Raw genomic sequence first — 55,710 nt, forward strand, 5'->3', positions numbered from 1 at the left:
CGATTTCATCGTCAACCTCCCGCAGCCGAGCGGGTACCACGGCACCGAGGTCCTGTTCGGCCGTGAGCTCCTGCCCGGTGAGGACGCGTCCACGCTGGACGGCGGCTACGACATGATCCGCACCGTCCCCGACGCCGAGATCGACGAATTGAAGCCGCGGAACAAGAAGGAGGCGACCGACTTCCACCCGGGCACCGCCCATTCGCTGCGCAGGGCCGTCGAGTGGTTCTGGCTGGCGACGGCGGCGCGTCGGGTACGCGGCGGCGGCAATCCGCACTCGACGATGCTCATCCACACCACCACCGACACCGTCGTCCACGACCGGTTCAAGGACCCGCTGCTCGACCTCCGGATGCGGATGCTCCGCGACCTCGACGGCGGTGACGCCACCCTCCTCGGCCGACTCCGGACGACCTGGGAGGAGGAGACCCGGCGGGTCCCCGCCGAGGACTTCGACGAGACGCCGGTGGCGTTCGACGCCCTGCTCCTGCACCTGCAGGACGTGGTCCGCGAGACGCGTGTGATCATCGACAACTACCGGAGCACGGACCGTCTCGACTACGAGTCCGGTCCGGTGACCGCCATCGCCGTCGGCGGGAACACACTGTCCCGTGGCCTCACCCTCGAAGGTCTGATCTCCAGTCTGTTCGTGCGGGCCGTCTCCGCCTACGACACGTTGCTGCAGATGGGCCGTTGGTTCGGCTACCGCAATCACTACGGCGACCTTCCCCGGATCTGGATGACCGACGAGTTGCGGGAATGGTTCGCCCACCTGGCGACCGTCGAGGCCGAGATGCGTCAGGACATCAACCGGTACATGAACCCCGGCGTCACCCCGTTGAACTTCGCCGTGCGGCTCCGGACGCATCCGAAGATGAGCATCACGACGAAGGCGAAGATGACCAGCGCGGTGAAGGCGGCGGCCGCCTACGGCGGGCTCCTCGTCGAGTCCCGCTTCTACGACGTCTCCCCGACCGGCGGGGAATGGTTGGCCCGCAACGCCCGAGCAGGCCGGGACCTGGTGGCCGCCGCGGTGCGGAGCGGAGTGGGGACGCCCTCGACCGGCGAGTCGGCCCTGTTCACCGGGGTCCCGCACGACGACGTGCTCGACTTCCTCGCCGCGTACTCCTTCCACGAGCGCTCGTCCGACGGCGACAGCCGCCGGATCGCGGAGTACATCCGTCGTCGCGTGCGTCAGGGCTCGCTCGGCCGGTGGAGCGTCGGGGTCGTCGGCAATTCGATGGAGGGTGCCGACACCAAGCGGTGCGACTTCGGCAGCGGTGTCGACGTCCGCATGGTCCGACGGGCGCGGCTCCACTACGACGCGGACACCACGTTCGACGGGGTCGCCGACATCAAGACCCTCAGCAGCCGTCGTGACGAGGCGCTCGACCTGGCCACCGACCACGCGAGCTCGCTCACCAGGAAGGATCTCCTCGCCCTGCGCGGCGCTCAGCGTCCGGCCGAGGGCCTCGTCCTGCTGTACCCGATCGAGCCCCGCTCGGAGCCGGCACGGTTGAAGAACCGTGTCGCGCTCGCAGCCCCCACCGACGACGTCGTCATGGGTGTCGCCCTGGTGTTCCCCGAGGTGCGCGGCCGCGACTCCGAGGTCGAGTACATGAGCGCGGACCTGTCGCAGGTCGACGTCGAAGTGGAGGACGGCTCCGTCCTCGAGCAACAGGACGACGAGTGAGTCCGGACGGCCCCCGACTCGCAGCGCTCTGGACAGCCGCCGCGGCCGAGCCCCCCACATCGGCGTACCGGACGGCGGCCTCCGGAGTCGGGACACGACACGGATCCGTGCTCGTGGCACTCCGCGACGACGGTTCCCGGCACCTGCTGATCCCGATCGACGCACGGCACAGCCTGAAGGAGGAGACCGACGGACAGGCCGTCACGCTCCGACGCCGTGTACTGGAGGACGCGACTACCCGACGCACCTATGCCGCGCTCGGTCTGGTGGACGATCGGCTCACGGATCTCTTCCAGGCGCTCTGTGTGGAGGTGCTCGCGCGCGTCGAGGCGGCACCCGAGCAGGCGGTCCAGGCGTTGCGACGCACGTTGGGCGACTGGCGGTCCCTGCTGTCCGGCGCCCGACGGGTGCTCGGTCCGTCGGAGCTGGCAGGCCTGTTCGGGGAGCTCCTGGTACTGCGCGACCTCGTCGCGTCGGATCCGGGTGCGGTGACGTTCTGGACCGGCCCCTCCGGTTCCGCCCAGGACTTCCACCGCGGCACCTGCGCCCTGGAGGTGAAGACGACGACGTCGCCGGAGGGTCGTACCGTGCGCATCCACGGCACCGGCCAGCTCGACGGCGGTGTCGGCAGGCTCCTCCTGACCTGGTTCCGCCTGCGCACGGACCGGGGGCGCTCGGTCCCCGACCTGGTCGAGGACGTCCTCGTGCGGTGCGACGACGGCGACGCGTTCGTCCGGGCGCTCGCCGACCTGGGCTACCGGAGCTCGGACGCCGAGATCTACCGGGCCCGTGTCTTCGAGCCGGTGGAGCAGCTGACGTACGAGGTGGGGCCCGGATTCCCGCGCATCACCCCGCCCGGGCTGGTCGACGACGCGGCGCTCGCCGGCATCGGAACCGTCCACTACGACCTCGACCTGGACTCGGATCCCGCATCCTCGGCGCGGATCGACGTGGATCCCGTCCGAGCGTTCCTGGAGCACTCGTGACGACACCGCAGTGGTGGTCCCAGCCCTTCCCCCCGACCGGTGCCATCGCGTCGGAAGGCATCCGCAACCAGTTGGGGCGGCCTCCCGTCGATCCGTTGACCGTTTTCGTCCGCGAGACGGCACAGAATTCCTGGGATGCCCGCCTGCGCGACGCACCCGTCCCGACCACGTACCGCCTGCACCTGACCACCGTCGCGCCGACGCACCGCCCGAACTGGCAACGGCTGCTCAGCCCGCCCGTCGAGACGGAGGCGCATCTCGGGGTGGGACGTGTCGTGCGGACGCCGAACCTCCGCCTGCTGTCGGTCGTGGACCGAGGGACCAAGGGGCTGGGCGGCCCCACCCGCGCCGACGAGCTGGCCACCGATCGGAAGGACTGGGTGTCCTTCGTCCTCAACGTCGGGGAGAAGCGCGACACCGACCAGGGCGGCGGAACCTACGGCTACGGCAAGGCCGTGCTGTACCGGATGTCGAAGGTCGGCACGATCCTCGTCTACTCCCGGACGGAGGAACCCGACGGTTCGATCGCCTCCCGCCTGATCGGCATCGCACTCGGCGAGTCGTTCGACAGTCGGGCCCGAGCCGACAGCGACTCGCGACCGTTCACCGGGCGCCACTGGTGGGGGGACGTCCAGGGAGACCACGTCGAGCCCCTGCGGGGCTCCGAGGCCGACACCGTCGCCCGTGGCCTCGGTCTCCAGCCGTTCGACGACGACGAGACCGGCACCACGTTGGTCGTCCTCGACCCGGATCTGGACGACTTCGACGAACCCGCGGACGCGGCCCGCCATCTGGCGGAGACCATCGCCTGGCAGCTGTGGCCGATCATGCTGTCCGAGCGCGGCGACGACCGGCTGGTCCCCGACGTCGTGGCGGGAGGGACGTCGTTCGTCGTTCCGGACCCGGCGGAGACCTACCCCCTCGAACTCTTCGTCCAGGCCTATCGCCGCCAACGCGACGGCGACGGCACCGTCCTCGAGTGCGGCAACCCTCGACGGAAGCTCGGCCGGTTCGCCGTCGAGCAGGACTTCGTCGTCCCCATGGCACCCGGGTCGGGGTCCCTCGCCGCAGAGTGCGCCGGGGTGCCCGAGGACCCCCACCACATCTGCCTCATGCGGTCGCCCGAGCTGGTCGTGAAGTACTTCAAGGGGCCCGAGACCGGCTCGATCAACAAGGCCTACGCCGGAGTGTTCCGCGCGTTGGACGAGCTCGACGACGTCTACGCCGCGGCCGAGCCCCCGACCCACGACAACTGGGTCGACGAGCAGCTCACCGGGCACGACCGCACGTTCATCAGGACGACGTTCCGCCGGATCAGGGATCAGCTCGACGGGTTCCGTGCCTCCGCAGGTGTGACGACCTCCCGCGCGGGGAGCGACATGGCGCTGGGAGCCGCCAGTTCCTTCCTCGGCGGGATCGTCGCCGCGGCTTTCGCCCGGCCGGACGACCCGGCCACGACCGGGTCGTCGACGGGAACGGCAGGCGGCCGGGGCGCCGCTCCGGGGGCCGGGCGGCGGCCGACCCCGGCGCCGCGGGATCGGATACGCGTCGTCGCCACCGGCGACGCGGCCGTCGACGCGGCCGTCGACGAGCTCGACGGTCGCGTGGTGCTGGTCCAGGACTTCACCGTCTCCGGCCCCGGCCCGGCGAGTCTGCGGGCCGAGGTCTCCGTCGGGCTCGGTGAACGATCGCGGGAGGACGAGGCGCCCGCAGGCGCCTCACGCCCCGAGGTGCTGCACTGGACCACCGCCGACGGGACGTGCCGTGGCGACACCTGCGTCGTCGGCAGTCCGGCTGAGGTCCGGCTGGTAGTACTGCCCGTCCCCGACACGCTGACCGACATCTCGGTCGTCGGCGAGCGCGCGGAGGCCTCCACGTGAGCCGTGTCTTCCCCTACCGTCGGCCGCCGGCCGACGTCCTCTCGACGGGGCCGTGGCTCCTGGTCGGCGAGGACTCGCTCCACGAGCTCGGCCACGAGATCTCCGACTGGGACTACGGCACCACCCTGCGGTTGCGCAGGCCCCTCCGCGTCGACGGTCTACGGGCACGGCGGTCCTGCGGGCTGGGCCCGGACGCCGAGCTCGACCTCTCGGTGGTCTGGTCGTCCAGCAGTTCCGGGCTTCGGGGTCTGGCCCGACGCCAGGGCCTGCCGGCCGCGGACGACGTCCCGGTGGAGATCGAGTTCGAGCTCCCGGGCGACGAGCTCGGCGGCCGGCTCGACCTCCGGACCGTGGTGACACTGAGATCCGCCGGTCAGGACACACCCTCTCCGATCTCCCCGCGACGCCCCGGCAGCACGCTCTGGAGCGACGAGCAGTCGGTCCTGTTGCAGGGCGACGCCGTCCTGTTCCCACTGTCGGTCGTCGACTTCTCGACGCTCCCCTACCCGGACGGCGCCACCTGGCACCTGGAGCTGGGTCACGACCTCGAGGCCCAGGCGCTCGGGTCCATCCTGCTGCTGGCGAACGAACGGCGTGGGCTCGTGACCCGGGCGCTCGCGGCCGCGGCCGACCCGACCGACGCCGACCGACGGGTCCTCTCGACGATCCGGACCGACGTCATCCGGTCGCTGGTGGAACAAGCCCTCGTCGACGACCACTTCGACCCGGACGAGGCACACCCGGCCGGGTCCGTCGGTGCCCTGCTCGCGGCTGTCCTGCGCACCGCCTTCCCGGACCGCACCGTCGAGGCGCTCCGTACCGAACGGCGGCACGACCCGATCCTGTTCACCTCGCGTGTCCAACACGCGACGCAACTGCTGGCCGGCCCATGAGCATCCTGTACCCGCGTCTGCTCGACCAGGCGGCGCGCGACCTCCACTACCGCTACACGACGCTGTCCGTCGAGGACCTGCGGGAGCACCACGCGTTCCGCCACCCCTCCGCGGTGTTCGCCGCGACCGGTGGTCACCGAGTACCGATCGACGTGTTGGACGACCTGCGACGCCGCGTGGTCAAGATCGCCGAGGAGCACGGCTACCCCAGCGGGGGCCGCCGACGTGACCACTCGGAGTTCGACCGGGAGATCGCAGCCCTGCTGCACGAGCGCTGCGGACTCGTCGCCGCCGAGGCCGCCGTCCGCCCGATCTGGGCCTTCATGGCCCTGGTCGTCCTTCCCGACGTCTCCTACTGGCGATACCCGGAACCACCCGCTGACCGCGTGCTCGCCACCGACATCACCCGTCACGTGTGGGGGCGGCTCTGGTGGCGCGCACACCTGCTCGTCCTGCCCGAGGAGTTCGGCGACCGCTACCGTCTCCTCGACACGTTCGGCGAGGCGGACTTCGACCAGATTTACGCCCGGCGCACTCTGCTCGGCGGCAGTCGGAAGCTCGTACGGGCCGTCGCGGAGACGTGGCCGACCGTCGACCGTGGCGGGTTCCAGAGCCGTGTCGTGCTGCGCGACCTGCTGCAGCGACTGCTCCGACTGGGAGCAGTGGTCGAGTTCGACGTACTCGACGACCTGGAGCTCCGCGACCAGATCCGGGCCGAGGCCCGGATGTCCGTGCTCGAGCTGCGACGCCGGGACGACGAGGGGGCAGCCACCTGACGACAGGTCAGAAGGCCGGCTCCGCCTGCAGACGGCCGAGGTCGGACGACCGACGGCCGAGGAGTGGGAGCGCCGCGTCCGTCCAGGAGCTTCGGACACACGCGTCGAGGACGGCAGGGTCCAGATCCAGACCGAGGGCGGCGGCCAGGACGTGCGCCCCCAGACGGGGCGGGATCGCGTTTCCGATCTGCTGGCCGACGTCGTTGCCCGACCACGGATAGTCGCGCGGGAACGTCTGCAGCATGCCGGCCTCGGAGGGGGTGAACCGGTCGCCGTCGACGGCGCCCCGTCCGGTCACCCGGTTGCGCCGGATCTTGCCGGTCACGGTGGCCGACGGCTCGTCCGACGAGCGTCGACCACGGGCCCTCGGGTCGCCCCCCGTCCCGTAGTTCGAGATCACGGAGAACGGCAGGGGCCTGTCCAACGTGCGGCCCATCGTCTCCCACGGCAGGAGACCGGGATCCCCCACCTCGCGTGGGACGCCGCTCCGGTACGGCCGGTGGGTCGGCTCGGGCAGGTGTGGCTGTCCTCCCAACCGGGCGATGAGGACGGCCCGGCGCCGTGTCTGGGGGACGCCGAACTGCTCGGTGCGCAGGATGCCGGTATCGGTCCGGTACCCGACGTCCTCCAGAGCTGCGGCCATGGCCTCCCAGACCGGGAGTACCGCGGGCACCTGTTCGAGGACGACGATCTCGAAGGGGTGTTCCCGTTCCATCGCGGCGAGGGCCCACCGGAGGGGTTCCAGGACCAGACCGGTGCGGACGTCGTCCATCGAGTCGAGAAGTCGCGCGACGTCCTCGCCCTTCGCCATCAGCGCGACGAGCTCGAGGACACGGTCCAGGGCGCGGCGCCCCACTCCCGTCCCCGCGACCGTGAACGTCTGACACGGCGGGCCCCCGGCCAGCACCGTGGCCTGCGGGAAATCCGCCGGACCGTACTCACGCACGTCGCCCCGGACGGTCCGCAGACCGGCCTCCGCACGGGTCGAACAGGCGTTGGGGTCCCACTCCACCCCTGTCGCGGGCAACCCCAGCCACTCGGCGGCGACATCGAGGCCGCCGGGACCCGCGAACAGGTCCACGATCGGAACGGCCGCCGGGGTGTGGACGAACGGTTGATCGAGGACCACGGGTCGATGCTATCGCCCCTCCCCCCGGAGACCGTCCGCCGGCGGCCGTGTCGGCACCACGCGCCGCGCGTCACCCGGCACCGTGTCCAGGCAGGTTTCCACCCGGTCCGCGGCAGCGACCGGATCCTCGTGCTCCCACACCCGGACAACCGTCCACCCGGCTCCCCTCAGACGGGTATCGGTATCGGCGTCACGGGCGACGTTCGTCGCCAGTTTGGCCGCCCACCAGCTGCCGTTCGACTTCGGCGAGGTCGCGTGGCGAGGGCAACGGTGCCAGAAGCAGCCGTCGACGAAGACCGCGACCCGTCGCCGGGTGAAGACCAGGTCCGCGCGCCGCCGTCGGAGACCGTCGATGTCGAACCGGAACTCCACCCGGAAACGTCGCCCACGTCGATGCAGCTCCCGACGGAGGGCCATCTCCGGCGACGTCCCCGTACGGGCCTGAGCCGACATCCGACGGCTCACGTCGGGACTGCTCGGTGGCGCTCCGGTCATGGGTCCACTGTGCGGCATCGGGTATCCCCCGTCGCAACGGACTCCGGCGGACACCGCGACCGGTGAGCTGATCATTGCCCGCCACTTAGCGTCACCTTAGGCCGAACGGCCGAATGCTGCCGCCGTGCTCACCACAGATCATGACAAGCGGACGACCCGGATCTTCGCGGCGGTACCGCTGCTGCTGGCCGCGGCGGCGGGCGCCCTGGACGGGGCCTCGTTCACGGCGTTCCACGACATGGTCGTCAGCGCCATGACCGGCAGCTTCGTCGCGCTCGGCCGGGGGCTGGGGTCGGTGTCGGTGCTCGCCCCCGCGGCCTGGGCGCTGGGCGGCTACGTGCTGGGCCTGGTCGCCGGCACCGTGACGGCCGGTCTGGCCGAGCGGAGGCTGCCGGCCCGGGGCGCCGTCGGTGTCACGCTCGGCCTGGAGCTCGCGGTCCTGTCCGCGTTCGGTCTCGCATGGCTGCTCGGCGGGCCGGGACACACCTTCCCCGTGGAGCCGATGATCGGGACGGCGACGCTGGCGATGGGGCTGCAGGGGGCGGCGCTGCGCCGGATCGGTCCGGCCGGCACCCCCACCAACTACTTCACCGGGGTCGTCACGAACTGGGTGTCGGGCATGGTCGACCCGGCCGGGCGCAGCTGGAACCCCGGCGCCGGTGCCCGCATCGCGGTCTTCGTGCTCGCCGTCGCCGCGACGGGCTCGCTGCACCGGGTCCTCCCGGTCGGAGTGGTCGCGGTGCCGGTGACCCTCGTCGCGGCCGCGACGGCGCTCGCCGCGGCCGCGGCGCGCTCCCGGCGACCCGTCGGGCTGCGCCCGCACGACCACCCCGCGGACCGGACCCGGTCGATGGTGGCCCCGAGCAGGGCGTGAGCCGTGGACGGTGACGGATTCGTCCCCGTCGGGCAGTCTGACCGGCGTGGCCGCAACGGCGCGGCCACGCCGAGGACCGGGGGGTCACATGACGACCGAACGGGAACGTTTCCTGCCCACCGAGCAGGGCGAACAGGCCCCCAACGCCGGCCGGGTGCTGGCGCTGCTGTTCGCCGCCAACACGTTCAACTTCTACGACCGGGCCGTCCCGGCGATCGTCGCCGAGCCCGTCAAGCTCGAGTTCGGGCTCTCCGACCTGCAGATCGGCGTCCTGGCCGCGGCGTTCACCGTCGTCTACGCCCTGTGCGGGCTCCCCCTCGGGCGCCTCGCCGACCACCGCTCGCGGGCCCGGATCATGGGGTGGGGCATCGTCGCGTGGAGCCTGCTGACGGCCGCGAGCGGCGCGGCCTGGAACTACGTCTCGCTGCTGCTGATGCGGGTCGGCGTCGGTATCGGCGAGGCCAGCTACGCGCCCGCCGCGAACTCCACGATCGCCGACCTCTACCCGGCGGGGAAGCGGGCGCGGGCGTTCGGGCTGTTCCAGCTCGGGCTGCCGGTCGGGCTCGTGCTCGCCTACTTCTCGGTCGGTGCGATCGCCGAGGCGTTCGGGACGTGGCGGGCCCCGTTCGTGCTGGCCGCGATCCCCGGGCTGCTCATCGCGGCCGGGTTCTTCCTGGTGCGCGAGCCCCGCCGCGGGGCGTCCGAATCGGCGTCGACGACCACGGTCGAGGCGACCCCGGAACCGGTCGACCGGCCGTTCCGGCGGATCCTGGCCGTCCCGACGATGTGGTTCCTGATCGTCGCCGGGATCGGCGCGAACCTCGCCGCCTACTCGGTCAACACGTTCACCGTGCCGCTGTTCCAGCGCTACTTCGGCGCGTCCCTGACCGGGGCGGCGGTGCTGACCGGCGTCGTCGTGGGTGTGACGGGGCTGATCGGGCTGCTCGTCGGCGGCTGGGTCTCGGACCGGGCGGCCCGCCGCGGGGCGGGTGCGCGGGTGCTGGTCGGTGCGGTCGCGACGCTGGTGTCGGTCCCGCTGACCTGGTTCGCGCTGTCCGTGGGACCGGAGGCGACGGGCACGTTCGTCGTGCTGTTCGGCGCCGGCTGGCTGCTGCAGTACCTCTACTACACCTCGGCCTACCCGGCCGTCGCCGACGTCGTCGGGCCGCGGCTGCGGTCGACGGCGACGGCGGTCTTCTTCGCCGCGTTCTACCTGCTGGGCGGCGCGGTCGGGCCGGTGATCGCCGGGGCCCTGTCGGACGCGTTCGCCGCGGACGCCCTCGCCGCGGGCGCGAGCACGGCCGACGCCGCGGCGAACGGGCTGCGGCAGGCCCTCGCCGTGATTGTGCCGCTGTCGATGGCGATCGCGTCGGCAGGGCTGTTCCTCGCCGCCCGCACGGTGCGCCGGGACAACGAGCGGATGACCGCGGCCGCCGGCTGACCCGGGCCCTCAGCCGGGCAGCCGGGTCCAGTCGCGGTCGTCGACGTCGGTGCCGAACGCGTCGAGCGTCACCGTCGTCGAGTCCTGGCGCTGCTCCGGCAGCCGGATCCGGCGCACGTGGGCGCCGTCGAGCCACACCTCGCCCGGCTCGCCGTCGCCGGTGGTGACGGTCAGCCGTCGCCACCGCTCGCCGCGGTCGGCGACGACGCCGTGGTCGTGGGCCTCGGTGACGTCGGCGAGCCGGTCGAACGCCGCCAGCGGGGTGACGATCCGGCCGGGATCGGTGAGGCCCAGCCGGTCGAGCCTGCGGCCCGGCCGGCCACTCCAGACCCGGTCCTCGATCTGCACGAACGCGATGTGGTCGTGGCCCACCATGGCGCGGCGCCGGGTCAGGTCGAGGACTCCGCTGGTCACGACCTGCCGCGGCACCCGGCGCAGGATGGCCCGCGCCAGGGCCGGGAGCGGGCGCCGTCGCCGCGGGAGCGCCTCGCCCACGGCGCGGGTCCCGGACATGTCCATCAGCAGGGTGGCACGGGCGGTGCCGGCCGCGACGGTGCGGCCGACGGCGTCGCGCAGCCGGACCATGGCCGGGCTCTCGGTCGTCATCGTGGGGCCTTTCGCAGGTGGCTCGGGGACGAGACCGAGCCTGCCCGTCGTCGCGGTCCGGCGAATCGGTCCGGAGGACGATTCACGTCTCCACCGCAGGGAGGAGGCGGAGCGCAGGAACTAGCCTCGCCCGCGTGGACTTCGACGACGCCGAGACCGCCTACCGCGCCCTCGTCGACGACCACGTCACCGGCCGGGTCCCCCTCGCCGACGGCGTCGCCCGGTTCGCCGCGCCGCTGCGGGCGGCGTGGGTCGAGGACCGGGCCGACGACCGCGTCGAGGGCCTGGCCTGGGCCGCCGGGGGCGCGGTGGCCGCCGCCGCGACCGACCCGGAGCACCACGCGCGTCTCGCCGACCTGCTCGCCGGGGTGCGGGCGCTCGGGCCGCTCACCCGACGGTGAGGTCTGCACGGTGTGGGGGCTGACGATGTTCACCGACCTGCCGTGCGTCGGCGCGCAGCTGCGCGAGGCGCTCGACGTGCACCCGTCCGCGACGCCCGCGCTGTTCGCGTTCGCCGACCGGCTCACCGGTGCCGGGATCCTGGACTTCTCCGGCTGGGCCGGGTGGTCCGACCGGGTCAGTGACCGTCCAGGGCCCTGAGCGCTCCCGGGTCGAGCCGCAGGGACCCGACGGCGACGTTCGCCTCGAGATGGGCGAGGGACGCCGTGCCCGGGATGAGCAGCACCGCCGGGCTGCGGTGGAGCAGCCAGGCCAACCCGACCTGCGACGCCGTCACCCCCGCCGCCGCGGCGACCTCGCGCACCGCGGGCTCGTCGGCGACCCTGCGCGCGCCCGCCAGCACCCCGCCCAGCGGGTGGAACGGCACCCACGCGACGCCCTCCGCCGCGCACAAGTCGAGCAGCCCGTCGTCGTCGCGCTCGACGAGGCTGTACTCGTTCTGCACGCAGGCGATCCCCGCCGGGAGCGCGCGGCGCACGGTGTCGGGTTCGACGCTGCTCAGCCCGATCGCGCCGATCGTGCCCGCGTCGCGCAGAGCGGTCAGGACGGCGAGCTGGTCGTCCAGGTCGACGAGCTGGTCGCCCTCGGCACGGATCCGCGAGGTCCCCTCCAGCCGTCGCAGGTTGACCAGCGGGACGTGGTCCGTGCCCAGACTGCGCAGGTTGTCCTCGACGCTCGCCCGCAGCTGCTCGGGCCGCTGTGCGAGCCGCATCGGGAACGGACCGCCCGGGTCGGGGTCGGCTCCGACCTTGGTCGCGACGACGACGCCGTCCCCGGGCTGCAGCGCCTCCCGCAGCAGGTCGTTGACCAGGCCGTCGCCGTAGAACTGGGCGGTGTCGACGTGGTCGACCCCCAGCTCGACGGCCCGGCGCAGGAGCGCGACCGCGGCCGGGCGGTCGTCGCGCAGGCGGGCCAGCGCGCTCGCGCCGTAGCCGACGCGGGCGACCGGGCGTCCGGCGAGCGCGTAGGTGCCGCCGGGGCGGTCCGGGTTGCTCATCACGGGTCTCCTCGTCCCCGGTCGTCGCCGACCGGATCCCTTCCGATACTGCCCGCCCGACCGGGTCCCCGTTCCTCCGCAGGGGTGCGCCCCGCCGGGCGAGCGTGTATCTCCTTCACCTGACGCCCAACGCATCGGAGGAGCCCGTGGAGTTCGACATGCTGGTCGAGGTGCCGAAGGGCAGCCGCAACAAGTACGAGGTGGACCACGAGACCGGGCGCATCCGGCTCGACCGGACGCTGTTCACCGCCACCCAGTACCCGGGCGACTACGGCTTCGTCGAGGACACCCTCGGGGAGGACGGCGACCCGCTCGACGCCCTGCTCGTCACCACCGGGGAGCCGCTGTTCCCCGGCGTCCTCGTGCTCGTGCGCACCATCGGCATGTTCCGGATGACCGACGAGGCGGGCGGCGACGACAAGCTGCTCTGCGTCCCGGCCCACGACCCCCGCCTGGAGAACCTGCGCGACATCCACCACCTGCCCGAGTTCCACCGCCGGGAGATCCAGCACTTCTTCGAGATCTACAAGGACCTGGAGCCGGGCAAGAGCGTCGAGGGCGCCGACTGGGCGAACCGGGCGGCGGCCGAGGCGGAGCTGGAGGCGTCGCGGAAGCGGTTCCGGGAGACGCCGCACTGAGCACCTCCCGAACCCCCTGGGACGCGGCCCTGCGGGAGCTGGGCCCCGGTCGGTGGCCCGCGTATCTCACCGCGCACTCCGGCCTGCCCGGCCCGCGGGCGAACCTCACCCTGGTCGCGGCGGCCGCCGGCCGGGCGGACGCGGCGACGATCGGGGAGCTGCTGGCCGACGGCGGCGAGTACCCGGCGACCTGCGCGGCCGCGGCGCTCGGGCGGCGGGCGGCCGACCCCGGGTGCGAGGCCGACGCCCGCGCACTGGCCGCCGACGACCGCTGGCGGGTACGGGAGGGCGTCGCGCTCGGCCTGCAGTTGCTGGGCGACACCGATCCCGGGGCCCTCCTGGCCGTCGTGTCGCGGTGGTCGGCGGACGCGGACCCGCTGGTGCGCCGCGCCGCGGTGGCCGCGATCTGCGAGCCACGGCTGCTGCGGAGCCCGGACGCCGCGGCGGCCGCGGTCGCGGTGTGCCGCCGGGCCACGCAGTGGCTGGCCGCGCTGCCGGACGAGCACCGGAGGCGCCCCGGGGTGCGGACGCTGCGGCAGGCGCTGGGCTACTGCTGGAGCGTCGCCGTCGCCGCGGATCCCGGCCCCGGGCTCGCGGTGTTCCGGGATCTCGACACGTCCGACCCCGACGTCGCATGGATCGTGCAGCGGAACAGGACGAAGAAGCGGCTGTCGTCCCTGCTCCGGGACGAGCGGCCCCGGTGACCGGCCGCCGTCAGCGGCGTCCGTTGCAGGACACCGCGGAGTAGTCGCCGTCGGCCGACTCCTCGGAGATCACGGCGCCGTCGACGAGGATCCGGCAGGAGAGCTCACCGGACCCGCCCGCGGCGGTGACCGAGTAGTCGGTGGGCTCACCGGCGGCCGGGGCCGTGCGCTCCCACGGCAGGTCCGCGCCGGAGACCTGGGCGACCGAGGTGCCCCGGCCGAACGTGATCGTGACCCCCGAGCCGGACCCGGTGACCTCGTAGGTGATCTGGGCCGCCGCGGACGTCGTGGGTGCAGCGGCGACCTCGGTGGCCGGGACGACGCCGGGCTGGCCGCCGCCCGTCGACGCGCCGAACGCGACCTGACCCTCGCGCCACGCGGCCGGGGTCTCGTCCTCGGTGCCACCGAACACGGCGAGCCCGATCGGCACGGCCGCGGCAGCCGCCGCGACGACGCCGACGACCCACGGCCATCGGCGTCGACGGGCGTCCTCCTGCACGGCGCGGCGGCGTCCACGACGCGGCGGGTCCTCGACGACGTCGTCGGGACCGGGGGCCGGGTCGGGCTCCGCTCCGTCCTCGTCGGGATCGAGGTCGAGGTCACGCGGGTCGTACCCGAGGTCGTGCGGGTCCACCGGCCGGGCCCGGCCGTCGCGGAGGTCGGGGCCCGGCCCGGGCTCCGGGCCGTCCCACGGGGCGGGGGTGTCGCCGGGACCGGCGACCGCGAACCCGTCCACGCCGTACGGCCCGGCGTCGCGGTCCTCGGCCCGGCGCCGTCCGCCGGGCCGGGGACGCCCACCGAGGTCGTGCCCGGGCGGCGACACGAGCGTCGGCGGCCGGCGCACCGGGTTCGGCCGGGGCGGAGTCGTCGCGCTCGGGCGCAGCTCCCCGGCAAACGGTCCCTCGGGGTACGGATCGGCCGAGGGCTCGTCCGGTCCGGGAGTCTCCGGAGCGCGGCGACGCCCGCGCCGGGAGCCGTGGTCGATCCGGCCCGCTCCTGGCCCGGCCAGATCGTCACGCTCCGTGATCGACCGGGGACGGCCACGGGGCGCGGAGGGCCGGGGCTCGGGCTCCCGGGCGGACGGGAAGACGATCCCGGCGACGAGGTCCTCGGGCGAGAGATCCCGGGCCGGCGCCTCGACGATGTCGGCCGACCGGTCCATCACCTCGACCGATCGGCGAGGTCCACGTCGGGTCACCGGGGACGACTCGTCCCCGAGCACCCAGCGACCCGAGTCCGGGTCCCATCTCGGTCCTGACACGACGCCCCCCTTTGGTAGCCGTGCCGATTCAACGATTCGGACGCGCGCCAGTTACGGAGCGCGGTCACGGTCACAGAGCGGGGATCCCGTTCGGCCCTGCCGTCGCCCCGTTCGGACGCGCCGGAACCCGCCCGCTGACACCGGGCCCGGTCCGGACGAGAGTGGGCACCATGTCGATCGACCCGCAGTTCCTCCTGGGCCGCCGTACCACCGACGACCTCGCCGACGACCTCGGCGACACCGTCCGATCCTGCGACGTCCAGTTCCGCTCCTTCGGCGCACACTCCCGCTTCGCCGGCCCCGTGCGGACCGTGCGGTGCGAGAACGACAACGCCCTGCTCCGCGCCACGCTCGACGGCCCCGGTGACGGCGCCGTCCTGGTCGTCGACGGCGGCGGCTCGACCCACTGCGCGCTCATCGGCGACGTCATCGCGGGCCTGGCCGTGGCGAACGGCTGGGCCGGGATCGTCGTGAACGGGGTCGTCCGCGACAGCGTGGCACTCGCCGCGCTCCCCCTCGGCCTCAAGGCGCTGGGCACGAACCCCCGTAAGAGCAGTAAGACCGGGGCCGGGGAGGTCGACGGCACCGTGACGTTCGGCGGGGTCGACTTCGCCCCGGGTGAGACCCTCTACTCCGACGAGGACGGGATCGTCGTCGTCGCGCGGTGAGGTGCCGGCGGCTACCGTCGGCCCATGAGCGCCAAGTCCGACTCCCGGCTCGCCGAGTTCCTGCGCCGGGTGGAGGCGAGCGGCGACGACGCCGCTCCGGCCGCCGTCGTCTTCGGGACGGGTGAGGTCTCCGAGGTGCAGGAGTCGATCGCGCTGCAGTTCGCCGCGACCGTCCGGGAGCTCGGCCACGTCGAGCCCGCCGGCGGGCCGGACGGCGACCTGCGACGGGTGCGGCTCACCCCGGCGGGCCGGGAGTGGCTCGCGGAGTACGACCGGACGGCGCCGACGCTGCACCCCCGCTTCTCGTCGTAACCAGGGGCGCGAGAGCGCGGCACGCGCGCCGGACGACGGCGTCGGCGTAGGCGTGGTCGAGCGCCCCGGTCCGCAGCTGCCACCGGTGGAAGACCGGCGCGACGAACAGCTCGAACGCCTCGACGTCGCCCACGGAACCGTCGATGTGGCCGGTGGCCCTCGCCGTCGCGAACCGCCGGGCGAACAGGGCGATCTGCGGGGCGAAGACCTCCTCCAGCACCTGCGCACCGACCGCGGTGTCGACGAGCGCCTCGACGCACAGCGCCCGCAGCAGCGCGTCCCATGCGGGCACCGCGAGCTCGTCGACGACCGAGCGCAGCACCGCGGTGAGGTCGGCCTGCAGGTCACCGGTGTCCGGGATCCCCCCGTCACCGACGGCCGCGCGCGCGTTCCGGTGGGCCACGGCGTCGACCAGCAGGGGCCCCCGGTGGGGCCACCGCCGGTAGAGCGTGGCCTTGCCGACGCCGGCACGTGCCGCGATCGCCTCCATCGTCACCTGCGGGTACGGCAGCTCCGCCGCCAGTGCCAGGGCCGCCTCGAGCGCGGCCGTGCGCGCCCGTTCGGAGCGGCTGGTCGGCACCCGCGGGCGGTCACGGCTGTCGTCGTCCACGCGATCAGGATAGCGATCGAAACGGAACGTTCCGTATCGTAGGTATCATGAGTGTGCGTCGCGACGAGGAGAGCCCCGTGACCGGACGACCCGTCTGGTTCGTGACGGGCGCCGGCCGCGGGCTGGGCCGGGCCCTGACGCAGGCCGCGCTCGCCGCCGGCGAGCGGGTGGTGGCGACCGTCCGGCGGGCCGATGCGCTCGCCGACCTGCGTGCGGAGTTCCCGTCGGCGTTGCACGTGGCGACGGCGGACGTCCGCGACCGGGACGCGGTCCGGGCGGCGGTCTCGGCCGGTGTCGCGCGGTTCGGACATCTCGACGTCGTCGTCAACAACGCCGGCTACGGCCTCGTCGGAGCAGTCGAGGAGGTCGGCGAGGCCGAGGCGCGCGACATCGTGGACACGAACCTGCTGGGACCGCTGTGGGTCGCCCAGGCGGTGCTGCCCCATCTCCGCGCCCGCGGAGCGGGACACATCGTCCAGATCTCGACGACCGGCGCGGTCGGTGCCATGCCGACCCTGGGTCTCTACAACGCGGGCAAGTGGGGGCTGGAGGGCTTCTCGCAGGCGCTCGCCGGCGAGGTGTCACGCTTCGGCATCCGCGTCACCGTGGCCCAGCTCGGCGGGTTCGACACGGGCTGGGCGGGCCCGGGGATGCACTTCGCGACCCCCTCCGCCGTCTACGACGACCTGCGTCGCGAACTGTTCGGGACGGCCGAGGTCCCGTGGCACACGGAGGGGCCGCTCGGAGCGCCTGTTGACGTCGCGGTCGAGGCGCTCCGCCGGCACGTCGCCGCACCCGACGGACCGTTCCGGCTGCTCGTCGGCGACGATGCGCCCGGCCAGGTCACGACCGCGCTCCGGGCCCGGTGCGAGGACTACGCTGGCGACAGCCGCTTCACCTGGCCCGCTCCCGACAGCACCGGTGCTCACCCGTCGTCCCAGCTCCGCGGGGCGACGTAGCCGGTCTGCCCCCTCTCCGGCCCGAGCGCGAGGATCGGGCCGTCGAGCTCCTCCTGCCGCCGTCGCGGCGCTCCGCGACCGGGCGGTCGCGGGGGCTCAGGCGTCTCCCCTGCACGCGCCAGGGTCGGGCGGACGTGAGTTCTGTGGTCGATGTGACTCCGCCTTACAGGTGTCCGGTGGGTGCGCGCGGCAGAGCTCACCTGCAACGATCCTTCGAATCCACCTCCACCCACCCCCGTCGACACCGGCGGTGGCGGCGTTCTGTGTCACGAGTCGCGTCACGCGGGGCGAGACGATCACCCGAGAATCGCGGCGATCCCCGGTAGCGCGGAAGCAGTTCGGACGCCTCCTCGACCGACCGGTCGACCAGACCCCCGGTCCTGAACACGAGCCCAGGGACCGTCGAGTGCCTGATGCGGTGGCCGACGACGTCGGAGGCGACGCCGCTCAGCTGCTCATGGGTGAGGCGGTCAGGGTCTGTCGGCAGATGCCAGGTCCACCCGAAGGCGTCGGGCGTGTTGCCGATCAGACCCATCGCCCGGCCGACGTCAGGAGTCCGGATCAGCGACCGCTCGCGATCATCCGCAGCCGCGACGGTCCGATGCGCTGCTGCAACCAGGCGCAGCCAGGCAGCGCCGCCGCCGACGCCAGGACATACCCGCTCGTCACCCACTGAGCGCCCGCGAGTGACCCGCCGAGGCCGTCCGCGATCGTGAAGAATCCGACGTCGACCAGCGAGGAATCCAGCCGGCTGGGAAACCGCCGGTGACGATCAGCGCGATCAGAGGGCCGAGCCGAGCGCGCCGCGCGTTCGGGGTCGAGTTCATCGCCTCTCGCATCCGACTGGGATGTACCGCCGGCCCAGTTCAGAGTTCCCGGCCCGCCACCGGGCTCGGCGGCAGTCGCCAGTCCCCGCCACGGTCCTCACTCGAGAAGCGGGCGACAAGCTCGGGGATGCGCAGCGTGGTCGCCACGGCGGTCGCCGCCTGGAAGGCGGTGATCGCTGCACGGCTCTTCGGCATGCCGAGCTTGAGCAGGGCAGGCTTGACGCTCGCCTGGACCTCGTCGATGAACGGGCGCAGGGTGGCGTCGTAGTTCGCGAACGCCGTGGTCAGATCGTCCGGGTGTCGGTTGAGTTCCCCGGCGAGCACGTAGGCGCCGACGAGACCGGCCGACACTCCCATGCCGCTGTAGGGCGACGCGCAGTGCGCGGCGTCCCCGGCGAGGACGACGCGGCCGTTCGACCAGGTGTCGGTACGCACCTGGACAACTTCCTGGGAGTAGAAGAACGGTGCGTCTCGCATGCCGTCGATGAAGCGGTCGACCTGCCAGCCGGCATCGCGGAACCGGTTGGCCCAGAACCGCTTCTGGTCCTCGATCGGGCTGCGATGTATCGCCGATGCCTCCGCAGACTTCTCACGGAGCACGAAGTAGACCTGGGTCTGTTCGGGATTGTGGCTTCGCCGCATGATCTGGCGACCACCCGGAACCATGTAGGTGTCGCGGATGTTGCTGTCCGACCCCGTACGCGGGATGAACCAGTACGCCATGTGGATCCCGACCTGCCAGTACGGCTCGGCCGCGCCGGCGGGAAGGGCCGCCCGACGGACGCGGGAACCCTGACCGTCCGCACCGATGAGGACGTCGTACTCGCCGGTCGTACCATCCGAGAAGTGGGCGGTGACCTTCTCGTCGTCCTGCTCGACCCGGTCCAGGCCGGTCCCGAACACATACTCCGCGTCGTCCTTCGCCAGGTCGTGGAGAATCCGGACCAGGTCGCCACGCATGATCTCGTACTCCGAGGTCAGCGTCTGCCGACCCCGCCCCGAGGTGTTCGCCATGATCGTCGCCCGCGGCTCGCCGCGGGAGTTCACGAACGCGACCCCCGGCTCGTCGACGAGCTCCTCGCGGACCACGTCGAGCACCCCCATACTCCTGATCGCGTCGATCCCCTGCCCACGCAGATCGACCTGGGCCCCGGTGGCGCGGAGCGCGGGGAAACGTTCCACGACCGTCACCCGGTGTCTGCCCTGCCCCAGCCAGTACGCCAGCGCCTGCCCCGCGATTCCGCCACCGCAGATCAGGACCCGCAGCGGCGGTGTCTCACAGCTCGTACTCATGGCGATCCCATCACCCGGCATCTATCGCTGATAGATTCCGTTCCAGTCTCCGACTATCGCCGATAGACTGTCAAGGGTGGCGAAGCTGAACCGGGATTCCGTGATCCGCGAGGCACTCGACCTGCTCGACGAGGTGGGGCTGGACAAGATCAGTACCCGCGGCCTCGCACGACGGCTCGGGGTGGAGCAGCCCTCGCTCTACTACCACTTCCGCAAGAAGGAGGATCTCCTCAGCGCGATGGCCGAGGTTGCGATGGCGCCCCACGCGGCCGCGCCTCTGCCAGCGCCCACCGACGACTGGTACGTCTGGTTCCTCGACAACAACCGCAGCTTCCGTCGCACACTCCTGATGCGGCGCGATGGTGCACGTCTGCACGCGGGTGTTCGGCCGGGGCCCTCCGATCGGGAACGCGTCCGCCACAAGATGGCGTTCCTCATCGGCGCCGGCTTCGGAGAGCGGCACGCGCAACTGGCGATGCTCGCCGCGAGCCGGTTCACGGTCGGCTCCGTGCTGGAGGAGCAGGCCGAGACCACCTCTCCCGGGCAGGCCGCGGGCTCCGAGATCCCCCGGATCGACCACGAGCTCGCCTTCGAAGCGGGTCTCGCGCTCCTCACCGACGGGTTCGCACCGCACCGCACCGCACCGACCCGGCGCGACAGCGGTGTCGGTGTCGGTGTCGGGGACGCCTCGCAGTGAGGTGTCCGGCGGACCGGCCACCGGGGTCGGACATGTCACCACGCCGTGACCTCTGTGCGGGCCGACGCGGAGTGGCCCTTCAGCAGCCTCGAACCCACGCGGGTGTGGACGTCCTCGAAGTCGGCCGACGTCGCGTCGAGCGTGTGCCCTCCGACGATCTCCGGACTCCGCCGACCGGCGCGGCCCATCTCGTCCGAGCAGGCCGGCAGGCGGCCCAGATGCCCGGCCAGCACATCGGGAGCGCCGGGCGGGTAGCGGTAGCCGTTGCGGCCGTGGTGGACAGACACCGGGTGTAGGCGCGGAGGGTGGTCGCGTCGACGTCGAGGGTCTCCAGGTAGCGGTCGAGCAGCTGGTCCAGCGTCGCGCTCGTGCGGGGGCTGCGCTGCTCGTCGACAGCATCGAGGAGCCGCGTCCACGCGGCCTCGGCGCGGGCCTCCTGGCGCAGGCCGGGCTCGATCACCTCGACGAGGGTGTTCCGCTTCCCCGAAACCGGGTCCTGGCCGCCGTACACGCGGACGCGCAGGGCGCCGCTCGGCAGCTTGTCGATCGTCCCGCGCTGCCTCCGGCGACCGGCCTTCGCCCGTGTCATGACGCGAGGATACGAGCCCTTCGTGTCACGAAACGTGTCACGCGGGCTGGTGAGTGATCTTGCTGGGGATGGAACCCCTGGTCAGATGCGTGGGCGCGGCAGGGTTCGAACCTGCGACCGCTCGGGTGTAAACCGAGTGCTCTCCCGCTGAGCTACGCGCCCGGGACGGACATCTTCACACGGCCCCGAGGGCCCGACGCCACCCGTCCTGGTCCCGCGGCTCCCCCGGCCCGTTCACCTCCGCGAACGAGACGGTGCCGTCCGGGCGGACCAGGAACGTCCCCCGCAACGCCATGCCCTTCGGGGCGTGGAACACCCCGTAGGACGACGCCACGGCCCCGTGCGGCCAGAAGTCCGACAGCAGCGGGAACCCGAACCCCGCGGACGAGGCCCACGCTCCCAGCGCGAACGTGGGATCGCACGAGATCGACAGCACCTGCACTGAGGAATTCTGGAAGTCCCCGAGCGCGGACTGCACAGCAGCCAGCTCCCCGCCACAGATCCCGGAGAACGCGAACGGGTAGAAGACCAACAGCGCCGAGCGCCCCGACCCGAGTACCGACGCCAGCGAGACCGGCTGTCGGTTCTGGTCGGGGAGCTCGAAGTCCGGGGCGGTCGCGCCCTCGACGACTGGGCTCAGCGCTTGCCCTTCCCCTGCTTCGGCGGCACGAGCTTCGACCCCACCCAGTCGTCCCCGAGCGTCGCGTTGGACGTCTGCGACAGCCCGGCGGTCGGGGCCGCCTCGGCGATCTCGGAGGGCTGGATGTGGCCGTCACGGCCGGTCTTGGGTGTCAGGACCCACACGAAGCCCTCGTCCGAGAGGGGCGTTCGGGCGTCGACCAGGGTGTCGATCAGGTCGCCGTCCCCGTCGCGGAACCACAGGAGGACGACGTCGATGACCTCCTGGGCGTCCTCGTCGAGGAGCTCCTCACCGGTCGTGTCCTCGACGGCCTCTCTGACCTGGTCGTCGATGTCGGTGTCGTACCCGAGTTCCTGGACGATCATGCCCGGCTCGATGCCGAGCTTTGCCGCGATGTCGGACGCACCGGCATCTGCCGCGGTCACCACTCGTTCCCCTTTCACGCTGCTCACGCAGTCCATCGTCTTCGGTTCCGCGTGCGGGCGCCACCCTTCGCGCGAAATCGGATGGGGCATCCGATCACGGGGGCCCGACCGGATGCAACCGGCTCGCGGTTCGCGGCCCGGTGACGCGCAGGTCACCCCGCCCTCCGTTCAGTTACGTACGAGTAGTACCTATCCTCGCGGCCAGAGCCCGACTTCGTGAACGACGAGTTTCGGGACCGCGCCGGAACAGGCACGATGGACCGAGCCACGGCCACGACCGTCGAGTCCGGCCGGCGACGTCGCCCCACAGCCGGCGGCGGAAAGACAGGGCCGGGCGATCCCGGCCACCGACGGAATCAGGCAGGGAGAACCCTTGACCGCGCAGAGCAGCACGCCCGGCGACGACAAGCGCCGCGTCAACGTCATCCGGGACGGGCTGGCCGCCCACCTGCCGGACATCGACCCCGAGGAGACGGCCGAGTGGCTGGACTCCCTGGACGCGGTCCTGGACAACGCCGGGCAGCAGCGCGCCCGCTACCTCATGCTGACGATGCTGCAGCGCGCCCGTGAGAAGCACGTGGGCGTCCCGTCGCTGACCGCGACGGACTACGTGAACACCATCCCGACCGACCGTGAGCCGTGGTTCCCCGGCGACGAGGACGTCGAGCGCACCTACCGGCGCTGGGTGCGCTGGAACGCCGCGATGACCGTGCACCGCGCGCAGCGGCCGGGCATCGGCGTCGGCGGGCACATCTCGTCCTACGCCTCGTCGGCGACCCTGTACGAGGTCGGCTTCAACCACTTCTTCCGTGGCAAGGAGCACCCCGGCGGCGGCGACCAGATCTACATCCAGGGCCACGCCTCCCCCGGCATCTACGCCCGCGCCTTCCTTGAGGGCCGCCTGTCCGAGGACCGCCTCGACGGCTTCCGCCAGGAGCTCAGCCACGCCGGCCCGGGCGGCGGCCTGCCGTCGTACCCGCACCCGCGCCTGATGCCGGACTTCTGGGAGTTCCCCACGGTCTCGATGGGCATCGGCCCGATGAACGCGATCATGCAGGCGCGGTTCAACCGCTACCTGGGCGACCGCGGCTTCAAGGACACCTCCCAGCAGCAGGTGTGGGCCTTCCTCGGCGACGGTGAGATGGACGAGCCCGAGTCGCGTGGCCTGATCCACGTCGCGGCCAACGAGGGCCTGGACAACTTGAACTTCGTCGTCAACTGCAACCTGCAGCGCCTCGACGGCCCGGTCCGCGGCAACGGCAAGATCATCCAGGAGCTGGAGGCGTTCTTCCGGGGCGCCGGCTGGAACGTCATCAAGGTCATCTGGGGCCGCGAGTGGGACTCGCTGCTGCACGGCGACCGCGACGGCGCGCTGATCAACCTGATGAACACCACGCCGGACGGCGACTTCCAGACCTACAAGGCCAACGACGGCGCCTACGTCCGCGACCACTTCTTCGGCCGGGACCCGCGGACCAAGGCGCTCGTCGACCCGATGAGCGACGCCGAGATCTGGAAGCTCAAGCGCGGTGGGCACGACTACCGCAAGGTGCACGCGGCCTACGCCGCGGCGACCGCGCACCACGGCCAGCCGACCGTCATCCTGGCCAAGACCATCAAGGGCTACGGCCTGGGCACGCACTTCGCGGGCCGCAACGCCACCCACCAGATGAAGAAGCTCACGCTCGACGACCTCAAGCAGTTCCGCGACGAGCAGCGCATCCCGATCTCGGACAAGCAGCTCGAGGCCGACCCGTACCTGCCGCCGTACTACCACCCCGGCGAGAAGGACGAGGCGATCCAGTACCTGCGGGAGCGCCGTCGCCAGCTGGGCGGGCCGCTGCCGTCGCGCCGGACCGTCAGCAAGCCGCTGGTGCTCCCCGGCGACAAGGTCTACGACTTCGTCAAGAAGGGCTCCGGCAAGCAGGAGGTCGCCACGACGATGGCGTTCGTCCGGCTGCTGCGCGAGCTCATCAAGGACAAGGAGATCGGCGCGCGCTTCGTGCCGATCATCCCGGACGAGGCCCGTACCTTCGGTATGGACTCGATGTTCCCGAGCCAGAAGATCTACAACCCGAACGGCCAGAACTACACCTCGGTCGACGCCGACCTGATGCTCGCCTACAAGGAGTCCGAGCAGGGCCAGATCCTGCACGAGGGCATCAACGAGGCCGGATCGGTCGGGTCGTTCACCGCGGCGGGCACCTCCTACGCCACGCACGACGAGCCGATGATCCCGATCTACATCTTCTACTCGATGTTCGGGTTCCAGCGGACCGGCGACTCGATCTGGGCCGCCTCGGACCAGATGGCCCGCGGCTTCCTCGTCGGCGCCACCGCCGGTCGCACCACGCTGACCGGTGAGGGTCTCCAGCACAACGACGGTCACTCGCTGCTGCTCGCGGCGACCAACCCGGCCGTCGTCGCCTACGACCCGGCGTTCTCCTTCGAGGTCGCGCACATCGTCCAGGACGGGCTGCGCCGGATGGTCGGCGAGAAGCCCGAGAACGTCATCTACTACCTGACGGTCTACAACGAGCCCTACCGCCAGCCTGCCGAGCCGGAGGACGTGGACCGCGAGGGCATCCTGCGCGGGATGCACCGCTTCGCCGCGGCACCCGAGGGCAACGGCCCCGTGGTGCGGCTGCTCGCCTCCGGTGTCTCGCTGCCGTGGGCGCTGACCGCGCAGAAGATGCTGGCCGACGAGTGGGACGTCCGCGCCGAGGTCTGGTCGGTGACGTCCTGGGGCGAGCTGCGCCGCGACGGCGTCGAGGCCGAGCACGCCAACCTGCTCAAGCCCGGTGACGAGCCGGTCGTGCCGTACGTGACCCAGAAGCTGGGCGACGGCGAGCACGGCGACGCCCCGGTCGTGGCGGTCTCGGACTGGATGCGTGCGGTCCCCGACCAGATCCGCCAGTGGTCCCCGGCGCCGTTCCTGTCGCTGGGCACCGACGGGTTCGGCCTGTCCGACACCCGTCCGGCCGTGCGCCGCCACTTCGCGGTCGACGCCGAGTCGATCGTCGTCGGCGCGCTCTCGGTGCTGGCCAAGCAGGGCCTGGTGAAGACCGAGACCGCGGCCGAGGCCGCGGCCGGTTACAAGATCGACGACCCGCAGGCCGCCGGCCCGCAGATCGGCGACGGCGGGGCCGCCTGACCCCACCGGCACACGACGGCCCGCCGCCCCGCACGGGGTGGCGGGCCGTCGCCGATTTTTCGCCCCTCCCAGGGCGGCGCAGATCACGATAGGCTCCGCGCGACGGCGGTGGCGGTGATCACTCGTCCTCGCGACTCGCCGTCCTGACCAGGGCGTCGACCGTGTGCGTCGCTGGCCTGCGGTCCCGGGGCGAGGTGCTCCGGGCCGATGATCTCCAGGGAGCAGGAATGGCAGAAGGCACCGTCAAGTGGTTCAACAGCGAGAAGGGCTACGGCTTCCTCGCCCCCGACGGTGGTGGTGCGGACGTGTTCGTGCACTACTCGGCAATCCAGACGAACGGCTACAAGAGCCTCGACGAGGGGCAGCGTGTGTCGTTCGACATCGAGCAGGGGCAGAAGGGGCCGCAGGCCAGCGGGGTCACGCCGCTCTGAGCCGTCCGGTCACCCGTCCGTCGTGGTGACCGGCAGCAGTCCGTCACGGCCGAGGCCCCACGCGCCCCGGCCGGTTCCGCGGTGCCCGGGTGTCACCACCCCAGCGCCGCGTGCATCTCCCACACCAGGATCTCGGCCCCGTCCGGTCCGGCGGTGATCCGCCGGCCGCCGTCGTCGACGACCCTGGCCGCGTCGCCCGTACCGAGCTCGTCACCGGGCACGTCCTCCAGCGTCGCGTCCCCACGTGCCACGAACGCGTGCACGAACGGGGCGGTCGGCAGCTCCGTCGCCGCGCCCGGCGCGAGCCGTGCCACCGACAGGGCCGCCGCGCGCTGACGCAGCGGCAGCAGGGTCGACTCGCGGTGCCGTTCCAGGCCCGAGGCCAGGACGACCGTGTCCCCGCGCTCCCCCGCGTGCGCCGCACGCACGAGGTGGCGCGGGTCGCCGCCCGGTTCCTCGGGCACCACCCACATCTGCACGAACCGCACGCCCCCGTCCGGCGTCGCGTGCTCGGAGTGCCGCACCCCCGATCCCGCTCCCAGGTACTGCACCCCGCCCGGCCCGACCCGTGCGGTCCGCCCGGTGGTGCTGTCGTGGTGTTCCAGCTCGCCGTCGAGGATCCAGGTGAGGATCTCGGTGTCGCGGTGCGGGTGCTCGTCGTAGCCGCGCCCCGGGACGAGCCGGTCCTCGTTGTGCAGCAGCAGCAGCCCGAAGTGGGTGTTGGCCGGGTCGTAGTGCGCCCCGGCGGAGAAGCTGTGCCGCGAGTCGAGCCAGCCGGTCTCCGTGCGCGCCCGCGAGCCGGCGCGGTACAGCGTGACGTGTCCTGTGGGTGCGTCCATCGTCGTGTCATGCTGCCCGACGTGCACCGCCACCCGGTCGCGGACGCGACGTTGCGCCGCCTCGAGCTCGCCTCGTCCCGGCTGGCCGCGGCCTGCCTGGCGGAGATGGAGCGGCGCTGCCCGTGGTTCGCGGGGCTGCCCGCCGACCAGCGCGCGGGCGTGGCCCTGGTGACCCAGACCGGCGTCGCGAACTTCGTGTCATGGCTGCGCGAGCCCGACCGCACCACCCCGCTCACCGCCGAGGCGTTCCGGATCGCGCCGCGCGACCTGGCCCGGCGGATCAGCCTGCGCCAGACCGTCGAGCTGGTGCGTATCGCCGCGGACGTGTTCGAGGAGCACCTGCCCCCGCTCGCCGACGACGGCACCGAGCGCCACGAGCTCACCGAGGCCGTGCTGCGCTTCGGCCGGGAGATCGCCTTCGCCGCCGCCACCGTGTACGCCGGCGCCGCGGAGTCCCGCGGCGCCTGGGACGCCCGACTGGAGGCGCTCGTCGTCGACGCCGTGCTGCGCGGCGACACCGACGGTGCGCTCGTGTCCCGGGCCGCCGCGCTCGGCTGGGATCCCGCCGCCCCGGTGCACTGCCTGGTCGGCTCCGCCCCCGGCTCCGGCCCCGAGTCCCCGCAGCTGATCGTGGAGCTGCGCCGGGTCGCCGCGCGGCTCGGCCACGACGTGCTCGTCGGCGTCCAGGGGCGACGGCTGGTGGTCCTGCTGCACCTGACCGGGCGGCCCGCGCGCCGGGTCGCCGACCGGCTCGCCGAGACCACCGCGGCGCGTGCGGCGCCGATCGGGCCCGGGCCGGCCCCGGGGGCGAGCGCGGTCACCGCGCGGGTGCTCGCCGAGGTCGCGGCGCACTTCGGGGCCGGGCCGGTCGTCTCCGGCCCGCCCAGCACCGACCTGGCCACCGCGGGCGGCGCCGTCGCCGAGGCACTGGCCGGGCTGGCCGCCGCCCCCGGTCACCCCGACGCCCCGCGCCCGGTCGACGCCGCCGACCTGCTGCCCGAGCGCGCCCTGCACGGCGACCCGGCCGCGCGGCGCCGGCTCGCCGAGGACGTCCTCGCCCCGCTGCACGACACCGGTGGCGAGCTGCTGCGCACCCTGGCCGCGTACCTGGAGGGCGGGGCGAGCCTGGAGGGCTGCGCCCGCGCGCTCTACGTGCACCCCAACACGGTGCGCTACCGCCTGCGCCGCATCGGCGAGCTCGTCGGGCGCTCCCCCACCGACCCGCGGGAGGCGTTCGTGCTGCGCGCCGCGCTCGTCGCGGACCGCACCGCCCGCGCGTCCGACGGCCCGGCCGTCGCCGCGCACACCCCGCTGACTCCTCTGGACCCGACCGGGGAGCATGATCAGGAGGTCGACGGCGTCCGTGTCCCGGTGGGCGGGGCGTTGTCGTGAACCCTACAAACACCGGCCCCTACGGATCGGTAACGAGGCCCCGGTCACACCTGCGGTTCGTAGGTTTCCTACAACTTCGGTGGTCCGACTTCGTCGTAACCGGTATCCCGGCGCCGCCCCCGAGAGGTGTGTGATGTCCCCGTGATCGCCCTGCTCGCACCCGGCCAGGGGGCCCAGACCCCCGGCATGCTCGCTCCGTGGCTGGAGGACCCGGCCGCGGCGGAGGCCGTGGCCGGCTGGTCCGACGCCGTCGGGCTCGACCTGGCGCGTCTCGGCACCACCGCCGACGCCGAGGAGATCACCGACACCGCGGTCACCCAGCCGTTGATCGTCACCCTGGGCCTGCTGGCCGCGCGGCGCCTGCGCGAGCGGGTCGAGCTGCCGTCCGGGACCGTCGTCGCCGGGCACTCGATCGGCGAGATCACCGCCTGCGCGATCGCGGGCGTGCTGACCGAGGACGCCGCCGTCGCCCTCGCCGGGGTCCGCGGCCGTGAGATGGCCGCCGCCTGCGCCGTCGCGCCGACCTCGATGGCCGCCGTGCTCGGCGGCGAGGAGGAGGTCGTGCTGGCCCGCCTCGCCGAGCTGGGGCTCGACCCGGCCAACCGCAACGGGGCGGGCCAGATCGTCGCCGCCGGGGCGAAGGAGGCGATCACCGAGCTCGTCGCGTCGCCGCCGGAGAAGGCGCGGGTCAAGGAGCTCCCGGTCGCCGGGGCGTTCCACACCGCGCACATGGAGCCCGCGCGTGCCGCGCTGGAGAGCCACGCGTCGTCGGTGCCGGTGTCGGACCCGACGCTCACGCTGCTGTCCAACGCCGACGGCGGGACCGTCGACACCGGCGCCGAGGCGCTGCGTCGGCTCGTCGCGCAGGTCACCCGGCCGGTCCGCTGGGACGCCTGCATGCAGACCCTCGCCGACCGCGGGACCGGCGCGACCCTCGAGCTGCCCCCGGGCGCGACGCTGACCGGGCTGGTCAAGCGCGCGGTCAAGGGCACCCCGACGCTGGCACTCAAGACCCCCGAGCAGCTCGACGCCGCCGTCGATCTGATCTCCGAGCACGGGAAGTGAGCCCCATGCGAGCGACCCCGACCGTCGCCGGGGCCCGGTTCCTGGGCCTCGGCAGCTGGCAGCCCGAGCACGTGGTCACCAACGCCGACCTGGAGAAGCGGGTCGAGACCGACGACGCGTGGATCCGCAGCCGCGTCGGGATCGCCGAGCGCCGGATCGCCGACGCCGACACCTCGCTGACGTCCATGGCGACGGCGGCCGGGGCGGCGGCGCTGACCGACGCCGGCGTCGATCCGGCCGGGCTCGACGCCGTGATCGTCGCGACCTGCACGATGCCCAACCCGATCCCGAACGCCGCCGCCCAGGTGGCGACCGGCCTGGGCGCCACCGGCGTCGCCGCGTTCGACCTCAACGCCGCCTGCGCCGGCTTCAGCTACGCCACCGCCGTCGCCTCGGACATGATCCGCGCCGGTTCGGCCCGGCACGTGCTGGTCATCGGCGCCGAGAAGCTCTCGGACTGGGTCGACTGGGACGACCGCTCGACCTGCATCATCTTCGCCGACGGCGCGGGCGCCGCCCTGCTAGGACCGGCGGACGGCGAGGACGAGGTGGGCGTCGGCCCGGTCAGCTGGGGCAGCGCGGGCGACCACGCGTCGACCATCCGGGTCCTCGGCGAGACGACGAACAAGCTGCACCAGGAGGGCCAGGCGGTCTTCCGGTGGGCGACGACGGCGATCTCCCCCGTCGCGCTGGACGCGATCGAGCGGGCCGGGCTCACCCCCGCCGACATCGACGTGCTCATCCCGCACCAGGCGAACCTGCGCATCGTCGAGGCGATCGCGAAGAAGCTGCGCCGCCACGGCGCCCGGGAGGACATGGTCGTCGCCGACGACATCGTGCACTCCGGCAACACCTCGTCCGCGTCCATCCCGATGGCGCTGGACCACATGCGCACGGCCGGCCGGGTACGGTCCGGCGACGTGCTGCTCCTCGTAGGCTTCGGCGCAGGACTGTCCTACGCCGGACAGGTCGTCGTCTGCCCCTGACGGGGCACCCGAGACCTGGCACCCGCACCCAACCACCGCGCAAGGAGAACCATCGTGGCTGACAACGCCGAGATCCTCACCGGGCTGGCCGAGATCGTCGAGGAGGTCGCCGGCATCGACACCGCCGAGGTGACCCCCGAGAAGTCCTTCGTGGACGACCTGGACATCGACTCGCTGTCGATGGTGGAGATCGCCGTGCAGGCCGAGGACAAGTTCGGCGCCAAGATCCCGGACGACCAGCTCGCCGAGCTGAAGACCGTCGGCGACGCCGTCGACTTCATCGCCAAGCACCAGTGATCCGTACCGGCGGGCACGCACCGGTAGCGCTGTCCGCCGGGGAGAAGGAGACGTCATGACCGACGGAGTGGTCGTCACCGGTTTCGGGGCCACCACCCCGCTCGGCGGGGACGCCGCCTCCACCTGGGAGGCGCTGCTCGCCGGGAAGTCCGGGGTGGGAACCACCCGGGCCGACTGGACCGAGCGGTTCGACCTGCCGGTGTCCATCTCGGCCCAGCTCGCCGTGGAGCCCACCGAGGTCCTGCCCCGCGTGCAGGCCCGCCGGATGGACCGGTGCGAGCAGGTCGCGATGGTCGCCGCCAAGGAGGCCTGGGCGCACGCCGGGCTCGGCGCGATCCCCGGCGAGGACGGGGCCGCGGTCGAGGCCGAGCGGCTCGCCGTCGTCATCGGCGCGGGCATCGGCGGCGCGCCGACGCTGCTCGCGCAGGACGACCTGCTCGAGGAGCACGGGCTGCGCAAGGTCTCGCCGCTGACCGTGCCGATGCTCATGCCCAACGGGCCGGCCGCGCTGGTGAGCCTGGAGTACAAGGCCAAGGGCGGGGTGCACTCCCCCGCCTCGGCGTGCGCCACCGGCGCCGAGGCACTGGCCTGGGCCTACAAGCTGCTGCGCGACGGGGAGGTCGACGTCGTCCTCGCGGGCGGCGCCGAGTCCTGCATCGTGCCGATCACCGTGGCCGGGTTCGTGCAGTCGCGGACCCTGTCCACCCGCAACGACGACCCGGAGCGCGCCTCCCGGCCGTTCGACACCGGGCGGGACGGCTTCGTCCTCGGCGAGGGCTCGGGCGTGCTCGTGCTCGAGCGCGAGGAGTTCGCGAAGGCCCGCGGCGCCACCGTCCACGGCCGCCTCGCCGGGATCGGTCTGACGTCCGACGCGTACCACATCACCGGGCCCGACCCCGAGGGCGAAGGCCAGATCCGGGCGATGCAGAAGGCGGTGGCCGGGGCCGGTCTGACCGCCTCCGACATCGTCCACGTCAACTGCCACGCCACCTCCACGGTGGTCGGCGACGTGGGCGAGGCGACCGCCGTGAAGCGGGCGTTCGGCGACCACCCGGTGCTGACCGCGCCGAAGTCGGCGCTCGGGCACCTCGTGGGCGGGGCCGGGGCCGTCGAGGGGATCATCGCGCTGCTCAGCGTGCGCGACGACATCGTCCCCGCGACGCTCAACCTGACCGACAAGGACCCGAAGGTCGAGCTGGACGTCGTCTCCGGTGAGCCGCGGAAGATGATCGTGGACGCCGCCGTCAACAACTCGTTCGGCTTCGGCGGGCACAACGCCTCGCTGGTGTTCACCAAGGCCTGACGGTTCCGTGCGGGTCCCCGGCCGGGGACCCGCACGGCCCGCTCAGCAGGGGGCGCGCAGGATCCCGTCGGGGTTGCCGACATCCATCCGCGGCGGCGAGCCCGCCATCGGGAAGGCGACCTGCCAGCAGATCCGGCCGACGTGCAGGCCGGGCGGGCCGTCGTTCGGGTCCTGGACGCTGATGAAGCGCACCAGGGCGAGCACACCGCCGCCGGTCGCGGAGTCGATCCGGTCGATGCGGATGGTGCCGTCGGTGGTGGAGCCGATCCCCTCCAGCCACGTCTCGCGGGGCTGCCGGTCGGCGGTCTCGGGGTTCACCACGCGGGTCCAGGTCGCGTGGTCGCGGCCGTTGACCGCGTTGAAGTAGAGCTGCACCTGCTGCATCACCAGCTGGGCGGCCGGATGCTCGGCCGCGCCCGCGCTGATGGTCACCTCACTGCTGCCCGCGCCGCTGTCGGGCACGGTCTGCGGCGCGGAGGCGGGGGCGACGCCGGAACGGGTCGTCCCGGACACCGTCCACGCGACACCGCCGACGGCCACGAGCGCCACCAGCAGGACGCCGACCGTGATCGCGGCCCGGCCGTTCATTCCTCGCCCCCCATGGGACGACAGTCTGCCCGGCCCGGCTCGGCTCAGCCGACCCGGTGGGTCAGCAGCGTCACCGCGGCGCCGTCGCCGGCGAAGCGGAAGGACTCCAGCTCGTCGTCCCAGGCCGTGCCCAGCAGCTGGTCGAGACGCCGGGACAGCCCGGCGCCGCCGTGCTCGGCCATGACCGTGCGCAGCTGGTCCTCGGGCAGCACGACGTCACCGTTGGCGCTGGTGCGTCCGTGCCACATGCCGAGGCCGGGGACGTGCATGAACCGTTCCCCGTCCACGCCGGGGCTCGGTTCCTCGGTCACCTCGAACCGCAGCATCGACCAGGCCCTCAGCGCCCCCGCGAGAGCCCCGCCGCTACCGGCGGGACCGCTCCAGGTGCACTCGGCCCGCATCTGACCGGACGCCACCGGCTGCGCGGACCACTCGAGGGAGACCCGCGTTCCGAGAACGCCCGAGAGCGCCCACTCGACGTGCGGACAGACCGCAGTCGGCGACGAGTGGACGAACACCACTCCGCGTGTGCTCACTGCCAACCTCCGCTGTCGTCGACGAGGATCGTCTTCCCCTACGTCCTCGGCGCAGCGCGGCCGGTGCTCGGACCCGCGGTACTGATGTGCTGGGTGTGGGTGTGGTGACCTCCGTGGCGTGAGTGGACTCCGGTGGCCTCACTCTGCCCGATTCCGCTCCGAGGAGCCACCCCGACACGACGACCGGGTGAACGGCGCCCGGCGTGTCGCGGCCCGGCGCGCGGGTCAGGCGGTGTAGGTGGCGACGGCGACCCCGGTGGCGGCGTCGGGAACCTCGGTCCGGCGCAGCTCCCCGAGGTCGGCGAGCACGTCGAGGTGCGCCCCGGTCTCCAGGATCGCGAGGGTCCGGTTGAACAGGTCCATGTCCTCCAGCCGGTGTTCCCGCCGGGTCCAGCGCAGGACCCGGGCGACGGCGTCGGCCGTCGGGTGGCCCGCGACGACGGCGTCGCGGCACTGGGCGAGCCGGACTTCGTGGTGGGCCAGCAGCTCGTCGGTGCGGGCGTGCGCGCTGCCGCCGACCGGGCCGTGCGCGGGCAGGAGGGTCGCGTCCGGCCGGGACCGGACCAGGCGCAGCGAGTCGAGGAACTGCCCGAGCGGGCTCGCCACCGGCGACGGCTGCAGGCCGATCGACGGGGTGATGCGGGGCAGCACGTGGTCCCCGGCGAACAGCAGCTCGTGGGCCTCGTCGGCGAACACGAGGTGCCCGCGGGTGTGCCCCGGGGTCTCCACGGCGGTCAGCGTGCGGGTGCCCGCCGGGTCGGCGACGGCGATGGCGGCGCGGTCGGCGATCCACTCGTCGGGGGCCTCCCACTCCTCGGGGAGCGGGCGCGGCCACGGCCCGGCCCGGCCGAGCTCGTCGACGAGGCCGGCGGCACCGGCACGCAGCAGCCGGGTCCGGTCGGGCTCGCCCTGCGGGCGGTCGGGATCGGTGATGATCTCCAGGTTGGGCCGCTCCCCCGCGCCGAGCAGCACCCGGGTGCCGTACTCGCGGCGCAGCACCGCGGCCAGGGTGTAGTGGTCGCGGTGGGCGTGGGTGACGAGGAAGCGACGGACGTCGCCGAAACCGGAGCCCAGCGCGGCCAGCGCCTTGCCGAGCAGGTCGCGGGCCTCGTCGATCGCCCAGCCGGAGTCGATCAGGGTCCAGCCCGTGTCGTCGGCGAGTGCGTAGACGTTCACGGCGCGCAGCCCGTCCTGGGGCAGTGGCAACGGGATCCGGTAGACGCCGGGGGCGCTGCGGAACACGCCCGGCGCGGTCCAGTCGCCGTCCGGGTCGTCATCGGTCACGGTGGGAGCGGCGGTCACCTCCCGACGATAGATGACCGCACACGGGCGTCCGGGCCCGCGGCACCCTCCACGGGGTCACATCATCACCCCGCGTGTCCGGACGGACACCGAGAGCCGACAGTTTCCGGACAGTCCACCCGAGGGTGGGACATGTTCGCACCGGGAGGGTGGCCCGATCCGCGCTACCGTCCCTGCGTTCGGTGATCAGAGGTCGACCTGGGGGCGGGTCGGCGAAGGAGGGGCGCAGCATGGCGGCAGGGATCCCGGAGCAACGGTCCGGGCAGGAGGACGCGCCGTTCCTCACCGTGGCGGAGGTGGCGGACCGGATGCGGGTCTCCCGGATGACGGTGTACCGGCTGGTGCACTCCGGGGAGCTTCCCGCGGTGCGCTTCGGGCGCTCGTTCCGTGTACCACCCGAGTCGGTGGAGGCGTTGATCGAGTCGGCGCGCTACACCGGCGGGTGAGACACGGAGCCGGAATGCTGCCGGTCGACGCCGCGAGCGCGCGGCGGGTCGCGGACACCTACGACACCGCCGAGGCCCGCACCGAACGGGAGCGGACCCTGGAGCTGCTGGGTCCGCGGGCCGGGGAGCAGATCCTGGTCGTCGGGACCGGACCGGGACAGCTGCTCGACGAGGTCGCCCGGGCCGTCGGTCCGGGCGCCACGGGTGTCGACCCGGACCCGGTGATGGTGACGCTGGCGCGACGCCGGTGCGGCACCCGGGCCGTCGTCACCCAGCGCGCACTGGCCGGTCCGGGCTCGCTGCCCGGCGGGCCGTACGACGCGGTGGCCTGCCTGCAGGTGCTGGAGTTCCTCGAGGACCTGCCGACGGCCGTCGCCGAGCTGTACCGGGTCCTGCGCCCGGGCGGGCGGCTGCTGGTCCTGGACACGGACTGGACCTCGCTGCACTGGCCCGGGCCCGGGCAGGACCGGCACCGCCGCGTCCGCGACGCGTGGTGCACCACGGTGCCGCGGTCGCGGCTGCCCTACGAGCTGGGCCCGCTGCTGCAGCGCGCCGGGTTCGACGGGGAGTGGACGCGCCGGATGCCGATGCGCGGGCCGGCCTCCACCGGCTACGGCGCCGCGCTGCGGGAGATGGTCGCCGACGCCGCGCCGGGCCGGTGCGGGCTCACCCGGGCCGACGTCGACGCGTGGGCGTCGGGCGTCGCGTCCTGCGGCGACGAGCCGTTCTCGGTGGACCGCTGGTTCCTGGGCGCCGTCCGGCCCTGACCCGGCGGGCGTGGCGCGCGGGGCGCCGGTCGGGCAGCATCGCGGCCGTGGGCTCCCCGTCGTCGCAGACACCGATCACCGCGCGGGTGAGGATCGGGCAGCAGCCCGACTTCGTCCGCCTGTTCCAGACGCTGCCCCGGGCCGGCGAGTGGGTCAACTTCGCCCCGCCCGGCCGGGGGCGCGACGACTACGAGGTCGACTGGGTGCTGCACTGGGCGATCGACCCCGACGACACCGACAGCCCGGACGTCACCGTCGAGATCCAGCTCGTCGACCCGGAGTAGGCCGCTACCGGAAGCCGTGGCTGCGGACCGCGGCGACGCCGCCGTCGCGCAGGGCGTCGAGCACCGCGCGTTCGTGCGGGACCGTGTCGGCGGGCAGGTCGGCGAGGGCGAACCAGTCCAGCCCCGCGGTCTTCCCGTCCTCGGCGCGGCGTGGCTCGCCGGTCCAGCGGCGGCAGGTGAAGAAGAAGTCGACGCGTTCGTCGACCGGGTTCCCGTTGCGCTGGGTGCGGTGCACCGCGGTCAGCGGGACGAGGTCGGCGGGGTCGACGGTGACGCCGAGCTCCTCGTGGGCCTCGCGCACCGCGGCGGCGGCCGCGTCCTCGCCCGCCTCGACGTGCCCGGCCGCGGCGGCGGCCCAGTGGCCGTCCATGAACCCGGTTCCGGCGCGCAGCTGGAGCAGCACCTCGGTGCGGTCACCGGTGCCGCGCAGCAGCAGGACGTAGGACGCCGGGACGACCCGGTAGCGCTCGCTCACGCGGTCGACCCTAGGTGCGGGGCCGCGGCATCGGGTCCGCCGATGGCCGGCATCGCCCGTTCACCTCCGCGCCCCCGGGACTTCCCGGCCCCGCCCGGCGCCGTTCCGGGTGGGGCGGGGTCGGCCGCCCAGACTCCGCTGCGGGACCGAGGAGGTCCCCGCGTCCCGCACCCCTGGAGATGAGCAGCCATGTCCGAACGACCGAGCGCGGGCCACCCCCGGACACCCTGGTACCGGCAGCTCTACGTCTGGGTGCTCGCGGGCATGGCCCTCGGTGCCCTCACCGGGCTCGTCGAGCCCGCGTTCGGCCGCTCCCTGGAGTTCCTGGGGGACGCGTTCGTCGGGCTCCTGACGATGGTGCTCGGGCCGATCATCTTGTGCATGGTCGTCGGGGGCATCGCCTCCGTGGCGAGCCTGCGGCAGGTCGGGGCGGTCGCGCTGCGCTCGATCGTCTACTTCGAGGTCGTCACCACCGCCGCACTCGTCCTCGGCCTGCTCGCGGTGAACCTGGTGCGGCCCGGCGCCGGGATGGGGGCGGACGCCGGCGCGCTCGCGCTCGACCCGGACGTCGAACAGCACATCGAGACCGGCCGTGCGGTGGAGTGGACCGACCACCTCACCCAGATCGTCCCGGACAACGTGGTCGGCAGCTTCGCCGAGGGCGCGGTGCTGCAGATCCTGCTGTTCGCCGTGCTCTTCGGGATCGCGCTCGCGGTGATCGGGGAACCGGCACGGCCGGTGGCGCGCGGGATCGAGCAGCTCTCGCGGGTGCTGTTCACCGTCGTCCGGTTCGTGACGTACGCGGCCCCGGTCGGCGTCTTCGGTGCGATGGCCTACACGACCGGCACCTTCGGCGCCGCGACGATCGGGTCGCTGCTGGCGCTCGTCGCCACCTTCTACGTGACGTCGATCGTGTTCGTGGTCGTCGTGCTCGGCTCGGTGCTGCTGCTTGTGGGCCTGCACCCGCTGCGGACCTTCCGCTACTTCCGCTCGGAGATCCTGCTGGCGCTCGGGGCCTCGTCGTCGGAGGTCGCCGTGCCCGGCATCGTCCGCAAGCTCGAGAACGCCGGGGTGTCGAAGGGGACGGCCGGGATCACCGTCAGCGCGGGCTACTCCTTCAACCTCGACGGCACGTGTCTCTACCTCACGCTGTCGAGCGTGTTCATCGCCCAGGCCCTGGGGATCGACCTGTCGATCGGCGACCAGATCGTCATGCTCCTGGTGATGCTCCTGTCGTCGAAGGGGACCGCGGGGGTCACCGGCGGCGGGTTCGTCATGCTGACCACGACGGTGTCCTCGCTGCCGTTCCTCCCGGTGTCCGGGGTGATGCTGGTGTTCGGGATCGACCGGTTCATGTCCGAGTGCCGGGCCGTGGTCAACGCGCTGGGCAACGCGGTCGCCGGGCTGGTCGTCTCCCGCTGGCAGGGCGAGACCACCGCCGCGGACGTCACGGCGATCATGTCCGGCCGCCGCCCGGGTCTCCTCCCGGAGCTCACCGGGCCCGGGCGTCCCGACGCGACCGCCGGCGACGGCGGCACGGCCGACGACCCGGCCGGCGGGCCGGTCCCCGGGCCGCGCGGCGACGCGGTCAGCCGTGCCGGTGACCGGGCGTGAGCGGCACCAGCCTGCAACGGCTGCGGGTGTTCGTGACCATCGTGGACGCCGGTGGGGTCACCGCGGCCGCCCGCACGCTGGGCCTGGCGCAGTCCTCGGTGTCGGCGCACCTGCGCCAGCTGGAGGCCGAGCTGGGCACCCGGCTGCTCGCCCGGGACACGGGCAGGCTGCGGACCACCCCCGCGGGCGACACCCTGCTCGAGCACGCCCGCCGGCTGCTCGACCTCTACGCCGAGGCCGTCGCCGGTGTCCAGGAGCTCGGACACGGACCGGTCGGCGGGACGCTCGCGATCGGCGGGACGGCGACGGCCGGTGAGGGCGTCCTGCCGCGGCTGCTCACCGAGTACACCCGGCTGCACCCCCTGGTCGACGTCGACCTGCTGATCGACAACACCACCGAGACGCTGCGCCGCCTCGACGCCGGCGACATCGGGATCGCGGTCACCGCCGACGACGGCGTGGGCCCCGGGCACGAGAGTGTCGTCGTCGCCTCCGAGACCCAGATCGTCGTCGCCGCCGCGGACCACCCGCTCGCCGGCGGCACGGCCGACCCGGCCGCCCTGCGGGGCAGCACCGTCCTGGTCCGCGAACGCGGCTCCACCACCCGCGCCTACCAGCTCGACCTGCTCGAGCGCTGGGGCATCCCGGGGACGCGGGTGTGGACGGTCGGCGGCACCGCCGCGATCGTGCACGCCGTCGCCGCGGGACTCGGTATCGCCTGCGTGCCCCGGGGGGCCGCGGACGACGCGCTGCGGCTCGGCCGGATCGCCGAGCTCGGCCTGGCACCGGCCCCCGCCACCCGACCCGTCCACCTCGTCCTGCGGACCGGCCGCGTGCTGACCCGCCCCGAGTCCGAGTTCGTCACCCTCGCCCGTGAGAGGACCACACCATGACCACCATCGTCGCCAACGACCGCCACTACCGCGTTCCCGACCGGCCGACGGTGGTCCTCACCGTCGACGGCGGCGACCCCGACTACCTCGACGACGCGCTGCGTCGCGGCATCGTGCCGCGCCTCGCGGGGATGCTCGCCGAGGGCGGTGAGTACCGGCGCGGGGCCTCGGAGATGCCGAGCCTGACCAACCCGAACAACCTCTCGATCGTCACCGGGGTCGCGCCCGCCCTGCACGGGGTGCCGGGCAACTACTGCCGCCTCCCCGACGGCACCCTGCAGCTGTTCGACGACCCCGCGTTCCTGCGCGCCCCGAGCATCCACGCGGTCCTGGCCGAGCACGGGGTGCCGACCCTGATGGTCACGACGAAGGAGAAGCTGCGTCGGCTGCTCGGCCACGGCGGGGTGCCCAGCGTGAGCGTCGAACGGGTCGCCGACCTCCCCGAGTACGGCATCGACGACCTCGCGGCGCTCGTCGGACTCGCCCCGCCCGGCATCTACGACTGGGACGCGAGCCACTACGCCATGCGGATCGGCCTGGCCGTGCACCGCGCCCGGCCGGAGATCCGGCTGTTCTACGTCTCGCTCACCGACCGCGTGCAGCACGCCGCGGCCCCCGGCGACGAGCTGTCCGACCGGTTCCTCACCGAGTTCGACACCCTGCTGGGCGAGTACCTCGACGCCGGGTTCGTCGTCGGCATCACCGCCGACCACGGGATGAACGCCAAGCACGGCGCGGACGGCGAGCCGACCGTGCACTACCTGACCGACGTCCTGGAGGAGGCGGGGGTCGCGGTCGACGAGGTCGTGCTCCCGATCACCGACCCCTACGTCCGCCACCACGGCGCGCTCGGCTCGTTCGCGTGGATCTACCTGCCCGAACCCGAGCGGGACCGGGCCCGCGCCGTGCTCGCCGGCCTGCCCGGGATCGAGGAGGTGTGGGACCGCGCCGACGCCGCGACCGTCCACGAGCACCCCGCCGACCGGATCGGCGACCTCGCGGTCTCGTCGTCGGCGCACGTCGCGCTGGGGACCCGGGCCCGCGACCACGACCTGTCCGGCCTGCACGGCGCCCTGCGGTCGCACGGCGGGCGGCACGAGCAGCCGATCCCGCTGATCACCAGCCGGCCGGTCGCCGGGCCCCTGGCGCGGCGGTTCCGCTCCGGGGTGCTGCGCAGCCGTGACCTGCACGACCTCGTCCTCAACCACCTCTGAGGTCCGGCGGGGCCGACGCGTTCGCCGACGGCAACACCGGGGTAACGCGACGGTCCTACCGTCGGGCGGATGGCGGCCCCCACCTCGCGCCCGGCACCGGTCGGCGACCGGCTCGGCGTCGTGCCGCCGCGGGACTCGGAGCTGCGGTTCCGCACCGTGCACGGCTACCGGCGGGCGTTCCGGGTGGCCGGCTCCGGGCCCGCGGTCGTGCTCGTGCACGGCATCGGGGACAGCTCGGCGACGTGGGAGGCGGTGTTCCCCGCGCTGGCCCGGCGGCACCTGGTCATCGCCCCGGACCTGCTCGGGCACGGGCACTCCGACAAGCCGCGCGCGGACTATTCCGTCGCCGCCTACGCCAACGGGGTCCGCGACCTGCTCGGTGTCCTCGGGGTGCCCCGCGCGACGCTGGTGGGGCACTCGCTCGGCGGCGGCGTCGCCATGCAGTTCGCCTACCAGTACCCCGAACGCACCGAGCGTCTCGTGCTGGTCGGGACCGGCGGGGCGGGTCCGGACGTGACGCCGCTGCTGCGCGCGGTGAGCCTGCCCGGCGCGCACGCGGTGCTGGCGGCCTCGCAGCTGCCACTGCTGCGGTGGCAGCTCGGGTGGGCCGTCGACGCACTGCGCCTGGTCGGGGCCGACCTCGGCCGCGACGCCGCCGACCTGCTCCGGCTGGTCGACGCGCTGCCCGACGCGACGTCGCGGACGGCGTTCATCCGGACGCTGCGCGCCGTCGTCGACTGGCGCGGGCAGGTGGTGACCATGCTCGACCGCTGCTACCTGACCCGCGGGATGCCGACGATGCTCGTGTGGGGCGCCCGGGACGCCGTCGTACCGCTGGCGCACGCGCGCACCGCGCACGCCGCGATGCCGGGCAGCAGGCTGGAGGTCTTCGACGACGCCGGGCACTTCCCGCACCACAGCGACCCGGCCCGGTTCGTCGGGGTGCTGGAGGAGTTCCTGGGGTCCACCGACCCGGCGCGGTGGAGCCCGGAGCAGTGGCGTCAGCTGCTGCGCTGCCCCGCTCCCCCGCCCGCCGGCGTCGCCGGGGCGCGGCCGGGACCGGTCTCAGCGACCTGACCCCGGGCCCGGGGTCAGAACACGAACCCCAGCCAGGTGCCGGCACAGCCGTGGCAGGCGCCGTGCGTCGTCGCGGCCCGGTGCACCGGGCGCAGGCAGATCACGCAGTGGGTGAGCCGGCGCCGGGCCCGGCGCAGCAGACCGTCACGCACCTGGCGGACGGCGAGCCCGGCGTCGCCGTCGGGGTCGTCGCAGCCGGGCAGGACGGGTACCTCCACCGCGTCCGCCGGGTCCAGCACCGGGAGGTGGCCGTCCCAGCGTGGTTCCGGGCGGGCCAGCAGCACCGGACCGGCCGGGTCGAACCCGAGCATCAGCTGCGGCGGCTCCCCCGCGACGAACCAGGCCACCGGGTCCGGCGTCGCGCCGGGCGGGAGGAGCCCCGCCGAGCGCAGGTCCGCGTCAGTCCAGCCGCCGCGACGCAGGTCGGCCGGGGTGAGCCCGAAGTGCCGCAGCCCGTCGGCGGGCAGGTCGAGCTCGCGCAGCTCCGCCGGGGACGGGACGCCGACGTAGACGGTGCCGCGCTCCCCCGCCGGCTCCGCGACGGGCCCGGTGTCGTGGCCGTCCGCGGCGCGCCACGGGGCGGCGACGAGCACGGCGAGCACCCGCGGGTCGACGCCGAGGCGCCCGGCCACCTCCGCGGTGCGGTCCTCGGTCACGTGGTCCCCGATCCCTGCCTGCACCACACGCGCCGGGGCGGCTCCGGTGTCGGAGCCGCCCCGGTGTGGTGCGGTGTCGTTCAGCTGCAGCCGCTGGTGGAGCCGCAGCCCTCGCAGAGGTAGCAGGATCCGGCGGGGCGCATCTTCGTCCCGCAGGTCATGCACAGCGGTGCGTCGGCGGCCTTGCCCAGACGCAGCTCGAGCAGCTCGGTGGAACTGCCGACCTCGACCGGGGCCGGATCGACACCGGCCTCCTTGCGCTCCTCGGTCGTCGGCACGGAGGAGCGGAACTCCTCCATGTCGAGCTTCTCGCCGGTGCCGTAGTCGTTCTCGACCTGGGCGGACCGCTCGTCGGAGGAGAAGATGCCCAGCTGGGCGCGCTTCTCGTACGGCAGGTGGTCCAGTGCCAGGCGGCGGAACAGGTAGTCCAGCACCGAGGTCGCGATCCGGACGTCCGGGTCGTCGGTCATCCCGGCCGGCTCGAAGCGCAGGTTGGAGAACTTCGAGACGTAGAACTCCAGCGGGATGCCGTACTGCAGACCCACCGAGATCGACATCGAGAAGGCGTCCATCACGCCGGCCAGGGTCGAGCCCTGCTTGCCGAGCTTGACGAAGATCTCGCCGAGGCCGTCGTCGGGGTAGCTGCCGGCGGTGAGGTAGCCCTCGGCGCCACCGACGGTGAACGACACGGTCTCGCTGGGCCGCTTCTTCGGCAGCCGCTTGCGGACCGGCCGCTGCTCGACGACGACGTGCTTCTCCGGCTCGGCGTCGGCCTTCTTGTCGCCGCCCTTGCCCGCGGACAGCGGCTGGCCGACCTTGCAGTTGTCGCGGTAGATCGCCAGGGCCTTGAGGCCGAGGCGCCACCCCTCGAGGTAGATCCGCTCGACGTCCTCGACGCTCGCCCGCTCGGGCATGTTGACCGTCTTGGAGATGGCGCCGGACAGGAACGGCTGCGCGGCGGCCATCATGCGGACGTGGCCCATCGGGGCGATCGTCCGGTCGCCCATGGCGCAGTCGAACACCTCGTAGTGCTCGGGCTTCATGCCCGGGGCGTCGACCACGTGGCCGTGCTCGGCGACGTACTCGACGATCGCCTCGGCCTGCTCGGCCTGGTAGCCGAGGTTGTCCAGGGCGCGGCGCACCGACTGGTTGACGATCTGCATGGAGCCGCCGCCGACCAGCTTCTTGAACTTGACCAGCGCCAGGTCCGGCTCGATGCCGGTCGTGTCGCAATCCATCATCAGGCCGATCGTGCCGGTCGGGGCCAGCACCGACGCCTGCGCGTTGCGCCAGCCGTTGACCCGGCCGATCTCCTGGCACTGCTTCCAGACCTCGGTGGCGAGCTTCTGCACCGGGGTGCTGGAGGCGAAGGTGCGGATGCGGTCGTTCTCCGCGGCGTGCTTGCGGACGACGCGCTGGTGGGACTCGGCGTTGCGGGCGTAGCCCTCGTACGGGCCGACGACGCCGGCGAGCTCGGCGGAGCGCTTGTACGCGGCACCGGTCATCAGCGAGGTGATGGACCCGGCGAGCGCGCGGCCGCCCTCGGAGTCGTAGGCGTGGCCGGTCGCCATGAGCAGCGCGCCGAGGTTGGCGTAGCCGATGCCCAGCTGGCGGAACCGGCGCGTGGTGTCGGCGATCGGCTCGGTCGGGAAGTCCGCGAAGCAGATCGAGATGTCCATCGCGGTGATGATCAGCTCGACGGCCTTGGCGAAGGTCTCGGCGTCGAACCGGTCGTCGGAGTCGAGGAACTTCAGCAGGTTCAGCGACGCCAGGTTGCAGCTGGAGTTGTCCAGGTGCATGTACTCCGAGCACGGGTTCGACGCGCTGATGCGCCCCGACTCCGGGGTGGTGTGCCAGTCGTTGATCGTGCCGTCGTACTGGATGCCGGGGTCGGCGCAGTTCCAGGCCGCCTCGGCGATGCCGCGGAACAGCTTGCGGGCGTCGACGCGCTCGATGACCTCACCGGTCATGCGGGCACGCAGACCGAAGTCGGTGCCCCCCTCGACGGCGCGCATGAACTCGTCGGTGACGCGGACGGAGTTGTTGGCGTTCTGGTACTGCACCGAGGTGATGTCGGAGCCGCCCAGGTCCATGTCGAAGCCGGCGTCGCGCAGGACGCGGACCTTGGCCTCCTCCTTGGCCTTGGTCTCGACGAACTCCTCGATGTCGGGGTGGTCGACGTCGAGGACGACCATCTTCGCCGCGCGCCGGGTGGCGCCGCCGGACTTGATGGTGCCCGCGGAGGCGTCGGCACCGCGCATGAACGAGACCGGGCCCGAGGCGGTGCCGCCGGAGGACAGCAGCTCCTTCGACGAGCGGATGCGCGAGAGGTTCAGGCCGGCACCGGAGCCGCCCTTGAAGATCAGGCCCTCCTCGCGGTACCAGTTCAGGATCGACTCCATGGTGTCGTCGACCGAGAGGATGAAGCAGGCACTGACCTGCTGCGGGCTGGCGGTCCCGACGTTGAACCACACCGGCGAGTTGAAGCTGAACACCTGGTGGATCAGCATCCAGGTCAGCTCGTGGTCGAAGATCTCGGCGTCGCCGTCGGTGGCGAAGTAGCCGTGCTCGAGACCGGCCCGCTTGTAGGTGCCGACGACCCGCTCGACGAGCTGCTTGAGGCTGGACTCGCGGGTGTCCGAGCCCACCGCGCCGCGGAAGTACTTGCTGGTGACGATGTTGGTGGCGTTGACCGACCAGTTGCGCGGGAACTCGACGCCGCGCTGCTCGAAGTTGACGGTGCCGTCGCGCCAGTTCGTCATGACGACGTCGCGGCGCTCCCACTCCACCTCCTCGTAGGGGTGGACCCCTTCGGTGGTGAAGACACGCTGCACGGTCAGGCCGGGCGCGCGCTTGGCGCCGGTCTTCCCGCGGCCACGCGACGGCTTGGCCGCCGCGCTCTCACCGGTGTCTGTCGTCGGGCCCCCGACGGTCTCGGTCATGAACTGCCTCCGCACATCCGACGCTTCTCCGCCCGCACGCTGGGGTGCGCGGACGGCTCTCTTCCCGGTACGACCGGCGACGACGACGCGCCGCTCAGCCGTCCGGGTGGTGACCGGCCTCGTCGTCGGCTGCTTCCCCGGCAGCCGCCGAACGCAGGTCGGCGATCTCCTTCTCGAAGTCCTCGATGGAGGAGAAGGACCGATAGACACTCGCGAACCGCAGGTACGCGACCTCGTCGAGCTCACGCAGCGGCCCGAGGATCGCCAGCCCGACCTCGTGGCTGGGGAGCTCCGCCGCCCCGCGCGCGCGCACCGTCTCCTCGACCCGGTGGGCGAGCTGTTGCAGGTCGTCCTCGTCGACCGGCCGGCCCTGGCACGCCCGCCGAACCCCGCCGACGACCTTCTGCCGGCTGAAGGGTTCGGTCACCCCGCTGCGCTTGACGACGGCGAGCACGGCCTCCTCGACCGTGGTGAACCGTCGTCCGCACGAGGTGCAGGACCGGCGCCGGCGGGTGCATGTCCCGTCGTCGGCGGTCCGGGAGTCGATCACGCGGGAGTCCGGGTGTCGGCAGAACGGGCAGCGCATGGACGCTCACACCCCTCTTCCGTGACGTTCCGGAAACTCTCCGCAGCGATCAGTCCCCCCAACCAGTGGCGGAACGACACCAATGTAACCCCTACATCTAGGGGTACGCCATCCCGGGCCCGGTGCCACGCCGAGCTTCGCCCGATCGGGATCCGAGCCTCGCACACCACGTTCCGCGACCGGTCCGTCGCCGACGATCATGGAGCGGGGCATCGGCGCTGGTGGCGCCGAGGAACGTCGCGGGCGGCGCCGTCCGTCGCGCCGGAGGGACCGCGACCGGCGGCCACCCGATGCGGGGACACGCCCTGCGGACGCGCCCGGCGGCACGTCGCCGACTCCTCCGGCGACATCCCGACGGCCACGTCACGACGCCCGCGCGCCATACCGCGCACGCCGTCACCCGATGCGACGCCGACGCGGCGTCCGTCGCTCCGCACCGTCACCACCTGGGACCGCCCCGCAGCGCACGGCCGTGCGAACCACGGGGTGCGGCGTCGCACTGCGCGGCGCCGGCCGACGTCAGCGCACGGCGCCGACCGACGGCACGGCGGCCGCGGGGGCGTTCCAGCCCGCCGCCGCGTCGCCCAGCAGCCCGAGCGCCACCACCGCGGTCGTCGCGCACAGCAGGGCCGCGACCCCGGTGAGGAACCGCTCCAGGCGACCGCGGGCGCGGCTGCGGGCCGGGCGCGGGCGCGCCGGGACCAGGCAGCGCCGGGACGGCGGACGGACGGTGCGCGGTGCCGGCACGGCCACCGACCGCGTACGGGCCGGCGCCGCGGCCGGTGCGGGCCGCGTCAGGGTCGCCGTCGCCCCCGGGGCCGGGTCCGCGATGGTGCAGCGGGGCGTCCGGACCGCGGGGTTCGGACCGCCGGCGGGACCGGACACCGGGACACCGGCCCCGGGGGCGCCGGACACCGGAGCGCGCCGGGAACGGGCGGCGGGGTGACGGGCCACCGACTCGGTCAGTGCGCGCTCGCGCGCCCCGTGGGCGGCCCACCGGTGGGCCGCGCGCGTGGCGGCCGACGAGCCGGCACCGGCCGCACCGGCGAGACCGTCGGCGGCCCGCACCCGCTCCCGGGCGGCGCGCCGGGCGCGCGAGGTGGGGGTGCCGGGCGCCGGGGCGCCGGTCAGGCAGCCGACCGCGCCGTGGTCGCGGATCCGCTCGTCGAGCTCTCGCATGGTTCCTCCTGCCGTCGGACCGCCCGTCCCCCGGACGGTCTCGTCTCCCCCGCTCCCGACCGGCCCTTCCCCGAGCCCGGTCGAACGGGCGTACGAGCGGTGTAGCACCCGGCACCGACAACAACTGCGTTCCCGCAGGTCGTCGCCCGTGCCGGGACGTTCTCAGCGTGGTGCGCCGACCGCGGGCGGCCCGGCCGGGCCGTGGGTGGCGACCGCGACGTCGGCGAGCACCCCGAGCGCGACGACCGCGGCCGCCGAGGCGAGCAGGACACCCGACGCGGCCACCGCACGGCGCACGACGCCCGGCGCCGGGCCGGGACGCACCCCGTCGGTCGTGGTGCGCACCGGGACCCGCCCGATGACCGTCACGTCCCCGATGACCGCCGTACCCACGATCGCCACCCCCGCTGCCGTTCCCGCTGCCGGTCTCCCCCGCGCGGCCGGGCGGCGACGCGGACCGCGTTCGATCGAACCAGTGTTCGATCGAACGCCTGTGCGATGTTGTACCACCGCGGTCCGCCGGAATCCACGACACGCCCCGGGCGACTTCGAACGCATGTTTGGCGAACGGGCCCGCGGCGGCTAGGGTCGTCGCCGTAAGTACCCCGAGGAGGCGAATGCGATGGCAGCGGACGACACCGGACACGGTGGTCCCGGCGTGACCGGCACCGCCGCGGACCGGGGATCCGCGAAGGTCCGGGAGTTCCCCGACCCCGCGGCCGACACCCGCGGCCTGACCCCGCGGCAGAAGAAGGTCCTGGCCGTCATCCGGGACTGGGTGGACCGGTACGGCTACCCGCCCAGCGTCCGCGAGATCGGTGACGCGGTGGGCCTCACGTCCACCTCGTCGGTGCACCACCAGCTCCGCACCCTGGAGCGCAAGGGCTTCCTCCGGCGCGACCCGAACCGCACCCGCGCGGTCGACGTCCGCAGCCCGGAGCAGATCGCCGGTACCGACGGGACGGACTCCGACACCGACACCGACACCGCCGACCTGCGTTCCGCGCGGCCGGCGCCGGCGTTCGTGCCGCTCATCGGCGACATCGCCGCCGGTGGCCCGATCCTGGCCGAGCAGGCCGTGCAGGACGTGTTCCCGCTGCCGCGCGAGATCGTCGGCGAGGGCACGCTGTTCCTGCTCAACGTCAAGGGCGACTCGATGGTCGACGCCGCGATCACCGACGGCGACTGGGTCGTCGTGCGCCAGCAGCCGGTGGCCGAGCAGGGCGAGGTCGTGGCCGCGATGATCGACGGCGAGGCGACCGTGAAGACGTTCCGCCGCAAGGACGGGCACATCTGGCTGATGCCCGCGAACGACGCCTACGACCCGATCCCGGGTGACGACGCGTCGATCCTCGGTCGCGTCGTGGCGGTCCTGCGCCGCCTCTGACCGTCGCGGACGGCGCCCCGTCCCGCGGTCAGCGGGACCGGCGGCGCCGTCCGTGCAGGGACATCGCGACGGCGCCGGCGACCAGCAGCGCCCCGAGCGCCGCGGCCCCGCCCGCGGCGGGCAGCCACGACGGGTACGTGCGGTACTCCGGCACCTCGGCGGGCTGGGGCACGACCGGTGCCCGCGGAACGGTCGCCGCGGTCACCGCGCCCGGGACGACCGTGATCGCCGCCGCGGTCAGGCCCCGCGCCTCGCTCCCGGAGTGCAGCGCGCCCTGGCCGTCCGGGGCGACCGCCTCACCCTGGGCCTCCCCCGGCAACGGCACCGGCAGCGGTGCCCCGCCCAGGGCCTCGACCAGCGCGTCCGCCGTCGCCGGTCCGCCGGCGGGCAGCGGGAACACCCAGGCGTCGGTGTAGGTCCGCAGCACGGCGGCGCGCCCGCCCTCGGCCCCGGCCGGCGAGACCCCGCCGCCGGTGACCGTGCGCGACCCGGCGGCCCCGAGCGGCCCGCCACCGGTGCCGGACCAGGGCAGCACGACCTGGGCCACCCGGCGCAGCTCCACGGGGTCCCCGCCGTCGCGCAGTGGTGCGGCGGGCCGGTAGACCCCGGCGGCCCCGGTGGTCTTGTCGACCAGCAGGGGCACGCCGTCGTCGCCGACCAGCAGGGCCTCGACGTCGCGCGGACCGTCAGGGTGGACGAGGTCGTGCACCCGTGGCGGCCCGGCCGGGGGCAGCACGACGAGCCGGACCGAGCCGCGCTGCGCCCCGTTGTCGCCGGTGTCGGCGAGCCACAGCTCCCCGCCCGGTCCGAGGCCGAGGTCCTCGACGTCGGTGACCGGGACGTCGGCCTGCCGGGTGCCGGTGACCGCGCAGCCGGCCGGGTCCAGGGTGAACGCCCGCGCGGTCCCGCCGCCGTCGACGATGGCGTGGTAGCGCTGCGGGGCCGCGCCGGGCGGGCCCTCGGCGACCAGCCCGGACAGCTCCTCCAACCGCGGGTCGTCGATCGAGCAGACCGGGGTCGCCCCGGGCGGCGGCGCGGCCGCACCCGTGAGCGCACCGGACAGGCAGAGGACCGCGGTCAGGCGGCGGGCCACGACCCCGAGACCCGCTCGCCCGGCCGGTGGGACGCTCAGTGGCCCGCCGCCGTCGCCGGCAGGTCGGTGCCGGTCCCGGTCGGCAGGGCCGAGCCCGCCACCGCGAACGGCAGCACCGCGGTGCCCAGCTCGGGCTTGACCCGCGCCCGGATCCGGGTGCCGTCGGCGGTGTGCTCCTCGGCGAGGATCTCGCCGTCGTCGTGCAGCCGCGCGACCAGCGCACCCTCGGTGTAGGGCAGCAGGAGGTCGACCTCGTACTCCGGGCGCGGCAGGCGCTCGGCGATGCGCTCCCGGAGCTGCGGGATCCCGGCGCCGCTGTGCGCGGAGACGAACACCGCGTCCGGCTGGGCGTGCCGCAGCCGGGCCAGCGCGAGGTCACCGGCCGCGTCGGTCTTGTTGATCACGAGCAGCTCGGGCGGCATCGTGTCGCCCGCGGCCTCCCCGACCTCGACGAGCACCTGGCGGACCGCGGCGATCTGGTCGTCGGGCAGCGGGTCGGACCCGTCGACGACGTGCACCAGCAGGTCGGCCCGGGCGGCCTCCTCCAGCGTGGAGCGGAACGCCTCGACGAGCTGGTGCGGCAGGTGCCGCACGAACCCGACGGTGTCGGTGAGGGTGTAGTCGTGCCCGTCGGGCGTCTGCGCCTTGCGGGTGGTCGGGTCCAGCGTCGCGAACAGCGCGTCCTGCACCAGCACCCCGGCGTCGGTGAGCTGGTTGAGCAGGCTCGACTTGCCCGCGTTGGTGTAGCCGACGATCGCGACAGAGGGGATCTCGTTGCGGCGACGACTGCCGCGCTGGGTCTCGCGGACCTGGCGCATCGCGCCGATCTCGCGGCGCAGCTTCGACATGCGCGCGCGGATCCGGCGCCGGTCCAGCTCGATCTTCGTCTCACCGGGGCCACGGCCACCGATACCGACACCGCCCGCGGCGCGGCCACCGACCTGCCGGGACAGCGCCTCACCCCAGCCGCGCAGCCGCGGCAGCAGGTAGGACAGCTGCGCGAGCTCGACCTGGGCCTTGCCGTCCCGGGAACGGGCGTGCTGGGCGAAGATGTCGAGGATCAGCGCGGTCCGGTCGATGACCTTGACCTTGAGCCGCTCCTCCAGCTGACGGAGCTGGCCGGGTGACAGTTCGCCGTCGCAGATCACGGTGTCGGCGCCGGTGGCGCGGACGGTCCCGAGCAGCTCCTCGACCTTGCCGGAGCCGATGAACGTGGCCGGGTCCGGGCTGGAGCGGCGCTGGACGAGGCCGTCCATCACCTCGGAACCGGCGGTCTCGGCGAGGCGGGCCAGCTCGGTCATCGAGTTCTCGGCCTGCTCGGCCGTGCCCTCGGTCCAGACGCCGACGAGCACGACCCGCTCCAGCTGGAGCTTGCGGTACTCGACCTCGGTGATGTCGGTGAGCTCGGTGGACAGCCCGTGGATCCGGCGCAGCGACGTGCGCTCCTCCAGGTCGAGCTCGCCACCCGTCGGAACCGGGTTCGACGTGGAGGGGGTCACGGAGGGGTGCGTGTGGGCATCAGTCATCTTGACCCCATCCTCCCACGTCGCGGGGCCCGTGTCCGCCCGGATTCGCGGCGCTCAGGCGGGCGCGTCCCACCACGCGCGGTCCAGCTCCCCGGACGCGAGCAGCACGGCCGGGCCGTGCAGCGTCGTGGGCCCGGTCCGCTCGCCGGTACCCGCCTCCACCGTCACCCGCAGCAGGCCGCCCGGGACGGTGACCTGCACGTCGCCGGCGGAGTGCCCGGCGTGCCGCAGCGCGGCGACGGCGGCGGCGACGGTCCCGGTGCCGCAGGAGCGGGTCTCCCCCACGCCGCGCTCGTGCACCCGCATCCGGATGCGGCCGCCGTCGGCGGGACCGTCCAGCGGGGTCAGGAATTCGACGTTCACCCCGTTCGGGAACAGCGCCGGGTCGAACGAGGGCGCGCGGGTCAGGTCGAGGGTGTCCGGGTCGGCCGCGGTGACGCAGGCCAGGTGCGGGTTGCCGACGTCGAGGGCGATGCCGTCGAAACGCGCGTCGCCGCTGGTGGCGACCGACGCCGGGCCGACGCCGACCGTCCCGAGCCCGACCGAGACCCCGTCCGGCCCGACCGCGGTGTCGAGCACCCCGTTGCGGGTGCCGACCGGGCCGCCGGTGGCCCAGCCGCGCTCGTGCAGGTAGCGGGCGAACACGCGCAGGCCGTTGCCGCACATCTCGGCGAGCGAGCCGTCGGCGTTGCGGTAGTCCATGAACCACTCGACGCCGTCGGCGGGCTCACCGACGCCGGGCTCCCCGGCGAGCTTCGCCCAGCGCACGACCCGCAGCACCCCGTCCGCACCGAGGCCGCGGCGGCGGTCGCACAGCGCGGCGACGCGGGCCGGGGTGAGGTCGAGCGCGGCGTCCGGGTCGGGCAGCACCACGAAGTCGTTCTGCGTGCCGTGCCCCTTGCTGAACGCGATACCGCCGGTCATGCCACCAGCCTACGAGCGAGCACCGCGCGCGCCGAGGCCACCAGGTCCGGGTCGGCGCCGTCGAGCCAGTGGATGCGGCGGTCGCGGCGGAACCAGGAGCGCTGGCGGCGCACGAACCGCCGGGTCGCCCGGACCGTCTCCTCCCGGACGCCGGCGAGGTCGGGGTGGGCGGGGTCGCGGTCGAGGGCCTCGATCACCTGCCGGTAGCCCAGCGCGCGGGACGCGGTGCGGCCCTGCGCCAGCCCGTGGCGGAGCAGGGCGCGGGTCTCGTCGACCAGACCGTCGTCGAGCATCCGGTCCACCCGCAGCGCGACGCGCTCGTCGAGCTCGGCGACGTCGCGGTCCACGCCGAGCAGCACGGCGTCGTAGCGGGGGGTGCCCGCGCCGGGCAGCGTCGCCCGGAACGGCCGGCCGGTCAGCGCGATCACCTCGAGCGCGCGGACGATCCGCCGCCCGTTCGAGGGCAGCACCTGCTCCGCGGCGACCGGGTCGACCGCGGCGAGGCGGGCGTGCAGCGCGCCGGACCCGTCGCGTTCCAGCTCGGCCTCCAGCGCGGCGCGCAGCTCCGGGTCGGTGCCGGGGAACTCCAGCTCGTCCAGCACGGCCTGCACGTAGAGCCCCGAGCCGCCGACGAGGACCGGGGTGCGCCCCGCGGCGCGCAGCTCCTCGACGACGGCGCGGGCCTCGCGCTGGTAGGCCGCGACCGAGGCGGTCTCGGTGACGTCCAGGACGTCGAGCTGGTGGTGGACGACGCCGCGCCGCTCGTGCGGGGCGAGCTTCGCGGTGCCGACGTCCAGGCCGCGGTAGAGCTGCATCGCGTCGGCGTTGACGACCTCCCCGTCCAGCGCCAGCGCCAGCTCCAGGCCCAGGTCCGACTTGCCGGTCGCGGTCGGCCCGACCACGACGACCAGCGGCGGTGCCGTCGACGGAGGGGCGCTCACGCCGGTTCCCACAGCGCCACGTGGTAGGCGACGCCGTAGGGCATCGAGGTGTGCCGGTGCGCCGCCGTCCAGGCCCGCCCGCGCGCGGCACCGGCCAGCACCTGCCACGGCGCGCGCCCGGACGCCCAGAGCGCGGCGGCGCCGTCCGGGTCGAGCCGGGCGAGCGCCTCGGGGTCACCGGCGTCGAACGCGGCGGCGACGACGGCGTCGAACGCCTCGGCGCGGCCGTCGAACCCGCCGGGGGCCTTCGCGGTGTGCTTGGCCGCGCCGTCACCGACGACGAGCAGCCCGACCCCCTCGCCGGCGAGCTCCGCGCCCAGCGCCAGGCAGTCGGCGACCGGGGTGTCCGGTGCGACGAGCTCGCCGCGCGCCGACCCGACCCCGGCCGGCGCCGCGGCCCAGGCCGCGACCAGCAGCGGGAGCGGCAGCTCCGCGCCCTCGTCGGGGCCGTCCGGGCCGGGCAGCGCGACGGGGACGTCGCGGCCGTAGCCGGCGAAGGTGCCGCGGGTGCCCGGGGCGACGGTGCGCCGCCCGCCGGGGTCGGCGCCGACGACGACCCAGCTGTCCGCGGCCGCGGCCAGACCCGCCACGGCGGTGGCGACGGCCTCGCGCAGCCCCTCGGTCTCGACCGCCGCGTCGCCGCTCAGGGCGGGGACGAGGAGCGGGGGCTGGGGCAGGACGGCGATCGCGGCGGGCACGGGATCCGAGGGTAATCAGCGCTCCCCCGCCGCGACGCCCGTACCCGGCCGGGGGGCACGCGGTTCCCCCGAGGGCGGTGGACCTGCTTGAATCGCCGTTCCGGCCTCCGCACCGCGCGAGGGGCCCGGTGCGCGCACGGCCCCGGACGGACATCCGCACCGGGGCGCCCGCCCCCGCGGCGGGCCGAACGAGGAGGACCTACCGGTGTCCGAGACCCACGCGACCGACGCTGCAGGACAGGGTGCCGAGCCCACCCGGCCCGCCCCGCCGAAGCCGGGGCCGCCCCGGCCCGGCCCGCGGCCCGGACCGCCGCCCGCCGCGCGACCCGCGCCCACCCCGGCCGCGGTCGTACCGCCCGCGCCGCCCGCCGCGCTGCCGTCGCCGGTGCCCTCGGCGGCCGGTGACCCGGGCCGCTGGGGCCGCGCCGACGACGACGGGACCATCACCCTGGTCACCGCCGACGGCGAGCGGGTCGTCGGCTCCTACCAGGCCGGACCGCCCGCGGAGGGCCTGGAGCACTACGCGAAGCGGTTCGACGCACTGGTCACCGAGACCGAGGTGCTCGCCGCGCGGATCGCCGGCGGCGGGGACGCGAGGGCGTCGCTGACCGCGCTCACCGCGCTGCGCGAGGGCCTCGGCGAGGCGCACGTGGTCGGGGACGTCCCCGCCCTGCGCGAGCGGCTCGACGAGCTGGTCGGCCGGGCCGAGCAGGGCGTCAGCGCGGCGAAGGAGGAGCGCGAGCGCGCCCGGCACGACGCCGTCGCCCGCAAGGAGGCGCTCGCCGTCGAGGCCGAGAAGATGGCCGCGGACTCCACGCAGTGGAAGCAGGCCGGGGACCGGTTCAAGGCGATCCTCGACGAGTGGCGCACCGTCCGCGGCGTCGACAAGAAGACCGACGAGCAGCTGTGGAAGCGCTTCTCGAAGGCCCGTGAGGCGTTCAACCGGCGGCGCGGCTCGCACTTCGCCGACCTCGACCGTCAGCGGGTCACGGCGAAGGCCCGCAAGGAGGAGCTCGTCGACCAGGCCGAGGCCCTGGCCGACTCCGACGAGTGGAACGCGACCGCGGCCGCCTACCGCGACCTGATGACCGAGTGGAAGGCCGCGGGCCGCGCCCACCGCGAGGCCGACGACGCGCTGTGGGCCCGCTTCCGCGGCGCGCAGGACCGCTTCTTCGCCCGCCGTGGCGAACACTTCTCCGCCCGCGACACCGAGTTCGCCGAGAACGCCGAGGCGAAGCGGGCCCTGCTCGCCGAGGCCGAGACGATCGACCTGTCCGACCCGGACGGCGCACGGGCCCGGCTGCGCGAGGTCCAGGAGCGCTGGGAGGCCATCGGCAAGGTCCCGCGCGAGGAGATCCGCACCCTGGAGGGGCGGCTGCGCGGGATCGAGGACAAGGTCGCCGCCGCCGCGGACGCGCAGTGGCGCCGCACCGACCCCGAGGCCCAGGCCCGCGTGGAGCAGTTCCGGGTGCGGGTCGAGCAGTTCGAGGCGCAGGCGGAGAAGGCCGAGGCGGCCGGCGACGGCAGGCGCGCCGAGCAGGCCCGTGCGCAGGCGGCGCAGTGGCGGGAGTGGCTGACCGCCGCCGAGCAGGCGGTCGACGAGCGGTAGGGGTCAGTCGCGCTGCAGCGCGGCGCCCGCCCACACGAAGGTCAGCAGCACGACCGCGATCACGCCGAGGACCATCCCGAACCCGGGGCCGGCCTCGGCGCCGGTCTGCTGCGACCAGATCGCCCACAGCCCGTTCACCGAGGAGATCCCGCAGCCGAAGGCCGCGAGCCACGCGAGCGCCCACAGCCGGGTCAGCAGCGCGGCCGCGGACACCACGACGGCGAACCCGGTCATCGTGAACGAGAACAGCGTCGGCAGCGGCCCGGAGGTGCCGGAGGCCAGCACCTGCCAGCCCGGGGTGCCCGCCACCCACGGCAGCAGCAGCGCGGCGACGGCGGCGACGATCGCCACCGCGATCAGCATGGCGCGCGCGCCCGGGTCGATCCGGCGGGCGACACCGCGCCCGGCCCGGTCGATCTCGGCGCGGGTCTCCGGGGACACGTCGCTCATCGGGTACCTCCGGTGGTGGCGGGGACGCCGCAGGACGGCGCGGCGGGTGCCGGCTCGGGCGCCGGGGCGCCGAACGCGGGCAGTCCCAGGGTGGTGGGTGCCCCGGACGGGCGCTCGCCGGCCTCGGCGGCGTCGCCGGCGCGGGTGCGGCGGTGGGTGAGCACGCCGCCGTCGGCGACGAGGTGGTGCGGGGCACCGCGGTCGATCCGGACGGTGACGATGTCGCCCGGCCGGATGCCGGTCGCGTCCCCGGGCGCGAAGTGCACGAGCCGCCCGTCGCGGGCGCGGCCGGTGAGCCGGGCGGTCGCCGCGTCCTTGCGGCCCTCGCCGGTGGACACCAGCAGCTCGACCTCGGTGCCCTCCTGCCTGCGGTTCTCCTCCCAGGAGATCCGCTCCTGCAGCGCGACGAGGCGCTCGTAGCGCTCCTGCACGACGGCCTTGGGCAGCTGGTCGGGCAGGTCCGCGGCGGGCGTCCCGGGGCGCTTCGAGTACTGGAAGGTGAACGCCGCGGCGAACCGGGCCCGCTCGACGACGTCGAGGGTGTCCTGGAAGTCCTGCTCGGTCTCGCCGGGGAAGCCGACGATGATGTCGGTGGTGATCGCCGCGTGCGGGATCGACTCCCGCACCTCGGCCAGGATCGACAGGAACCGCTCCGAGCGGTAGCTGCGGCGCATCCGGCGCAGGACGTCGTCGGAGCCGGACTGCAGCGGCATGTGCAGCTGCGGGCAGACGTTCGGGGTCTGCGCCATCGCGGCGATCACGTCGGAGGTGAAGTCGCGCGGGTGCGGGCTGGTGAACCGCACCCGCTCCAGCCCCTCGACCTCGCCGCAGGCCCGCAGCAGCTTCGAGAACGCCTGCCGGTCACCCATGTCCGAGCCGTAGGCGTTCACGTTCTGCCCCAGCAGGGTCACCTCGAGCACGCCGTCGGCGGCGAGGGTCTGCACCTCGGCGAGCACGTCGCCGGGGCGCCGGTCGCGCTCCTTGCCGCGCAGCGACGGCACGATGCAGAACGTGCAGGTGTTGTTGCAGCCCACCGAGATCGACACCCAGCCGGCGTAGGCGGAGTCGCGGCGCGCGGGCAGCGTCGAGGGGAACACCTCGAGCGCCTCGGCGATCTCGACCTGCGCCTGTTCGTTGTGCCGGGCCCGCTCCAGCAGCGTCGGCAGGGCGTGCACGTTGTGCGTGCCGAACACGACGTCGACCC

The 55,710-nt window shown here is 73.9% G+C and carries 58 protein-coding genes and 1 tRNA gene (2 of these 59 running past the window's edge); 31 read left to right on the plus strand and 28 right to left on the minus strand.

Features of this window, described 5'->3' with window-relative positions; genetic code table 11:
* The 5 genes from KPL60_RS16975 to KPL60_RS16995 all read left to right on the plus strand — a co-directional run.
* On the plus strand, window positions 1-1,693 hold the 3' portion of the coding sequence (locus tag KPL60_RS16975) for a Z1 domain-containing protein (protein WP_226366428.1). It extends 893 nt beyond the left edge of the window; 1,693 of the gene's 2,586 nt are visible here — the last part of the coding sequence; the start codon falls outside the window, past its left edge; its stop codon occupies window positions 1,691-1,693.
* Window positions 1,690-2,679 (plus strand): PD-(D/E)XK motif protein, encoded by a 990-nt coding sequence (locus KPL60_RS16980; RefSeq protein WP_226366429.1) that lies wholly within the window; start codon window positions 1,690-1,692, stop codon window positions 2,677-2,679. Before KPL60_RS16975 ends, KPL60_RS16980 begins: the two co-directional genes overlap by 4 nt.
* 95 nt (window positions 2,680-2,774) lie before the next feature.
* The gene (locus KPL60_RS16985; protein ID WP_226366430.1) at window positions 2,775-4,559 is read left to right on the plus strand and encodes a hypothetical protein; all 1,785 of its coding nucleotides are present in this window, start codon (window positions 2,775-2,777) and stop codon (window positions 4,557-4,559) included.
* On the plus strand, window positions 4,556-5,452 hold the full coding sequence (locus KPL60_RS16990) for a hypothetical protein (RefSeq protein ID WP_226366431.1): 897 nt from the start codon (window positions 4,556-4,558) through the stop codon (window positions 5,450-5,452). The genes KPL60_RS16985 and KPL60_RS16990 overlap by 4 nt, the downstream gene beginning before the upstream one ends.
* Entirely contained in the window at window positions 5,449-6,228 is a 780-nt protein-coding gene (locus KPL60_RS16995; protein ID WP_226366432.1) for a DUF6339 family protein, read from the plus strand. The genes KPL60_RS16990 and KPL60_RS16995 overlap by 4 nt, the downstream gene beginning before the upstream one ends.
* A 7-nt stretch (window positions 6,229-6,235) precedes the next feature.
* Here the strand turns inward: KPL60_RS16995 and KPL60_RS17000 are convergent, their stop codons facing one another.
* Both KPL60_RS17000 and KPL60_RS17005 read right to left on the minus strand, forming a co-directional pair.
* Entirely contained in the window at window positions 6,236-7,357 is a 1,122-nt protein-coding gene (locus tag KPL60_RS17000) for a DNA cytosine methyltransferase (RefSeq protein ID WP_226366433.1), read from the minus strand.
* A 9-nt stretch (window positions 7,358-7,366) separates the two neighbouring features.
* Window positions 7,367-7,870, minus strand: coding sequence for a very short patch repair endonuclease (locus KPL60_RS17005; RefSeq protein ID WP_374228700.1), 504 nt, complete (start codon window positions 7,868-7,870; stop codon window positions 7,367-7,369).
* Between the two features lie 106 nt (window positions 7,871-7,976).
* Between KPL60_RS17005 and KPL60_RS17010 the strand changes: the two genes are divergently transcribed.
* Both KPL60_RS17010 and KPL60_RS17015 read left to right on the plus strand, forming a co-directional pair.
* Window positions 7,977-8,726, plus strand: a complete 750-nt coding sequence (locus tag KPL60_RS17010) for a DUF1275 family protein (RefSeq protein ID WP_226366435.1) — start codon at window positions 7,977-7,979, stop codon at window positions 8,724-8,726.
* Window positions 8,727-8,814: 88 nt separating this feature from the next.
* Window positions 8,815-10,167: an MFS transporter gene (locus KPL60_RS17015; protein ID WP_226366436.1), complete on the plus strand. Its 1,353-nt coding sequence runs from the start codon at window positions 8,815-8,817 to the stop codon at window positions 10,165-10,167.
* 9 nt (window positions 10,168-10,176) lie between these two features.
* On the opposite strand, the gene KPL60_RS17020 is transcribed toward KPL60_RS17015, so the two are convergent.
* Window positions 10,177-10,773 (minus strand): hypothetical protein, encoded by a 597-nt coding sequence (locus KPL60_RS17020; protein WP_226366437.1) that lies wholly within the window; start codon window positions 10,771-10,773, stop codon window positions 10,177-10,179.
* Between the two features lie 134 nt (window positions 10,774-10,907).
* Here KPL60_RS17020 and KPL60_RS17025 point away from each other — a divergent pair, with 134 nt between their 5' ends.
* Both KPL60_RS17025 and KPL60_RS17030 read left to right on the plus strand, forming a co-directional pair.
* Entirely contained in the window at window positions 10,908-11,174 is a 267-nt protein-coding gene (locus KPL60_RS17025) for a hypothetical protein (protein WP_226366438.1), read from the plus strand.
* 10 nt (window positions 11,175-11,184) lie between these two features.
* Window positions 11,185-11,373: a hypothetical protein gene (locus KPL60_RS17030; protein ID WP_226366439.1), complete on the plus strand. Its 189-nt coding sequence runs from the start codon at window positions 11,185-11,187 to the stop codon at window positions 11,371-11,373.
* Here KPL60_RS17030 and KPL60_RS17035 read toward each other — a convergent pair.
* On the minus strand, window positions 11,351-12,229 hold the full coding sequence (locus KPL60_RS17035) for an aldo/keto reductase (RefSeq protein ID WP_226366440.1): 879 nt from the start codon (window positions 12,227-12,229) through the stop codon (window positions 11,351-11,353). The two genes, KPL60_RS17030 and KPL60_RS17035, sit on opposite strands and share 23 nt — an antisense overlap.
* 146 nt (window positions 12,230-12,375) lie before the next feature.
* Here KPL60_RS17035 and KPL60_RS17040 point away from each other — a divergent pair, with 146 nt between their 5' ends.
* Window positions 12,376-12,867 carry an inorganic diphosphatase gene (locus KPL60_RS17040; protein ID WP_226350534.1) on the plus strand — a complete coding sequence of 164 codons (492 nt, stop codon included), beginning with the start codon at window positions 12,376-12,378 and terminating at the stop codon, window positions 12,865-12,867.
* 347 nt (window positions 12,868-13,214) lie between these two features.
* Window positions 13,215-13,571, plus strand: a complete 357-nt coding sequence (locus KPL60_RS17045) for a hypothetical protein (RefSeq protein ID WP_226350533.1) — start codon at window positions 13,215-13,217, stop codon at window positions 13,569-13,571.
* Between the two features lie 10 nt (window positions 13,572-13,581).
* Here the strand turns inward: KPL60_RS17045 and KPL60_RS17050 are convergent, their stop codons facing one another.
* Entirely contained in the window at window positions 13,582-14,733 is a 1,152-nt protein-coding gene (locus KPL60_RS17050; protein ID WP_226366441.1) for an MmpS family transport accessory protein, read from the minus strand.
* 269 nt (window positions 14,734-15,002) lie between these two features.
* Here KPL60_RS17050 and rraA point away from each other — a divergent pair, with 269 nt between their 5' ends.
* Window positions 15,003-15,500 (plus strand): ribonuclease E activity regulator RraA, encoded by a 498-nt coding sequence (rraA, locus tag KPL60_RS17055; RefSeq protein WP_226366442.1) that lies wholly within the window; start codon window positions 15,003-15,005, stop codon window positions 15,498-15,500.
* 24 nt (window positions 15,501-15,524) lie between these two features.
* A complete protein-coding gene (locus KPL60_RS17060) occupies window positions 15,525-15,812 on the plus strand; it encodes a hypothetical protein (protein WP_226366443.1) in 288 nt (95 codons plus the stop codon).
* On the opposite strand, the gene KPL60_RS17065 is transcribed toward KPL60_RS17060, so the two are convergent.
* Window positions 15,736-16,422, minus strand: coding sequence for a TetR/AcrR family transcriptional regulator (locus KPL60_RS17065; RefSeq protein ID WP_226366444.1), 687 nt, complete (start codon window positions 16,420-16,422; stop codon window positions 15,736-15,738). The two genes, KPL60_RS17060 and KPL60_RS17065, sit on opposite strands and share 77 nt — an antisense overlap.
* Window positions 16,423-16,469: 47 nt before the next feature.
* On the opposite strand from KPL60_RS17065, the gene KPL60_RS17070 reads away from it, so the two are divergent.
* The gene (locus tag KPL60_RS17070) at window positions 16,470-17,381 is read left to right on the plus strand and encodes an SDR family NAD(P)-dependent oxidoreductase (protein WP_226366445.1); all 912 of its coding nucleotides are present in this window, start codon (window positions 16,470-16,472) and stop codon (window positions 17,379-17,381) included.
* An 866-nt stretch (window positions 17,382-18,247) separates the two neighbouring features.
* Here the strand turns inward: KPL60_RS17070 and KPL60_RS17075 are convergent.
* Window positions 18,248-19,501: an FAD-dependent monooxygenase gene (locus KPL60_RS17075; protein ID WP_226366446.1), complete on the minus strand. Its 1,254-nt coding sequence runs from the start codon at window positions 19,499-19,501 to the stop codon at window positions 18,248-18,250.
* 76 nt (window positions 19,502-19,577) lie between these two features.
* On the opposite strand from KPL60_RS17075, the gene KPL60_RS17080 reads away from it, so the two are divergent.
* Window positions 19,578-20,198, plus strand: coding sequence for a TetR/AcrR family transcriptional regulator C-terminal domain-containing protein (locus tag KPL60_RS17080; protein ID WP_226350526.1), 621 nt, complete (start codon window positions 19,578-19,580; stop codon window positions 20,196-20,198).
* Window positions 20,199-20,277: 79 nt separating this feature from the next.
* On the opposite strand, the gene KPL60_RS17085 is transcribed toward KPL60_RS17080, so the two are convergent.
* The 4 genes from KPL60_RS17085 to KPL60_RS17100 all read right to left on the minus strand — a co-directional run bounded on the left by KPL60_RS17085 (window position 20,278) and on the right by KPL60_RS17100 (window position 21,855).
* Complete coding sequence (locus KPL60_RS17085; RefSeq protein WP_226366447.1) at window positions 20,278-20,787, minus strand: hypothetical protein; 510 nt, start codon at window positions 20,785-20,787, stop codon at window positions 20,278-20,280.
* A gap of 90 nt (window positions 20,788-20,877) precedes the next feature.
* Window positions 20,878-20,949: transfer RNA gene (locus KPL60_RS17090), tRNA-Val, on the minus strand.
* Between the two features lie 13 nt (window positions 20,950-20,962).
* Window positions 20,963-21,427: a peroxiredoxin gene (locus KPL60_RS17095; protein ID WP_226366608.1), complete on the minus strand. Its 465-nt coding sequence runs from the start codon at window positions 21,425-21,427 to the stop codon at window positions 20,963-20,965.
* Complete coding sequence (locus KPL60_RS17100; RefSeq protein WP_020624178.1) at window positions 21,424-21,855, minus strand: DUF3052 domain-containing protein; 432 nt, start codon at window positions 21,853-21,855, stop codon at window positions 21,424-21,426. The genes KPL60_RS17095 and KPL60_RS17100 overlap by 4 nt, the downstream gene beginning before the upstream one ends.
* Window positions 21,856-22,225: 370 nt before the next feature.
* Here KPL60_RS17100 and aceE point away from each other — a divergent pair, with 370 nt between their 5' ends.
* Both aceE and KPL60_RS17110 read left to right on the plus strand, forming a co-directional pair.
* Entirely contained in the window at window positions 22,226-25,006 is a 2,781-nt protein-coding gene (aceE, locus tag KPL60_RS17105; protein ID WP_226366448.1) for a pyruvate dehydrogenase (acetyl-transferring), homodimeric type, read from the plus strand.
* A gap of 227 nt (window positions 25,007-25,233) precedes the next feature.
* Window positions 25,234-25,437, plus strand: coding sequence for a cold-shock protein (locus KPL60_RS17110; protein ID WP_073577448.1), 204 nt, complete (start codon window positions 25,234-25,236; stop codon window positions 25,435-25,437).
* A gap of 92 nt (window positions 25,438-25,529) precedes the next feature.
* Here the strand turns inward: KPL60_RS17110 and KPL60_RS17115 are convergent, their stop codons facing one another.
* On the minus strand, window positions 25,530-26,276 hold the full coding sequence (locus tag KPL60_RS17115; RefSeq protein WP_226366449.1) for a pirin family protein: 747 nt from the start codon (window positions 26,274-26,276) through the stop codon (window positions 25,530-25,532).
* Window positions 26,277-26,285: 9 nt separating this feature from the next.
* Here KPL60_RS17115 and KPL60_RS17120 point away from each other — a divergent pair, with 9 nt between their 5' ends.
* The 5 genes from KPL60_RS17120 to KPL60_RS17140 all read left to right on the plus strand — a co-directional run bounded on the left by KPL60_RS17120 (window position 26,286) and on the right by KPL60_RS17140 (window position 31,319).
* Window positions 26,286-27,668: a CdaR family transcriptional regulator gene (locus KPL60_RS17120; RefSeq protein ID WP_226366450.1), complete on the plus strand. Its 1,383-nt coding sequence runs from the start codon at window positions 26,286-26,288 to the stop codon at window positions 27,666-27,668.
* A gap of 141 nt (window positions 27,669-27,809) precedes the next feature.
* Window positions 27,810-28,733, plus strand: a complete 924-nt coding sequence (locus tag KPL60_RS17125) for an ACP S-malonyltransferase (protein WP_100878358.1) — start codon at window positions 27,810-27,812, stop codon at window positions 28,731-28,733.
* 5 nt (window positions 28,734-28,738) lie between these two features.
* Window positions 28,739-29,719, plus strand: coding sequence for a beta-ketoacyl-ACP synthase III (locus KPL60_RS17130; protein WP_226366451.1), 981 nt, complete (start codon window positions 28,739-28,741; stop codon window positions 29,717-29,719).
* A gap of 54 nt (window positions 29,720-29,773) precedes the next feature.
* Window positions 29,774-30,016 carry an acyl carrier protein gene (locus tag KPL60_RS17135; protein ID WP_020623056.1) on the plus strand — a complete coding sequence of 81 codons (243 nt, stop codon included), beginning with the start codon at window positions 29,774-29,776 and terminating at the stop codon, window positions 30,014-30,016.
* A gap of 55 nt (window positions 30,017-30,071) precedes the next feature.
* Window positions 30,072-31,319: a beta-ketoacyl synthase gene (locus KPL60_RS17140; RefSeq protein WP_226350520.1), complete on the plus strand. Its 1,248-nt coding sequence runs from the start codon at window positions 30,072-30,074 to the stop codon at window positions 31,317-31,319.
* A gap of 42 nt (window positions 31,320-31,361) precedes the next feature.
* On the opposite strand, the gene KPL60_RS17145 is transcribed toward KPL60_RS17140, so the two are convergent.
* The 3 genes from KPL60_RS17145 to KPL60_RS17155 form a co-directional block, all read right to left on the minus strand.
* Window positions 31,362-31,907, minus strand: coding sequence for a hypothetical protein (locus KPL60_RS17145; RefSeq protein ID WP_226350519.1), 546 nt, complete (start codon window positions 31,905-31,907; stop codon window positions 31,362-31,364).
* Between the two features lie 44 nt (window positions 31,908-31,951).
* Window positions 31,952-32,443, minus strand: coding sequence for a DUF3145 domain-containing protein (locus KPL60_RS17150; protein ID WP_043277342.1), 492 nt, complete (start codon window positions 32,441-32,443; stop codon window positions 31,952-31,954).
* A 225-nt stretch (window positions 32,444-32,668) separates the two neighbouring features.
* Entirely contained in the window at window positions 32,669-33,745 is a 1,077-nt protein-coding gene (locus KPL60_RS17155) for an MBL fold metallo-hydrolase (protein WP_226366452.1), read from the minus strand.
* Between the two features lie 230 nt (window positions 33,746-33,975).
* Between KPL60_RS17155 and KPL60_RS17160 the strand changes: the two genes are divergently transcribed.
* The 3 genes from KPL60_RS17160 to KPL60_RS17170 are packed head-to-tail and all read left to right on the plus strand — an operon-like array spanning window position 33,976 to window position 35,242.
* Complete coding sequence (locus KPL60_RS17160) at window positions 33,976-34,191, plus strand: helix-turn-helix domain-containing protein (protein WP_226366453.1); 216 nt, start codon at window positions 33,976-33,978, stop codon at window positions 34,189-34,191.
* Between the two features lie 14 nt (window positions 34,192-34,205).
* On the plus strand, window positions 34,206-34,958 hold the full coding sequence (locus tag KPL60_RS17165) for a methyltransferase domain-containing protein (RefSeq protein ID WP_226350517.1): 753 nt from the start codon (window positions 34,206-34,208) through the stop codon (window positions 34,956-34,958).
* A 47-nt stretch (window positions 34,959-35,005) separates the two neighbouring features.
* Window positions 35,006-35,242, plus strand: coding sequence for a hypothetical protein (locus KPL60_RS17170; RefSeq protein ID WP_226350516.1), 237 nt, complete (start codon window positions 35,006-35,008; stop codon window positions 35,240-35,242).
* Between the two features lie 4 nt (window positions 35,243-35,246).
* Here the strand turns inward: KPL60_RS17170 and KPL60_RS17175 are convergent, their stop codons facing one another.
* Entirely contained in the window at window positions 35,247-35,717 is a 471-nt protein-coding gene (locus KPL60_RS17175; RefSeq protein WP_226350515.1) for an NUDIX domain-containing protein, read from the minus strand.
* A 189-nt stretch (window positions 35,718-35,906) separates the two neighbouring features.
* On the opposite strand from KPL60_RS17175, the gene KPL60_RS17180 reads away from it, so the two are divergent.
* From KPL60_RS17180 to KPL60_RS17195, 4 genes are all read left to right on the plus strand, one after another.
* A complete protein-coding gene (locus KPL60_RS17180) occupies window positions 35,907-37,331 on the plus strand; it encodes a cation:dicarboxylate symporter family transporter (protein WP_226366454.1) in 1,425 nt (474 codons plus the stop codon).
* On the plus strand, window positions 37,328-38,224 hold the full coding sequence (locus KPL60_RS17185) for a LysR family transcriptional regulator (protein WP_226366455.1): 897 nt from the start codon (window positions 37,328-37,330) through the stop codon (window positions 38,222-38,224). The genes KPL60_RS17180 and KPL60_RS17185 overlap by 4 nt, the downstream gene beginning before the upstream one ends.
* Complete coding sequence (locus KPL60_RS17190) at window positions 38,221-39,438, plus strand: alkaline phosphatase family protein (protein ID WP_226366456.1); 1,218 nt, start codon at window positions 38,221-38,223, stop codon at window positions 39,436-39,438. The genes KPL60_RS17185 and KPL60_RS17190 overlap by 4 nt, the downstream gene beginning before the upstream one ends.
* Before the next feature lie 69 nt (window positions 39,439-39,507).
* Window positions 39,508-40,515, plus strand: a complete 1,008-nt coding sequence (locus KPL60_RS17195; protein ID WP_226350511.1) for an alpha/beta fold hydrolase — start codon at window positions 39,508-39,510, stop codon at window positions 40,513-40,515.
* Window positions 40,516-40,529: 14 nt separating this feature from the next.
* On the opposite strand, the gene KPL60_RS17200 is transcribed toward KPL60_RS17195, so the two are convergent.
* The 5 genes from KPL60_RS17200 to KPL60_RS17220 form a co-directional block, all read right to left on the minus strand.
* Window positions 40,530-41,171, minus strand: coding sequence for a hypothetical protein (locus KPL60_RS17200; protein WP_226350510.1), 642 nt, complete (start codon window positions 41,169-41,171; stop codon window positions 40,530-40,532).
* Between the two features lie 80 nt (window positions 41,172-41,251).
* Window positions 41,252-44,113, minus strand: coding sequence for a vitamin B12-dependent ribonucleotide reductase (locus tag KPL60_RS17205; protein WP_226366457.1), 2,862 nt, complete (start codon window positions 44,111-44,113; stop codon window positions 41,252-41,254).
* 94 nt (window positions 44,114-44,207) lie between these two features.
* Window positions 44,208-44,699 carry a transcriptional regulator NrdR gene (gene nrdR, locus KPL60_RS17210; RefSeq protein ID WP_062396654.1) on the minus strand — a complete coding sequence of 164 codons (492 nt, stop codon included), beginning with the start codon at window positions 44,697-44,699 and terminating at the stop codon, window positions 44,208-44,210.
* 519 nt (window positions 44,700-45,218) lie between these two features.
* Complete coding sequence (locus tag KPL60_RS17215; RefSeq protein ID WP_226366458.1) at window positions 45,219-45,878, minus strand: hypothetical protein; 660 nt, start codon at window positions 45,876-45,878, stop codon at window positions 45,219-45,221.
* 162 nt (window positions 45,879-46,040) lie between these two features.
* Window positions 46,041-46,271 (minus strand): hypothetical protein, encoded by a 231-nt coding sequence (locus KPL60_RS17220; RefSeq protein ID WP_226366459.1) that lies wholly within the window; start codon window positions 46,269-46,271, stop codon window positions 46,041-46,043.
* Window positions 46,272-46,500: 229 nt separating this feature from the next.
* On the opposite strand from KPL60_RS17220, the gene lexA reads away from it, so the two are divergent.
* Window positions 46,501-47,265, plus strand: coding sequence for a transcriptional repressor LexA (lexA, locus tag KPL60_RS17225; RefSeq protein ID WP_226366460.1), 765 nt, complete (start codon window positions 46,501-46,503; stop codon window positions 47,263-47,265).
* 28 nt (window positions 47,266-47,293) lie between these two features.
* Here the strand turns inward: lexA and KPL60_RS17230 are convergent, their stop codons facing one another.
* Genes KPL60_RS17230 through KPL60_RS17250 form a run of 5 tightly spaced genes read right to left on the minus strand, consistent with a single transcriptional unit; the run spans window position 47,294 to window position 52,447 of the window.
* Window positions 47,294-48,358 (minus strand): hypothetical protein, encoded by a 1,065-nt coding sequence (locus KPL60_RS17230; protein WP_226366461.1) that lies wholly within the window; start codon window positions 48,356-48,358, stop codon window positions 47,294-47,296.
* A gap of 35 nt (window positions 48,359-48,393) precedes the next feature.
* Window positions 48,394-49,884: a GTPase HflX gene (gene hflX, locus KPL60_RS17235; protein WP_226350505.1), complete on the minus strand. Its 1,491-nt coding sequence runs from the start codon at window positions 49,882-49,884 to the stop codon at window positions 48,394-48,396.
* A 54-nt stretch (window positions 49,885-49,938) separates the two neighbouring features.
* Complete coding sequence (gene dapF / locus KPL60_RS17240; RefSeq protein WP_226366462.1) at window positions 49,939-50,808, minus strand: diaminopimelate epimerase; 870 nt, start codon at window positions 50,806-50,808, stop codon at window positions 49,939-49,941.
* On the minus strand, window positions 50,805-51,749 hold the full coding sequence (gene miaA, locus KPL60_RS17245; RefSeq protein ID WP_226366463.1) for a tRNA (adenosine(37)-N6)-dimethylallyltransferase MiaA: 945 nt from the start codon (window positions 51,747-51,749) through the stop codon (window positions 50,805-50,807). The genes dapF and miaA overlap by 4 nt, the downstream gene beginning before the upstream one ends.
* A complete protein-coding gene (locus tag KPL60_RS17250) occupies window positions 51,746-52,447 on the minus strand; it encodes a hypothetical protein (RefSeq protein WP_226366464.1) in 702 nt (233 codons plus the stop codon). The genes miaA and KPL60_RS17250 overlap by 4 nt, the downstream gene beginning before the upstream one ends.
* A 373-nt stretch (window positions 52,448-52,820) precedes the next feature.
* Between KPL60_RS17250 and KPL60_RS17255 the strand changes: the two genes are divergently transcribed.
* Window positions 52,821-54,056 carry a DUF349 domain-containing protein gene (locus KPL60_RS17255; RefSeq protein WP_374228715.1) on the plus strand — a complete coding sequence of 412 codons (1,236 nt, stop codon included), beginning with the start codon at window positions 52,821-52,823 and terminating at the stop codon, window positions 54,054-54,056.
* 3 nt (window positions 54,057-54,059) lie between these two features.
* On the opposite strand, the gene KPL60_RS17260 is transcribed toward KPL60_RS17255, so the two are convergent.
* Window positions 54,060-54,506 (minus strand): hypothetical protein, encoded by a 447-nt coding sequence (locus tag KPL60_RS17260; RefSeq protein WP_226350500.1) that lies wholly within the window; start codon window positions 54,504-54,506, stop codon window positions 54,060-54,062.
* On the minus strand, window positions 54,503-55,710 hold the 3' portion of the coding sequence (miaB, locus tag KPL60_RS17265; RefSeq protein ID WP_226366466.1) for a tRNA (N6-isopentenyl adenosine(37)-C2)-methylthiotransferase MiaB. It continues 289 nt past the right edge of the window; 1,208 of the gene's 1,497 nt are visible here — the last part of the coding sequence; its start codon lies beyond the right edge, outside the window; the stop codon is at window positions 54,503-54,505. The genes KPL60_RS17260 and miaB overlap by 4 nt, the downstream gene beginning before the upstream one ends.

It is taken from the genome of Pseudonocardia sp. ICBG162 (assembly GCF_020496225.1).
Taxonomy (GTDB): Bacteria; Actinomycetota; Actinomycetes; order Mycobacteriales; family Pseudonocardiaceae; genus Pseudonocardia; species Pseudonocardia alni.

What these genes read in the sequence shown, in the direction of transcription:
- KPL60_RS16995 (WP_226366432.1), top strand. Translation starts at nt 5,449, where the DNA reads ATGAGCATCCTGTACCCGCGTCTGCTCGACCAGGCGGCGCGCGACCTC.
- KPL60_RS17005 (WP_374228700.1), bottom strand. Translation starts at nt 7,870, where the DNA reads ATGCCGCACAGTGGACCCATGACCGGAGCGCCACCGAGCAGTCCCGAC.
- KPL60_RS17015 (WP_226366436.1), top strand. Translation starts at nt 8,815, where the DNA reads ATGACGACCGAACGGGAACGTTTCCTGCCCACCGAGCAGGGCGAACAG.
- KPL60_RS17020 (WP_226366437.1), bottom strand. Translation starts at nt 10,773, where the DNA reads ATGACGACCGAGAGCCCGGCCATGGTCCGGCTGCGCGACGCCGTCGGC.
- KPL60_RS17035 (WP_226366440.1), bottom strand. Translation starts at nt 12,229, where the DNA reads ATGAGCAACCCGGACCGCCCCGGCGGCACCTACGCGCTCGCCGGACGC.
- KPL60_RS17050 (WP_226366441.1), bottom strand. Translation starts at nt 14,733, where the DNA reads ATGGACCGGTCGGCCGACATCGTCGAGGCGCCGGCCCGGGATCTCTCG.
- rraA (WP_226366442.1), top strand. Translation starts at nt 15,003, where the DNA reads ATGTCGATCGACCCGCAGTTCCTCCTGGGCCGCCGTACCACCGACGAC.
- KPL60_RS17060 (WP_226366443.1), top strand. Translation starts at nt 15,525, where the DNA reads ATGAGCGCCAAGTCCGACTCCCGGCTCGCCGAGTTCCTGCGCCGGGTG.
- KPL60_RS17070 (WP_226366445.1), top strand. Translation starts at nt 16,470, where the DNA reads ATGAGTGTGCGTCGCGACGAGGAGAGCCCCGTGACCGGACGACCCGTC.
- KPL60_RS17075 (WP_226366446.1), bottom strand. Translation starts at nt 19,501, where the DNA reads ATGAGTACGAGCTGTGAGACACCGCCGCTGCGGGTCCTGATCTGCGGT.
- KPL60_RS17085 (WP_226366447.1), bottom strand. Translation starts at nt 20,787, where the DNA reads ATGACACGGGCGAAGGCCGGTCGCCGGAGGCAGCGCGGGACGATCGAC.
- KPL60_RS17110 (WP_073577448.1), top strand. Translation starts at nt 25,234, where the DNA reads ATGGCAGAAGGCACCGTCAAGTGGTTCAACAGCGAGAAGGGCTACGGC.
- KPL60_RS17115 (WP_226366449.1), bottom strand. Translation starts at nt 26,276, where the DNA reads ATGGACGCACCCACAGGACACGTCACGCTGTACCGCGCCGGCTCGCGG.
- KPL60_RS17120 (WP_226366450.1), top strand. Translation starts at nt 26,286, where the DNA reads ATGCTGCCCGACGTGCACCGCCACCCGGTCGCGGACGCGACGTTGCGC.
- KPL60_RS17130 (WP_226366451.1), top strand. Translation starts at nt 28,739, where the DNA reads ATGCGAGCGACCCCGACCGTCGCCGGGGCCCGGTTCCTGGGCCTCGGC.
- KPL60_RS17140 (WP_226350520.1), top strand. Translation starts at nt 30,072, where the DNA reads ATGACCGACGGAGTGGTCGTCACCGGTTTCGGGGCCACCACCCCGCTC.
- KPL60_RS17145 (WP_226350519.1), bottom strand. Translation starts at nt 31,907, where the DNA reads ATGAACGGCCGGGCCGCGATCACGGTCGGCGTCCTGCTGGTGGCGCTC.
- KPL60_RS17160 (WP_226366453.1), top strand. Translation starts at nt 33,976, where the DNA reads ATGGCGGCAGGGATCCCGGAGCAACGGTCCGGGCAGGAGGACGCGCCG.
- KPL60_RS17165 (WP_226350517.1), top strand. Translation starts at nt 34,206, where the DNA reads ATGCTGCCGGTCGACGCCGCGAGCGCGCGGCGGGTCGCGGACACCTAC.
- KPL60_RS17180 (WP_226366454.1), top strand. Translation starts at nt 35,907, where the DNA reads ATGTCCGAACGACCGAGCGCGGGCCACCCCCGGACACCCTGGTACCGG.
- KPL60_RS17190 (WP_226366456.1), top strand. Translation starts at nt 38,221, where the DNA reads ATGACCACCATCGTCGCCAACGACCGCCACTACCGCGTTCCCGACCGG.
- KPL60_RS17195 (WP_226350511.1), top strand. Translation starts at nt 39,508, where the DNA reads ATGGCGGCCCCCACCTCGCGCCCGGCACCGGTCGGCGACCGGCTCGGC.
- KPL60_RS17205 (WP_226366457.1), bottom strand. Translation starts at nt 44,113, where the DNA reads ATGACCGAGACCGTCGGGGGCCCGACGACAGACACCGGTGAGAGCGCG.
- nrdR (WP_062396654.1), bottom strand. Translation starts at nt 44,699, where the DNA reads ATGCGCTGCCCGTTCTGCCGACACCCGGACTCCCGCGTGATCGACTCC.
- KPL60_RS17215 (WP_226366458.1), bottom strand. Translation starts at nt 45,878, where the DNA reads ATGCGAGAGCTCGACGAGCGGATCCGCGACCACGGCGCGGTCGGCTGC.
- lexA (WP_226366460.1), top strand. Translation starts at nt 46,501, where the DNA reads ATGGCAGCGGACGACACCGGACACGGTGGTCCCGGCGTGACCGGCACC.
- hflX (WP_226350505.1), bottom strand. Translation starts at nt 49,884, where the DNA reads ATGACTGATGCCCACACGCACCCCTCCGTGACCCCCTCCACGTCGAAC.
- dapF (WP_226366462.1), bottom strand. Translation starts at nt 50,808, where the DNA reads ATGACCGGCGGTATCGCGTTCAGCAAGGGGCACGGCACGCAGAACGAC.
- KPL60_RS17260 (WP_226350500.1), bottom strand. Translation starts at nt 54,506, where the DNA reads ATGAGCGACGTGTCCCCGGAGACCCGCGCCGAGATCGACCGGGCCGGG.